Raw genomic sequence first — 57,671 nt, forward strand, 5'->3', positions numbered from 1 at the left:
GTAGTTTCCGTGGGAGCGAATTCATTCGCGAAAGCGGTATTCCAGACACTGAATCAGTGCCAGACGCACCGGCCTCTTCGCGAATGAATTCGCTCCCACAGGTGCCTCGTCCCAATCGCAGGATTTGTACTGGTACTTTATTGGAAACTGCCTGTAAACCCGGAAGCTTCGGATTCACAGTAGTTTCCGTGGGAGCGAATTCATTCGCGAAAGCGGTATTCCAGACACTGAATCAGTGCCAGACGCACCGGCCTCTTCGCGAATGAATTCGCTCTCAAAGGTGCCCTGAATCCATTCGTAGAGTCCGCAGTCTAATTCCTCAAACCGGATGTTTCGGATCCACGGTAATCGGTGCCGACGGCTGATGCTGTTCCTTCAACAGGTCACGGATTTCACCCAGCAGCAGTTCCTGCTTGGTTGGAGTCGGCGGCAGGGTTGGCGCCTTGGCTTCTTCGCGCTTCAGGCGATTGATCGCTTTCACGCCCATGAAAATTGCGAAGGCGACAATGATGAAGTCGATAATCGTCTGGATGAATTTGCCGTAAGCCAGCACTACCGCAGGGGCCGCGCCTTCTGCAGGTCTGAGGATAACGGCGAGGTCACTGAAGTCCACACCGCCGATCAGCAGCCCGAGAGGCGGCATGATGACATCGCCGACGAACGACGAAACGATCTTGCCGAATGCCGCACCAATGATGATACCGACGGCCATATCGACCACGTTACCTTTGACGGCAAAGGCTTTGAACTCGCTTAGTACGCTCATGGGTCATTCCTTGTAACTGATGAGATTGTCCAGTGCAGTGTAAGTCAGCTGCACGGGTTGCGCTGGGCACCCTGCAATCGACCGGGCTTTTCTGACGAAGTTTTATGAAGTTTCTCAGAAAGGGAGTGCAGCAGGCTTACCGACGCCCTGGTGACAGCTGCGTTATGATTGCCAACTTTTACCGATGGGGTTGTCATGGCCAAGGCCAAACGCTTGTATGGCTGCACTGAGTGTGGCGCGACTTTTCCCAAGTGGGCCGGGCAGTGCAGCGAATGCGGCGCCTGGAACACACTGGTGGAAACCGTACTGGAAAGCGGCAGCGCTGCGCCTCCGAGCGGGCGTTCCGGCTGGACCGGTCAGCAGACCCAGATCCGTACGCTGGCCGAGGTCAGTGTCGAGGAGATCCCGAGGTTCTCCACCAATTCGGCCGAACTGGACCGGGTATTGGGTGGCGGTCTGGTCGATGGCTCCGTGGTGCTGATCGGCGGTGATCCCGGAATCGGCAAGTCCACGATCCTGCTGCAAACCCTGTGCAACATTGCCGAGCGTATGCCAGCGCTGTATGTGACGGGTGAGGAATCCCAGCAGCAGGTCGCGATGCGCGCCCGTCGACTCGGACTGCCGCAGGACAAGCTGCAGGTCATGACCGAAACCTGCATCGAAAACATCATTGCCACCGCCAAGGTCGAAAAGCCCAAGGTCATGGTGATCGACTCGATCCAGACGATTTTCACTGAGCAACTGCAGTCTGCTCCGGGCGGCGTCTCGCAAGTGCGTGAAAGTGCGGCCTTGTTGGTGCGTTATGCCAAACAGAGCGGCACGGCGATCTTCCTGGTAGGCCATGTCACCAAAGAGGGCGCATTGGCGGGCCCGCGAGTGCTTGAGCATATGGTGGACACGGTTCTGTATTTCGAAGGCGAATCCGATGGCCGTTTGCGCTTGCTGCGTGCGGTGAAGAACCGCTTCGGTGCGGTCAACGAGTTGGGCGTATTCGGTATGACGGACAAGGGGCTGAAAGAAGTCTCGAACCCGTCGGCGATTTTTCTGACCCGGGCTCAGGAAGAAGTGCCGGGCAGTGTGGTGATGGCGACCTGGGAAGGTACGCGTCCGATGCTGGTGGAGGTTCAAGCGCTGGTAGATGACAGCCATATGTCCAATCCCCGTCGCGTGACATTGGGCCTGGACCAGAATCGTCTGGCGATGCTACTGGCGGTCTTGCACCGGCATGGCGGCATTCCTACTCACGATCAGGATGTTTTCCTCAACGTAGTGGGCGGCGTCAAAGTTCTGGAAACGGCGTCTGATCTGGCGCTGATGGCGGCGGTCATGTCCAGTTTACGCAATCGTCCATTGCCTCATGATTTGCTGGTGTTCGGTGAAGTAGGGCTGTCCGGCGAGGTGCGTCCGGTGCCGAGTGGTCAGGAGCGTCTCAAGGAAGCCGCCAAGCACGGCTTCAAGCGGGCGATCGTACCGAAAGGCAACGCGCCAAAAGAAGCCCCGCCGGGATTACAGATCATTGCAGTGACACGTCTGGAACAGGCACTGGATGCGTTGTTTGAATAACGTTCGAGAGGCCGTGTAGGAGCGCGCTTGCCCGCGATGAGGCCAGTACATCCGATAAACAGCTGCGCCTGAAATACCGTAATCGCGGGCAAGCGCGCTCCTACAGTTAAAAACCATGCAGATCCTTAAACCTCAATCAGCGCCGCCAACTCACGCTCCAGCTCATCATGATCAGCCAGGTTCAGTTCGATCAGTCGTCGCAGGTGGCTAATTGAGTCGAGCGTAATGTGCTCACAGACGAACCCCAGCTGCCCGTTTTCATCGTGGGCCAGTCTCACGTCCATTTGCACATGCACTTCATTGCTCAATTTGATATCGGCGTTGAATGCCTGTTCGGTATCGGCGTGCCAGGGTTCGGGGCGCTCTATGAGCATGCCTTTGAGGGAGAGGTCTACGAGTTGAACCTGCCAGTTTCGGTCACCCTGGCTCAGTTGGGTTTTCGCATCGAAGGCGATGCGTTTAAAGCGTCGGCGGTCATCGTTGGAGTCGGTCATCGAATCACTTCTCTTGGAATCGTGTGACGTGCTGTCAGCGGTTAAACGCCTGTCGAGGCGTCGCCTGTAACGACGATAGTCCTGATCCTGCTTTCCCGATAGCTTTCATACCCGGATTTACACTTCGTCCGCCTTTCGAGCCGCGTCTTGTGATCAGGTTCAATGGCGTTTTTTAAGTGAATCGTTTCTTTTACGCTCTAGACCTTGGTTGGGGTGGCCTTTCGCGACGGCGCAGCTAAACTCGCGTAGCTGGTCTTTCAGTCATCTGCTGGAATATAAAAAATGAAAAATAATAATAGCCTCATGCGCCATGTGCCCTGGCTAATCGTTGCAATTATCGGAGCATGTGCTCTGGGGGTCGTGGCCTTGCGCCGCGGGGAAGCAATCAACGCCTTGTGGATCGTGGTCGCTGCGGTCGCCATCTACCTGGTTGCCTATCGTTATTACAGTCTGTTCATTGCCCGGCACGTCATGCAACTCGACCCGCTGCGGGCAACTCCAGCCGTGGTCAACAATGATGGTCTGGACTATGTGCCAACCAACAAACACATTCTTTTCGGTCACCACTTCGCTGCGATTGCTGGCGCCGGACCTCTGGTCGGGCCGGTGCTCGCCGCACAAATGGGCTACCTGCCCGGCACGCTCTGGCTGATCGCCGGTGTAGTGTTGGCCGGTGCGGTGCAGGATTTCATGATCCTGTTCCTGTCCACACGCCGTAACGGTCGCTCGCTGGGCGACATGGTGCGTGAAGAAATGGGCCGCATCCCCGGCACTATCGCGCTGTTCGGCTGCTTCCTGATCATGATCATCATCCTTGCGGTGCTGGCGCTCATTGTGGTCAAGGCCCTGGCTGAAAGCCCGTGGGGCATGTTCACCGTGCTGGCGACCATCCCGACGGCGATGTTCATGGGCATTTACATGCGCTACATCCGCCCGGGTCGCATCGGCGAAATCTCGGTGATCGGTGTGGTGCTGTTGCTGCTCTCGATCTGGGTCGGCGGCATGGTTGCTGCCAGTCCTGAATGGGCGCCGATGTTCACCTTCACCGGTGTGCAGATTACCTGGATGCTGGTGGGCTACGGTTTTGTCGCGGCCATGCTGCCGGTCTGGCTGCTGCTGGCACCGCGTGACTACCTGTCGACCTTCCTGAAAATCGGCACCATCGTTGCCTTGGCCATCGGCATTCTGATTCTCGCACCTGAGCTGAAAATGCCTGCGCTGACCCAGTTCACCGATGGTACTGGTCCAGTCTGGAAAGGGACGCTGTTCCCGTTCCTGTTCATCACCATTGCGTGCGGTGCGGTATCGGGCTTCCACGCGCTGATCTCTTCCGGCACTACGCCTAAGCTGCTGGATAACGAAACCAACGCCCGTTATATCGGCTACGGCGGCATGCTCATGGAGTCCTTCGTGGCGATCATGGCGATGGTTGCGGCTTCGGTCATCGAGCCTGGCATCTACTTTGCCATGAACAGCCCGGCGGCAATTGTGGGCGGTGATGTGGTGACTGTGGCCCAGACGGTCAGCAGTTGGGGCTTTGCGATTACGCCTGAGCAACTGACAGCAGTGGCGAAGGACATTGGCGAGAACACAGTCCTGGCCAGAGCCGGTGGTGCACCGACCCTCGCGGTGGGCATTGCGCAGATTCTGCACCAGGCCTTGCCAGGTGCCAGCACCATGGCGTTCTGGTACCACTTCGCAATTCTGTTCGAAGCCCTTTTCATTCTGACGGCGGTTGACGCTGGTACACGTGCCGGTCGCTTCATGCTGCAAGACCTGTTGGGCAGCTTCGTTCCTGCCCTGAAACGCACCGAGTCCTGGACGGCCAACGCCATCGGCACCGGTGGTTGCGTGGCGCTGTGGGGGTACTTGCTGTATCAGGGAGTTATCGATCCACTGGGCGGCATCAACACCTTGTGGCCTCTGTTCGGTATCTCTAACCAGATGCTGGCAGGTATCGCGCTGATGTTGGCAACCGTTGTCCTGATCAAAATGAAGCGCCAACGTTACATCTGGGTCACCATGCTGCCAGCGACCTGGCTGCTGATCTGCACCGTAACAGCTGGCTTCATCAAGCTGTTCGATAGCAACCCTGCAGTGGGTTTCCTGGCCTTGGCCAAGAAATACAGCACTGCGGCTGATGCGGGTCAGATTCTGGCTCCAGCCAAGACCATGGATCAGATGCAGCACGTGATCTTCAACGCTTACACCAACGCGACACTGACGATTCTGTTCCTGTTCGTGGTGTTCAGCATCCTGTTCTACGCGCTGAAAGTCGGCGTCGCGGCATGGGGCAACAAAGAGCGTACGGACAAGGAAGCGCCTTTCCAGGCGTTGACGACTCCGACCAACGTTTGAAAGACAAGAGGATCTGCCCATGTTCAACGACCTGAGTCGCCTCGGGAAATACCTCGGTCAGGCAGCGCGCCTGATGGTGGGCATGCCTGACTATGACAATTACGTCGCGCATATGCAGGTCAAACACCCTGATAAGCCGATGATGGACTACGAAACGTTCTTCCGGGAACGCCAGGAAGCCCGTTACGGCGGCAAGGGTGGGCCGAAGTGCTGTTGATCAGCAGGCGCGGTTAGTCATTTGTTGAATCCTGTGGGAGCGAGGCTTGTCCGCGATAAGGTTGAACGCGATCTAAAGTGAATCGCATCCAGCCTTATCGCGGGCAAGCACCGCTCCCACAGTTGTTTTGTGTTGTTTGGTAAATACAGGAGCACCCATGACCACCCTGCAACCTATTCCCGTCACTGTCCTCAGCGGCTTTCTCGGCGCGGGCAAGACGACGTTGCTGCGTCATTTGCTCAAGACCGAGCACGGCCTGAAGATCGCTGTGATCGAAAACGAATTCAGTGATGCCGGAATCGACACTCAGTTGCTGGGCGCCGAGCCCGTGCAAGTCATGACCCTGTCCAACGGCTGCGTCTGCTGCACCATCCACACCGACCTGACCAAGGCCTTGTTCTTGCTGCTGGAGCGTCTGGACAGCGGCGAAATCGCCTTCGACCGTCTGGTGATCGAATGCACCGGCCTGGCTGATCCTGCGCCTGTCGCACAGACCTTCTTCATCGACGAAGAGCTGCGCGAGCGCTACATCCTCGATGGCATTATCACGCTGGTGGACGCGGCCAACGCCGACACGCATCTGGCGCAGACCATCGCTCAGGCACAGATTGGTTTCGCCGACCGTCTGCTGGTGAGCAAACGTGATCTGGTCGACGACGCTGCTTTCGACGCCCTCAGCGATCGTTTAACCCGCATTAACCGCCGCGCACCGATCCGTGTCGTGGAGCACGGCCAGATTGATCTGGCAGAGTTGCTGGATGTCCGGGGGTTCAACCTCAATGCCGACCTGGGCGGTGGCATGAGCTTGCGGCCCGTTGCGCCTGCTGGCCATTCACTGGACCGGATCAGCAGCCTGGTGCTGCGCAGTGACGCGCCACTGGATATCGACAGGCTCAGCGAGTTCATGAACGAACTGCTCGAAGAGCACGGCTCGCAGTTGTTGCGCTACAAAGGCGTGCTGAACATAGCGGGCGAGCCCAGGCGTATGGTGTTTCAGGGCGTACTGAAGCTCTATGGCTTCGACTGGGATACCGAATGGGAGGAGGGCGAAAAGCGCGAAAGCGTGATCGTTTTTATCGCTGATGAACTGCCAGAAGAAAAGATCCGGGCGGGGTTTGCCAAGGTTTCCGAGTAGATATTTGTAGGAGATCGCCGTTTGTCCCTGACACCATGCTGTCGCCAGGCAAACTGTGACCTGTAGGAGCGCGCTTGCCCGCGATCGCGTCAGCACAGGCGATATATTCATCGAGTGACAGATCGAATCGCGGGCAAGCGCGCTCCTACAGGTTCTGCGTTTCAGATCATATACGGCGTCCACGAAAAAGCCCCGGCTCTCGCGAACCGGGGCTTTTTGTTACTGCTGCAAACGGGGCTGATTAAGCGCCGTATACCGGCAGTCTGGCGCAGATGGCTTTTACTTTTTCACGGACTGCGTCGATCACGGCTTCGTTGTTCAGGTCAGCCAGGATGTCGCAGATCCAGGTTGCCAGCTCTTTGCACTCTGCTTCCTTGAAGCCACGAGTGGTGACTGCCGGTGTGCCGAAGCGCAGGCCGGAAGTGACGAACGGGGAACGTGGGTCGTTAGGTACGGAGTTTTTGTTTACGGTGATGAACGCGCGGCCCAAAGCGGCGTCTGCGTCTTTACCGGAGATGTCCTGCTTGATCAGCGAGAGCAGGAACAGGTGGTTTTCAGTACCGCCGGAAACCACGTCGAAACCGCGCTCGATGAATACACCGGCCATGGCCTTGGCGTTTTTCACGACTTGTTGCTGATAAGCCTTGAACTCAGGCTGCAGCGCTTCCTTGAAGCATACGGCCTTGGCGGCAATCACGTGCTCCAGTGGGCCGCCTTGGGCACCTGGGAAAACTGCAGAGTTCAGCTTCTTCTCGATGTCGGCGTTGGCGCGAGCCAGGATCAGGCCGCCACGTGGACCGCGCAGGGTCTTGTGCGTGGTGGTGGTCACGACGTCAGCGAAAGGCACCGGGTTCGGGTAAACGCCAGCAGCAACCAGACCGGCTACGTGGGCCATGTCGACGAACAGGTAAGCGCCAACCTTGTCAGCGATTGCGCGGAAGCGCGGGAAGTCGAGAATCTGCGAGTAGGCAGAGAAACCGGCCACGATCATTTTTGGCTTGTGCTCAACAGCCAGGCGCTCGACTTCGTCGTAGTCGATCATGCCATTGGCGTCGATGCCGTACTGAACGGCGTTGTACAGCTTGCCCGACGAGCTGACGCTGGCGCCGTGGGTCAGGTGACCGCCGTGGGCCAGGCTCATGCCCAGAATGGTGTCGCCGCCTTGCAGCAGAGCCAGATAAACGGCGCTGTTGGCTTGCGAACCAGCGTGTGGCTGAACGTTGGCGTAATCGGCGCCGAACAGTTCTTTGGCGCGGTCGATGGCCAGTTGCTCAACCACGTCGACGTATTCGCAGCCGCCGTAGTAACGCTTGCCCGGGTAGCCTTCAGCGTATTTGTTGGTCAGGACCGAACCCTGAGCTTCCATCACCGCTGGGCTGGTGTAGTTTTCCGAAGCGATCAGCTCGATGTGCTCTTCCTGGCGCAGGGCTTCTTGCTCCATCGCGGCGAAGAGATCGGAGTCGTACTTGGCGAGAGTCAAATCACGGCTGAACATGGCGGTCCTCAGGGATCGGGGGCAGAAAAGGGGGGCATTCTAACCCAAGCGCTTTCTGGAGTGATATGAAACGCAGTCATGTTGTCTAGAAGCAGCTTCAAGTTACAAGTTGCAAGCTTCAAGCAAAAGCCGTTCTGCCCTTGCCCTTGCCCTTGCCCTTGCCCTTGCTTGTAGCTTGTAGCTTGTAGCTTGTAGCTTGTAGCTTGTAGCTGTCCCTCTCAATCAAACATGAACAGCGCATCATTGCTGTACTGCGCCTCGAACATGCTGGCTGGCATCGGGCGGCCGAAGAGGTAGCCTTGCACTTCATCACAACCGTGCTCGCGCAGAAACTCGAGCTGCTCGTGGGTTTCGACGCCCTCGGCGATGACCGCCAGGTTCAGACTGTGGGCCATGGCGATGATGGCGCGGGCGATCTGTGCGTCCTGCTCGCCCGAAGGCAGACCGTCGACGAAGGTCCGGTCGATCTTGAGGATGTCGATGGGGAACTGTTTGAGGTAGTTCAGCGACGAATAGCCGGTGCCGAAGTCATCTACCGCAATGCTCAGGCCCAGGCGCTTGAGGCCGTCGAGAATCTGCATCGCCACGCCGACTTCGCGCATCAGAATACTTTCGGTCAACTCCAGTTCAAGGCAGGCAGGGGACAGCCCGGTTTCCTGGAGAATATTGGCGATCCGGTTACCCAACTGGCCGTCAGCGAATTGCCGGGCGGAAATGTTGACCGAGACCTTGGGCACGCGCACCTTGGCCCGGTGCCAGGCTTTGAGCTGTTTGCAGGCCTCGGTGAGCACCCAGTCGCCCACTTCCACCACCAGCCCGAGCTCCTCCAGCACGGGAATGAACTCGTTTGGCGAGACCAGTCCGCGACGTGGATGACGCCAGCGCAACAAGGCTTCGGCACCCGTGAGGCGTTTGCCGTCGCCGCTGAACTGTGGCTGGTAAAACAGGGTGAATTCCTGCTGCTCCAGTGCATGGCGCAAGTCGCTTTCCAGCTCCAGGCGTTCCAGCGCCGAAGCGTTCATGTCGGCCTGATAGAACTGGAAGTTGTTTTTGCCGTTTTCCTTCGCGTGATACATCGCGGTGTCGGCGTTCTTCATCAACTGACTCAGTTCGTTACCGTCCTGAGGGCTTAGGGCGATGCCGATACTGGCGGTCACGAAGAACTCCCGCCCTTCAAGGACGAACGGTGTGACCAGGCTGGTCAGGATCTGCTCGGCAACGTGAATGGCGCGGTTCAGGGCGAGCTCCCGAGTCGGACTCGGTTGCAGCAGCAAGGTGAACTCGTCGCCGCCCATGCGGGCAACTGTGTCGTCATCGGCAACGCACGCCAGCAGGCGCGTGGCCATTTCCTTGAGCATGCGGTCACCGGCCGCGTGCCCCAGGGAGTCGTTGATCGGCTTGAAGCGGTCAAGGTCGAGGAACATCAACACGACCCAGGCGTTCTGCCGCTCGGCATGCTGCAGCGCTGAGTGCAGGCGATCCTGGAACAGCGAGCGGTTTGGCAAGTGGGTCAGGGCGTCGTAGTAAGCCAGGCGATGAATGCGTTGCTCGCTGGCCTTACGCTCACTGATATCGGTGAAGAAGCAAACGTAACTGGCCAGATCGCCTTCGTCATCCAGTACTGCCGTGATGCCGACCCATGCCGGGTAGTGTTCGTCGTTGCGACGTTTGAGCCACACTTCGCCTTCCCAACTGCTGTGCTGACTCAGCTGTTTGACGATGTAGCGCAAGTGCGCTTCCTGCTGGTTATCGACGGTCAGCAGAGTCGGTAGCTGGTCGAGCACCTGTGCTGCGGTGTAACCGCTGACCCGGCTGAACGCCTCGTTGGTTTGCACGATGTAGCCAGCCGGATCGGTAATCAGGATGGCTGAAGTCGAGTGTTCGAATACGGTAGCGGCCATGCGCAGGTCCTTTTCAGCCCGACGCTGCTGGCTGATATCACGTCCCACGCCAAGGATGCCTTCGAACGTACCCTGATCGTCCCAGACCAGTACCAGGCGCAGCTCGATAGGGATTTTCCGCCCATCGGCGCGCAGGCAGTCGAACAGGAATAACTGAGTCGGGATCTCTTGGCGCAAGGTCGCCAGTGCTTCCGGCTTTTTCAGTACTTTGCGGATGCGATCCATCAGCGCGTACACGCCTGTCAGTTGCTGCGGGTTGGCGACGGTAGATTTCCAGCCGTGCTTGAGAATCCATTCGGCACTGTAGCCGAGCACGCCCTGCACTGAAGGGCTGACGTAATTGGGCGTGAGTTTGCTGTTGGTGGAGAAAATCACGTCGCTGATGCTTTCGGCCAGCATGCGGTAGCGCTGTTCGCTGTCACGCAGGGACTCACTGGCTTCCAGCTGTTCGGTGATGTCCTTGGCGACGCCGATGATGCGCGTGACCTGATCATCGATATCCCGGGAAAGCGCCTGCTCGCGGATATCGAAACGCCGCCATTTGTTGTCACGGCCACGGAAGCGCAACTGGCATTGCAGAAGTTCGCTGTGACCGCGGTGACGCTGGCGCAGGCGCATGTCCTGATATCGCTCGGCGTCATCGGGGTGCAGCAGCATCTCCCAGAAAAACTCGCCCATGCGCAGCAGTTCCGTCCTGCTGTAACCGAGTGTCTGGCCAAGATTGTGGTTGCTGTAGATCATCCGCTGGCTGAGCACATCCTGCACATACAGATGGTCCGGTACGGTGCGCACCACATTCGACCAGAACCCTTCGCGCTCCTGCTGCGACAGCTCGACCCGCTTGCGGCTGGTGATGTCGCCAATACTCAGGATGACGGAATTAAAGTCCTCGCGGTCTTCAGGCAGGCGCACCACCAGCCACAGGTATTGATCTTCACCGCGATCCCGAGTCAGGCGGATTTCGATTTCCAGCTGGTTTTTTCGGGTCAGCACCGCGTGGATCAGTTGCTCGCCAATCCCTTGATGGCTTCGCTGCCCGCCTTCTATAACGTGCTGCCATGCCTGATCGTTGGATTTGACGTTGAGCAGGCTCAATGCGACCTGATTGACTTCGGTAATACGCAATTTGCGCAGCAGCGCCTTGAGTTGCCCGGGCTGGGCCTTGAGCAGTTCATTCAGTCCCTGGCTGTTATCGATTTGCAGTGTTTCGAGATAGCCGGGCAGGTCTGACATATCCAGCACGCAGATGGCGACGCCAGCACCTTCGAAAATATCCTGATAGCGGCGTCTGCTCTCATGGAGCTGACGTTGACGTCGACGCAGGCTCAACAGCGCGAATAACGGCAGGATTGAACAAAGCAGGCCAATCACGCATTTGCCGATCAACGGCCCGAGCAGTTGTTCACGCGCCTTGCTGACGTCGAACTGGCCGCGTAGCTGCCAATTACTATTGGTCAGAGGTTGAAGCAGCACGCTCTCGATCTCGCCAATGCTGCTCACCAGCGGTTCATGCTCGATGGTTTTGTCGCGAAATAACAGGCGATCAGTGGAGCGGTTCTCCAGGCGCCAGAGCGGCTGGAAACCCTGGCGCGTCTGACGCGTCAGGGACTTGAGGACGTCCGGGCTCAAACGCAGTGCCCAATAGCTTTGGTTGCTTTTACCGGGATGCTGGATCAGCAGGTAGATCTGCGAGCCGTCTTCACTGTTGTCGTAATAAAAAGGCCGGCCCATGGCTTGTTGGACCGTCTGCTTGAGAAACAAGGCGTCGGTGGAAGCATCCAGGCTGTCTGTTGTGACCTTGCCGCTCGCGTCCAGCCACGCAATGCTGCGCAAAGAGGGCAGCGAATGACGCAAGTCGTCCAACAGCTTTATTTTCTGCTCCGGGCTTTGAGGCTCCTGTGGGCTGCTGCGGCTCAGCAAATTGAGCGCCACTTGAGCACTCAGCTCCATGTTCAGGCTCAAGCGGTCCGCCAGCTGCACGCTGTAGTCGAGACTGCGATGGCGTTGGCGATCCTGGTTCTGTTGGTACTGATCAATCAACTGCCAAAGAATCAGTGCAAGCATCATCAACACCAGCGCTGCCAGCATGCCTTTCAATGACCCGCGCAAAGGCACCGCTGCTGCGCTCCTGGTGGCGCTCGATTGAGACGGGGGAGTTGATGTTGGCAACATTGATCCTGACTACTGAACTGAACAGGCTGTTTGAAAACGATAGCATCGGGCTGCGCTGCCGCGAATGCGGGCGAACTATATGCCGACGCCCAAAGGGCGGCTAGCATGCCTTGAGTTGTGGCTAAGTGCCAGCCCTGCTGGCTCAGATGGTTTGCCCTCAAGCCCGCATTCGGGTAGCTTTGCCCAACGCGCAGCCTCTGCCGACTTCTGCATGAGTGACTCCACTGCTTGCAAACTTTGATCTGGTTTCACGGCCCTCACATCCTGCGATGTAGATAATTCAAGGCGTGGAACCGTCCAACGGCAAGTGCCGTCGACAAATAAAACGTTTTTTTGCGTCGTAGCGCCAAGCTCGCGTCCCTATTCAACAGTCATAAACCCAGGTTTTCATCCCATGGCCCAATACGTCTTCACCATGCATCGGCTGAGCAAAGTTGTGCCGCCGAAGCGGGAAATTCTCAAAAATATATCCCTGTCGTTTTTCCCGGGCGCCAAGATCGGCGTGCTCGGTCTGAACGGTTCGGGTAAGTCCACTCTTCTGAAAATCATGGCGGGTGTCGACACCGAGTTCGACGGTGAAGCACGTCCGATGCCTGAACTGAACATCGGTTATCTGCCTCAAGAGCCGCAGCTTGATCCGACCAAGACTGTGCGTGAAGTGGTTGAGGAAGCGGTCAGTGTGATCAAGAACGCTCAGGCGCGTCTTGATGAAGTGTATGCAGAATATGCTGACCCTGATGCTGACTTCGACAAGCTGGCTGCCGAGCAGGCGAAGCTGGAAGCCATCCTCCAGGCCTCCGATGGCCACAATCTGGACCGCCAACTGGAAGTCGCCGCCGATGCGCTTCGTTTGCCAGCGTGGGATGCGAAGGTTGAAGTGCTTTCCGGTGGTGAAAAACGTCGTGTAGCCCTCTGCCGCCTGCTGCTGTCCGCGCCGGACATGCTGCTCCTCGACGAGCCGACCAACCACCTGGATGCCGATTCGGTAGCCTGGCTTGAACACTTCCTGCACGACTTCCCGGGCACCGTGGTTGCGATCACGCACGACCGTTACTTCCTGGATAACGTCGCGGGCTGGATCCTGGAACTCGACCGCGGCGCTGGCATTCCTTACGAGGGCAACTATTCGGGCTGGCTGGAAGCCAAATCCGATCGTCTTGCCCAGGAGTCCAAGCAGCAGTCGGCCCATGAAAAGGCTATGAAAGAAGAGCTGGAATGGGTTCGCAAAGGTGCCAAGGCACGTCAGTCCAAGTCCAAGGCTCGTCTGCAACGCTTTGAAGAAATGCAATCGCAGGAATTCCAGAAGCGCAGTGAAACCAACGAGATCTATATCCCGGCCGGTCCACGCCTGGGTGACAAGGTCATCGAATTCAAGAACGTCAGCAAGGGTTACGGCGATCGCGTGCTGATCGACAACCTGTCGTTTGCCATGCCTAAAGGCGCAATCGTGGGCGTCATCGGTGGTAACGGTGCCGGTAAATCGACCCTGTTCCGCATGTTGATGGGCAAGGAAACGCCGGACTCTGGCAGCATCGAGATCGGTGAAACCGTGCAACTGGCTTGCGTTGATCAGAGCCGTGACGACCTGGATGGCAGCAAGACTGTGTTCCAGCAGATCTCCGACGGTTCCGACCAGATCCGTATTGGCAACTACGAAATCCCGTCACGCACTTATGTCGGCCGCTTCAACTTCAAGGGCGGTGATCAGCAGAAGTTCGTCAAGGACCTCTCCGGTGGTGAGCGTGGTCGCTTGCACCTGGCGTTGACCTTGAAGGAAGGCGGCAACGTCTTGCTGCTCGACGAACCGTCCAACGACCTCGACGTGGAAACCCTGCGTTCGCTTGAAGAAGCACTGCTGGACTTCCCTGGCGCCGCCATTGTGATCTCTCACGATCGGTGGTTCCTGGACCGGGTTGCGACCCACATCCTGGCTTACGAAGATGATTCGCAAGCAGTGTTCTTCGAAGGCAACTACACCGAGTACGAAGCCGACCGCAAGAAGCGCCTGGGCGACGCTGCGGCCCAGCCGCATCGGGTACGCCACAAGAAACTGGCCTGATATTCAGGTGGTATCAAAAAACGGAGCCTACGGGCTCCGTTTTTTTTGGCAGCAATGTTCGCCTATCAAGATGTAGAGCGTCCGGTAGCGGCGAACTTGTTCGCGAGACAGACGACGGGGCGTGTCAGGTACATCGCCTCGCGAACAAGTTCGCTCCTGCCGGGCGGCGTACCTTATGCATCCGGTTCAATCAGAATAATCTCGATATCCTGATCTCCGGCGGGGCGCTTCCAGAGCACTTCATCACCCAGCTGCCCGCCAATCAAGGCACGGCCCAGCGGCGAGGCCCAGTTGATGAGTCCGGCTGTTGCATCAGCCTGATCCTCGCCCACCAGTTGCACGCGGTGTTCAGTGCCGTGCTCGTCCGCGTATGTCACCCAACTGCCGATTTGAACCTTCTCGGTCGAAATCGCGGGAGTCACTACTTGCGCACTTAGCAGGCGCTGATTGAAATAACGCAGGTCACGTTCGAGGTCAGCCAGATGCTGTTTGTCGTTGTCTTGATCCAGTGCCGCGATCTCGCTGTGATGGGCCTGGAGTTCGGCGACGCGGCGCTGCAAATGCTCCAGACCGCTCGCGGTGACGTAATTGGGTTGCTCGCTGATCAGGCGCTCGACCGGCTGGTCGGCATCCGCAGCGGCGTTGTCTTCGTTGACGAAGGCGCGGCTCATGGTTTTTCTCCTCTAATGGAAGTTGGGCCATGGCAGGGTGAGTTTAGTTTCGTCGAATTAGCTGTATGTCCACCAGCGTTGTGCCCTGTTCAGGACCTGTTCAGACTGTGTGAAAACTACTGCAGGCTGGGCACCTTCGGTGTTGCGCGCACAATACCGCGTTAAAAACAGCCGAAAAATGCTCATTTAGACACTAGAGTCGGACGCGACCCCGGCCGTTTTTCGGCTGTTTTGATTCGCTTTGCTCACCCTCGGGGCCAGCCTGCGGCTGTTACTCGCTCCGCTCGTTGCGCCTTGTCTTGCCGTCGCTCGCTACGTTCTCACACAGTCTGTGTGGGAGCGAATTCATTCGCGAAGGCGGTGGGGCGGGTTCGGTGTCAATTCAGGTATTGATACGGTGCCGCATCCGCCATATTCGCGAATGAATTCGCTCCCACAATGATCGGTGTTCAGCTGTTCCAGCGTGGATATCCCAGTACCCGTTAATAGTGATACCACTTCACCTCAAGCATCACTTCGTTCTGCGGTGAGCTCAGTTGGCTGAACTCGCGCTGTGCGCTCAGGCGCAGGCCTATATTGCGTGACAGCTCCCACTGCTGGTTGAGGCTGATGCTGCGGCGGACTTCGCCGTTGGTGAAATAGTCGCCCTTGGTTTCAAGGCTCAGGTTACCCAACGGATTACGCCACAACACGCCGGTGTTGAAGCCTGCAGCGGGTGAGATGAACTCGGCGAAATCGTTGTTGTGCTCGACACGAACGGTGCCCAGCGCGAAACCCAGCACGTCTTCGCCCAACTGCCATGTCCCGCCTGCGCCGCCGTTCACATGGGAAACCAGCGTTTCATCGCCGTGTTTACCGAGTACTCGCTCCAGACCGCCAGTCACTTGCCACGACCAGGGTTGCAGCAGCGCATTGCGCGGCGTCAGCGAACGAATCGTCGCCAGATCCAGTTGCTGCAGTTGCCAGTGATTGCCTTCGTACTGACGCAGCTTGAGTTGCAGGATTTCGATCTGCGCCCCCAGCGGGAAACCGTAGGCGTTATCGTTGAGATCGTGATAGGCCATGCGCAAGCCGTACTCTGCAAAGGCCTTGTCATCACGGGTACCGACGCCGGCTTGCCAGGTACGGGACTCGTGACCGTCTTCGGGTAAACCGGGACGCTTGATGTCCAGCGCGGGCGGCGGGTTCTGATTGATTGCCCGCAGTAGCTCGAAGCTGCGCTGAGCGCGCCCGGCATCACGTTCCTGACCGTTGGCGCGGTAGCGTTCCAGGCGATACGCGGCATCCTGAATCAAAGCGCGACGCTCTTTGGGTTGAGCGAGGTATTCTGGATTTTGCAGTTGCTTCTGATCGGCACTGACGTCCAGTACCCATTGCTGCTCGGAGCTGTTCAGCGGTTTTGCACGCTCCAGCAGTTCGCGTTCCCGGGAAGGACGGTAGTCGATCTTGTCCACAAGGCCAGCGGCTTTGACGGCCTTGACGGTATCGGTCGGGATAGCGGTCAGCGGGAATTGCTCGGTGAGCTTCAAGCCGGGGCGAGCAACCTGCAGCAGTTCCAGTAGGCGATAAGAGCAGTTTTCATCGAAGAAGTAGTAACCGAAGCGGATCTGCTTGAGCTCCCACACGTGTTCAACCATGCGCCCGGTTTCTTCCGGGGTCAGGTTGAGGTGGTATTCCCACAAGTCGCGGTTTTCCAGGCTGCGATATTCCGACAGTTTTTCCTGGTATGGCACCAGCGCGAACAGGCCGGGGTAGCCGCCAGCCAAGCCCTTCCAGGCGTACAGGATGCTGTTGTCCATGCCTTCGATGTAAGCACCGAAGTTGATTGCATAGCTGAGCAGCGCGGTGTTGTTGGTTTTGACATCAGCCTGATCGATGCGCAGCAGCGTGTGGCCGAACATGGATGACGGGCTGTTCAGGTAGGCAGCGGGGAAGATCATTACTGCGCTGTCGGGTGCAACGTCCTTGAACCATTGAGTGAACTCTTTGCACTCTACGGTTGGCAGGTCTTTTAGCTGTAACTGATCTTTCAGCCAGCGAGTACGTGCCGGATAAACACACTGTGCATGCTTCTCGCCAGCGCTTGCCGGGGCGTAGAGGGCATCAACGGTAGCGCTCAGCTCCGCCTTCGGGTCGTGTTCACCGTTGGCCGAGAGAAAGAATTTTGGGTCGTCAACATAGCTGCGCCAGCCACCCAGCTTGGCGGTCTCGTAATGCCCTAATGAAATCCAGAATGGCTCATTGGCCAGTTGCTGCAAACGTTCATCGCTCGCGTGTTGCGCGGCGGACAGCGGGGTGCAGACGCAGAGCGCCAGATACACAAGGCGTTTGAGCATGGAAAGCAACTATTCAAGAGATCGTCGGGAGATCGGGAAGTCAGCAGTCTAGCGCGTGAACGCAACAAAAAGCCCGCCCTCCGAGTGGGAGGGCGGGCGCAACGAGCTTATGCCTGGGTAGCGTACTTGGCCAGGGTCGGATCGTTTTTCAGTACGTCGATGGTGTTGGTGTGAACGTCTTCAGCGGTGGCGTCTGCCTTGCTGAAAATCTGGTTGAAGTGCTCGTGGGTGACAGCGGCGAAATGCGCACGGTCTTCCGGTGCAACGCCCAGCACTACCGCGTAAGTAGTCAGTGCTTCGCCTTGACCCATGGCCATGTCCTTGGAGAGCTCGTCCATCATGCCGTTCATGGCAATCCAGGATTTACCGCCGTAGGTCAGTGCGCTGTTGGTGGAGCAGCCGTTGGTGCCCGAGGTCATGCCGAAAGTGGCGTTGCCCGAAGTACCGTTAGTGGTTGATGCGAGGAAATGAGCGGGAGTACCGCGTTGACCTTCGAACAACATGTTGCCCCAGCCGCAGTCCGGGCCACCAGGAGCCTGGGCCATAGCGTTGATGGAAACAGCTGCGAAGAGACTACCAAGAAGAATCCGTTTCATAGCTTTATTCTCTTTATATTCAACCAAGGGTCAGGGTTCATGGCTTAAGTTGCGCCAAGGCGGCCAGCGTTAAATGTCTGGTGCGCCAAAGTTGGAGCTTAGGCGCTATCCAAGGGTTCCGCCTTTTATTACAAAATGTTCATCAAAAAAAGCTCATTGATATAACGCTCTGGCCAGCGTACCGCAGGGTTTGTGACGACTTGAGTTTTTTACTGTCTTGCAAGTCGAGTCCAGCGAGCGCCAGAATGCCGCCATCTGCCCCGCCTGATGTAAGGATGCCCGATGCCCGATACTGTTGCTGCCAGCCTGCGTCTTGCGCCTGAAGCGCTGACGCGTCCTTTTTCCGCTGAACAGTTCAGCTTTTCGACGACCAATGATCTGGAGCCTTTTCGCGGTGTGCTCGGCCAGGAACGAGCAGTAGAAGCCCTGCAATTCGGTGTGGCCATGCCGCGCCCCGGTTACAACGTGTTTGTCATGGGCGAGCCCGGCACCGGCCGCTTCTCGTTCGTGAAGCGTTACCTCAAGGCCGAAGGCAAGCGTCTTCAAACCCCCAGCGACTGGGTTTACGTCAACCACTTCGACGAACCCCGCGAGCCCCGTGCACTGGAGTTGCCACCGGGCAGCGCGCATCAGTTCATCACTGATATCGGTGGTTTGATCGATAACTTGCTGTCGACCTTTCCGGCTGTCTTCGAGCATCCGTCGTATCAGCAAAAGAAAAGTGCCATCGACCGCGCTTTCAACCAGCGGTATGACAAGGCACTGGACGTCATCGAGCGTCTGGCGCTGGAAAAAGACATCGCTCTGTACCGCGACAGCACCAATATCGCCTTTACCCCGATGCTGGACGGCAAGGCGCTGGATGAAGCCGAGTTTTCGCAACTGCCTGAAGCTGATCGCGAGCGCTTCCACGAAGACATCTCGGCACTTGAAGAGCGGTTGAACGAAGAGCTCGCCAGCTTGCCGCAGTGGAAGCGCGAGTCCAGTAATCAACTGCGTCAGTTGAACGAAGAGACCATCACCCTGGCGCTTCAGCCACTGTTGGCACCATTGTCCGAGCAGTACGCGGAGAACGCGGCGGTCTGTGCGTATTTGCAGGCGATGCAGGTTTACCTGTTGAAGACCGTGGTCGAGCAACTGGTCGACGACAGCAAGACCGATGCTCAGGCGCGCAAGCTGCTTGAAGAGCAATACAGCCCGAGTCTGGTGGTGGGTCACGCAGCCAGCGGCGGCGCTCCGGTGGTGTTCGAGCCGCATCCGACTTACGACAACCTGTTTGGCCGTATCGAATACAGCACCGATCAGGGCGCGCTTTACACCACCTACCGCCAGTTGCGGCCAGGTGCATTGCATCGCGCCAACGGTGGGTTCCTGATTCTCGAAGCGGAGAAAATGCTCAGCGAGCCTTTTGTCTGGGACGCCCTCAAGCGCGCCCTGCAATCGCGCAAACTGAAAATGGAATCCCCGCTGGGTGAGATGGGGCGTCTGGCTACGGTCAGCCTCACGCCGCAAGTGATCCCGTTGCAGGTCAAAGTGATCATTATCGGTGCGCGGTCGCTGTATTACACGCTGCAGGACCTGGATCCGGACTTCCAGGAGATGTTCCGGGTACTGGTGGATTTCGATGAAGACATCCCGATGTACGACGAAACCCTTGAGCAGTTCGCCCAGTTGCTGAAGACCCGTACTTCGGAAGAAGGCATGGCGCCATTGACGGCGGACGCGGTGGCGCGTCTTGCGACCTACAGCGCTCGCCTCGCCGAGCATCAGGGGCGTCTCTCGGCGCGAATCGGTGATTTGTTCCAGTTGGTCAGCGAGGCGGATTTCATTCGCCAGTTGGCTAACGATGAGCAGACCGACGCGGGCCATATCGAACGAGCACTCAAGGCCAAGGCCACGCGGACCGGTCGTGTGTCTGCGCGGATTCTCGACGACATGATGGCTGGCATCATCCTCATCGACACTGACGGTGCGGCGGTCGGCAAGTGCAACGGGCTGACGGTGCTGGAAGTGGGTGATTCGGCCTTCGGGGTGCCAGCGCGGATTTCCGCCACGGTCTATCCGGGCGGCAGCGGCATCGTCGATATCGAGCGTGAGGTTAACCTCGGCCAGCCGATTCACTCCAAAGGCGTGATGATCCTGACTGGCTATCTGGGTAGCCGGTATGCGCAGGAATTTCCGTTGGCGATTTCGGCGAGTATCGCGCTGGAGCAGTCTTACGGTTACGTGGATGGCGACAGTGCGTCGTTGGGCGAGGCGTGCACGCTGATTTCGGCTTTGTCGAAAACCCCGCTCAAGCAGTGCTTTGCAATCACCGGCTCGATCAACCAGTTCGGTGAAGTGCAGGCGGTGGGCGGGGTCAACGAGAAAATCGAAGGATTCTTCCGTCTCTGCGAGGCGCGCGGTCTGACGGGCGAGCAGGGCGCAATCATCCCGCAGGCCAACGTGGCGACACTGATGCTTGATGAGCGTGTGCTGCAAGCGGTGCGCGCCGGGCAATTCCACGTTTATGCCGTGCGTCAGGCGGATGAAGCCTTGAGCCTGTTGGTGGGCGAGCCTGCCGGTGAGCCGGACGAGAATGGCGAGTTCCCGGAAGGCAGCATCAACGCCCGGGTCGTCGAGCGTCTGCGCGATATTGCCGAGATGCTCAGCGATGATGATCTCAGAGAGGAGCTGGAGAAGGAGCCTGCGCAACTGGCACCGGAACTCAAGGCTTAACCACGGAAGTGGCAACGCCTTCTGTGGGAGCGAATTCATTCGCGAATACGGTATGTCAGCCGACGATGATGTTGACCGTGCAGACCCCTTCGCGAATGAATTCGCTCCCACCGGTCCTCAATTCAGCACGATTCCTGTAGGAGCTGCCGAGGGCTGCGAACGACGGAGTGTCAGGAGCATCGCTTCGCAGCCTTCGGCAGCTCCTATAGACTTCGATGGCTACCGATGCGCCGTTCATCCCCCTCAACTTTCCCAATTCATCTTTTCCTCTATTCTGTTTCCGTACCACGGTTGTCAAAGGGACTGACGCGCCTTAAAGCATTTTTCAATGCGGCGAACACCGTAGCCAACGAGGAGCTCGCCATGTCGCGTAGCCTCTGCCTTACCCGCCAATGCCTGGGTCTGATGACCCGGATCGAATGTGTGATACGCCCCCTTTCTGGTGACAATGGCATGTGGACGTTGCTATTTGCTGCTGGCATGACTGGGGAACAACCCTCTGCGATCAAGACTCAAGGGCCTTTTCCCGGGGCTCCGGCTGCCGAGTCAGTGATGTTGGCGATTGCCGAGAGTCTGACTTCCAGCGGTTACGAAGAAACAGACGATATGCCTATCTGGAGCCTGCACCTGCAGGGCGAGTTACGCCGGATCAATAGCGATTCATCCGGGGCCCAGCGTTCTTCCCCTTTCTAGGCTCATTCAACCTGCGCTACGACGTTACCTTGCGATTCATATGATCCATATGGAAGGCTGCAGTAGTAACGTCGGATCTTCACTTTCAATCCGTCATGCGTGGCTTTAGGTCACATTCTGCGAATCGTCGGGTGGCTGGTATACTCGCCGCCATCTCCACGCATCTGTGAGTTCAAATGGAACGTTTTGTCGAAAATGCCATGTACGCCTCCCGCTGGCTGCTGGCCCCTCTGTATTTCGGTCTGTCCCTGGGTTTGCTGGCACTGGTACTGAAGTTCTTTCAGGAGATCTTTCACGTCCTGCCCAACGTGTTTGCGTTGGCCGAGGCTGACCTGATTCTGGTCTTGTTGTCCCTTATCGACATGGCGCTGGTGGGTGGCCTGTTGGTGATGGTGATGATCTCCGGCTACGAAAACTTCGTGTCGCAACTGGACATCGACGAGGGCAAAGAGAAGCTCAACTGGCTGGGCACCATGGACTCTTCGTCGCTGAAGATGAAAGTTGCCGCCTCCATTGTTGCGATTTCCTCCATTCACCTGTTGCGGGTGTTCATGGACGCCAAGAACATCGAGCCGCAGTACCTGATGTGGTACGTAATCATCCACATGACGTTCGTGGTATCGGCATTTGCCATGGGTTACCTCGATAAGGTCACCAAGCACTGACATCGCTGCTCTCATTGCTTCACATCGCCGCCCGCCCATTGAAAAATGGACGGGCGGCGTCGTTTCAGGGTGTCGAAATCCGTTACCTTGTTTAGCGATCGTGTTCTTGAGCGAGGAGTTAAAAGTGACTGAAGATGAATTGGCAGTACATCTCAATGCCGGCAGCATCGACGAGCTGAACCTGATTTCCATCGAGGGCGGGATTTATCTGCTGGAGGCGCGCATGCAGGGCATCGTAGAGCTTCTCAGGGGCGAGCGAGGCGAGACGGTCCGGTTACGTTCGGTCGAGCATGCTCGCGAGCTACTCAAAGACTTCACTCCTGTGCCGTTTCATCTGGTTCACGCGGTGGTCCACGACGAAATGTGCGGCATGCCGGTGGATAAGCGCGAAGCGCTACGAGTGCCGATCAGCTTTCATTCGAAGTGGTAGTTTTTGTTTTTTGTAGGAGCTGCCGAAGGCTGCGAACAGTAGTGTGCCAGGAATATCGCTTTCGCAGCCTTCGGCAGCTCCTACAGTGGCGTATGCAGGTACTTCATGTGCTAGGCTGCTCGGCCTTTTGATACGGAGTGCCTGGTTCAGGCATTCCTTTAGCGGAGCAGTGATATGTCCGAAGTCAACTTGTCCACCGACGAAACTCGCGTCAGCTACGGCATTGGCCGTCAGTTGGGCGGCCAACTGCGCGACAACCCTCCGCCGGGCGTTAACCTGGATGCGATCCTGGCTGGCCTGACCGATGCGTTCGGTGGCAAGCCAAGCCGTGTTGGCGAAGAAGAAATGTCCGCCAGCTTCAAGGTGATCCGCGAAATCATGCAGGCTGAAGCCGCTGTCAAGGCTGAGCAGGCTGCTGGTGCTGGTCTGGCTTACCTGGCTGAAAACGGTAAGCGCGAAGGCGTTACCACTCTGCCATCCGGCCTGCAGTTTGAAGTGCTGACCACCGGTACTGGCGCCAAGCCAACCCGTGAAGATCAGGTTCGCACTCACTACCACGGCATGCTGACTGACGGCACCGTGTTCGACAGCTCCTACGAGCGTGGCGAACCAGCTGAATTCCCGGTAGGTGGCGTTATTGCTGGCTGGACTGAAGCGCTGCAACTGATGAACGCTGGCAGCAAATGGCGTCTGCACGTACCGAGCGAGCTGGCTTACGGCGCTCAGGGCGTTGGCAGCATCCCGCCGCACAGCGTGCTGGTATTCGACGTTGAGCTGCTCGACGTTCTCTGATCGATTTCATATCGGTTCAGTAACGGGCAGGGCGAGTCTTGCAGGCTCGCTCTGCTCTTGTTTCAGCGGCTGGCGTCATGTCAGTGCAATTCCGCGATCGGGCGCAACGCTCGGGCATAGCAGAACAGAAATAGATTGCGCACCAACTCTTTCAGCACGATCGGCTCGCTTGAACTCAACTCGTTGACGTCCAGATCCCCTTGATCGCGCAGTTCATCCAGCGCTTCCTTCTCCAGCACGGCACACACTTCCCCGGTTTCGCGATGCAGAATTCGCAGGTAAGGGTGAGGGCGGTCCAGCCATGCATCGATCAAATACGTCATGTTGCTTCTCCTTGAAAGGTTTCAATGAGAATAATTCTTATTGGCAGAATAGCAAGTCTCTATTGAGAATAATTCGCATTTTAGTGCCGGGTGGTTGATTTGGGTCAGATTGGGACATTGAATTTTGGTTCTGTGGGAGCTGGGCTTGCCCGCGATAAGGCTGAATACGGTTCACCTTTAGATCGCGTGCAGCCTTATCGCGGGCAAGCCCAGCTCCCACAGGATCGCGATATTCAGCACGTTTTCATTTGCCAACAAAAAGCCCGTCACAGGGACGGGCTTTTTTAACAGCTCATGGCGATCAGTGGGTACGGGCCACCGCAAACTCGCTCAGTTCAACCAGTGCGTCGCGGTATTCACTCGGCGGCAGGGCATCCAGGCATTTGATGGCGCGAGCGACGTAATCGCGGGCCAGCTGCGCGGTGTAGTCCAGCGCACCAGCGCTTTCTACGGCGCTGCGAATGCTTTCCAGATCTTCCAGGCCACCTTTCTGGATGGCCTGACGTACCAGGGCAGCCTGTTCGGCAGTACCTTCGCGCATGGTGTAGATCAACGGCAGGGTCGGCTTGCCTTCGGCCAGATCGTCACCGACGTTCTTGCCCAGGGTTTCAGCGTCGCCACGGTAATCGAGAAGGTCGTCTACCAGTTGGAAAGCGACGCCCAGGTGGTCACCAAAGGTGCGCAGCGCTTCACTTTGCTCTTCGGTGGCGTTGCACAGGGCTGCGGCGCTATGAGTCGAGGCCTCGAACAGCATGGCTGTCTTGCCGCGAATCACCTCCATATAGATCTCTTCGGTGGTGCTTGCGTCGCGCACTTTAGACAGCTGCAGCACTTCGCCTTCGGCAATGACCCGGGTCGCTTTCGAAAGGATCTTCATGACGGGCATCGAGCCCAGTTCGACCATCATTTCGAAAGAGCGGGAATAAAGGAAGTCACCGACCAGCACGCTTGGCGCATTTCCCCACAGCGCGTTGGCGGTGGAGCGGCCGCGGCGCATGCCCGACATGTCGACCACATCGTCATGGAGCAGTGTCGCGGTGTGCAGGAACTCGATGGTAGCAGCCAGCAGACGGACGTCGTCGCCCTCGCGGCCAAGCGCTTTGCCACAGAGAAGAACCAGCAGCGGACGCAGGCGTTTGCCTCCAGCCGAGGTAATGTAGTCGCCGATTTTCGAGACCAACGGTACCCGCGACGTCAGCTGCTTCTTGATAATGACGTCGACGGCACTAAAATCGTCCGCCACAGCGCGGTAGAAGGCTTGAGGTTGCATCAGCGAGGGGTGCTCCAGAAGGGTTGCGCCGCATGCTAGGTTGCGGGTCAGAGCGTGTCAAGGTATGACATCCCGCCTCTTGCAACCGTTTGATGCCTTGCGTACAATCGCGCACCCTAACTTTCCTGGGCAGCACCTGCCTTACGCAATTGCCAACGGGCCTTTCCAGCCCCAGGCAGCCATGCCAGCCGATACTCTACTTATAAAGAGCTGGGTGAGCAGGATTTTCGGAGAAATACCATGTCTTATGCAGTAATCGTTACCGGTGGCAAGCAGTACAAAGTTGCCCCAGGTGAATACCTGAAGATCGAAAAACTGGAAATCGCTACTGGCGAATCCGTTACCTTCGATCGCGTTCTGTTGGTTGCCAACGGCGACGACGTTAACATCGGTGCACCTGTTGTTGCCGGCGCTACCGTTGTAGCTGAAGTGATCTCGCAAGGTCGTCACGACAAGATCCGCATCATCAAGTTCCGTCGTCGTAAGCACCACATGAAGCGTATGGGCCACCGCCAGTGGTACACCGAGATCAAAATCACCGGTATTCAGGCTTAATTTCAGCCTAATCCCTCACTAGGAGAATTGACTCATGGCACACAAAAAAGCTGGTGGTAGTACCCGTAACGGTCGCGATTCAGAAGCCAAACGCCTTGGCGTGAAGATGTATGGCGGCCAGGCTATTATCCCGGGCAACATCATCGTGCGTCAGCGCGGTACCCAATTCCACGCTGGCTACGGCGTTGGTATGGGTAAAGATCACACCCTGTTCGCGAAAGTGGAAGGCGTGATCAAGTTCCAGGTTAAAGGCGCCTTCGGTCGTCGCTACGTGAGCATCGTTCCGAAGACTGAAGTCTCCGCAGCGTAATCATGCAGCAGCTGGAAAAGCCCTGTCTCGCGACGGGGCTTTTTCGTTTTTGAAGGTTGTTGGCTACAGGCTTTAAAAGGCTTTGGTGAGTCTCTTGCAAAACTGTTTGTGCGGGCTGTTGTGATGTTGACCTGTGAGGTCACTGGTTTTTGATCGGTATCGCAACGCTCATTTTTGCAAGAGTCTTATGTATTTATGTTGTTCTGCTCGTCCCTGTGGCGGGAGGCGTGCGTTATGAAATTTGTAGATGAAGTATCCATTCGAGTAAAGGCCGGTGACGGTGGCAACGGTTGCATGAGCTTCCGTCGCGAAAAATTCATCGAAAACGGCGGTCCTAACGGCGGTGATGGTGGTGATGGCGGCTCGATCTTCATGGTCGCCGACGAAAACCTCAATACCCTGGTTGACTACCGTTACACCCGTCACTTTGATGCTGAGCGCGGTTCCAACGGCGGCAGCGCTGACTGCACCGGCAAGAAGGGTGAAGAGTTGGTGTTGCGTGTGCCGGTAGGTACTACGGTCATCGACGCCAGTACCCAGGAGATCATCGGCGACCTGACTAAAGCTGGTCAGCGTTTGCTGGTGGCAATGGGTGGGTGGCACGGTCTGGGTAACACCCGATTCAAGTCCAGTACCAACCGTGCGCCACGTCAGACTACGCCGGGCAAGCCGGGCGACCAGCGTGACCTCAAGCTTGAGTTGAAAGTATTGGCTGATGTGGGTCTGTTGGGTTTGCCGAACGCTGGCAAAAGTACCTTCATTCGCTCTGTGTCTGCTGCCAAGCCGAAAGTCGCTGACTATCCGTTCACTACCCTGGTGCCAAACCTGGGTGTGGTCAGCGTCGATCGCTGGAAGAGCTTTGTGGTTGCGGACATTCCAGGTCTGATCGAGGGCGCTTCCGGTGGTGCAGGCCTCGGCATTCGCTTCCTCAAGCACCTGGCGCGTACTCGCTTGTTGCTGCACCTCGTTGATATGGCCCCGCTGGATGAGAGCAGCGCTCCGGATGCTGCGGAAGTCATCGTTAACGAGCTGGTCAAGTTCAGTCCTTCTCTGGCTGAGCGTGATCGCTGGCTGGTGCTGAACAAATGCGACCAGATTCTCGAAGAGGAGCATGAAGCTCGCGTCAAGGAGATCGTTGATCGTCTTGAGTGGACAGGTCCTGTCTACGTGATCTCGGCCATTGCCAAAGAAGGCACCGAGCAGCTTAGCCGCGACATCATGCGTTATCTCGAAGAGCGTGCTCAGCGCATTTCTGAAGAGCCCGGCTATGCTGAAGAGCTGGCGGAGCTGGATCAGCGCATCGAAGATGAGGCGCGTGCTCAGTTGCAGGCACTGGATGACAAGCGTGCATTGCGTCGTAGCGGCGTGAAGAGCGTGCATGACATCGGTGAAGATGATTGGGACGAAGAAGATGAGGATGATGAAGACGGTCCGGAAATCATTTACGTCCGTGACTGATCCTCTGCAGTAAACTAGACGCCGCTTAGAGATAAGCGGCGTTTTTGTATCTGATATCTTGAATTTGTATCTACCAAAATTCTCTGGCTAAGGTTGGAAGATGATGCGCAGCAAAGTGACAGGTGCCCGACGCTGGGTCGTAAAGATTGGCAGTGCCTTGCTGACTGCGGATGGCAAGGGGCTGGATCGTGCGGCGATGGGTGTTTGGGTCGAGCAGATGGTGGCGCTGCATGAGGCGGGCGTTGAGTTGGTCCTGGTTTCCTCCGGGGCTGTGGCTGCCGGTATGAGCCGTTTGGGCTGGACGTCGCGACCCAGTGCCATGCATGAGCTGCAAGCTGCCGCTGCAATTGGTCAGATGGGGCTGGTTCAAGCGTGGGAGTCCAGCTTTGCCGAGCATGGCCGCCATACGGCGCAGATTCTGCTGACTCATGACGACCTGTCCGATCGCAAGCGCTACCTGAATGCTCGCAGTACGCTGCGTACTCTGGTTGATCTGGGTGTCGTTCCAGTCATCAATGAAAACGACACTGTCGTGACCGACGAAATTCGCTTTGGCGACAACGATACCCTGGCGGCGTTGGTGGCGAACCTGGTTGAGGCCGACTTGCTGGTGATCCTCACGGATCGCGACGGCATGTTCGATGCCGATCCGCGTAACAATCCTGAAGCGCAGTTGATCTACGAAGCGCGTGCTGATGATCCGGCCCTTGATGCTGTTGCGGGCGGTACGGGTGGTGCGCTGGGTCGTGGTGGCATGCAGACCAAATTGCGTGCTGCACGATTGGCGGCTCGTTCGGGGGCTCACACGGTGATTGTCGGTGGGCGCATTGAGCGCGTGCTTGCGCGCCTTAAAGGCGGTGAGCGTCTGGGGACGCTGCTGTCTCCTGAGCGTGAAATGCTCGCAGCTCGCAAGCAGTGGCTGGCGGGGCACTTGCAGACTCGCGGCACTCTGGTTCTGGATGAGGGTGCCGTGGCTGCGCTGAGCAAGGATCACAAAAGTCTGCTGCCTGTTGGGGTCAAGCTGGTCCAGGGCAGCTTCCGTCGTGGCGAAATGGTTGTGTGCGTTGCGCCTGACGGTCGCGAAGTTGCGCGTGGGCTGAGTAACTACAGCGCTCTTGAGGCGCAGAAAATTATTGGTCAGTCGTCGGAAGCGATCGTGCGTGTGCTGGGCTATATGGCTGAGCCTGAGCTGGTGCATCGGGATAATCTGATTCTGGTTTGAAATCAGCTGATACATCGTCGTTCTGGCGAAACGGGATTCCGGTAGGAGCGAACTTGTTCGCGAGCAGTTGTATGTGTTGTGGCGAAAGCCGTCTCGCGAACAAGTTCGCTCCTACCAAGTGTGAATTGGCCGGATATCTCAAGATAAGGAACACGTAATGCGCGTAACGAAGGGACTGCTCGGGGCTTTGCTGGTGTTGCCGATGCTGGCTTCTGCGGAAGAGATTGGTCAGGTGTCGACGGTGTTCAAACTCGTTGGCCCGAATGATCGAATTGTGGTCGAGGCTTTTGATGATCCCAAGGTCGATGGCGTGACTTGCTATCTTTCGCGCGCCAAGACGGGTGGGGTGAAGGGTGGTCTGGGTCTGGCCGAAGATCGCGCCGAGGCATCCATCGCTTGTCGTCAGGTCGGCCCCATTCATTTCAAGGGTGAGTTGAAGGACGGCGACGAGGTCTTCAAAGAGCGCACTTCCCTGGTGTTCAAAACCATGCAGGTTGTGCGCTTCTTCGATAAAAAGCGTAATGCGCTGGTTTATCTGGTGTACAGCGACCGGATCATCGAAGGAAGTCCGCAGAATGCGGTGACTGCGATTCCGATTCTGCCGTGGTCTCCTGCTCCCGCGCCGTGATGCTGTTCCTGGCACCGCGCTGTCCTTGGTCGGCATGCGGCTTGTAGGAGCGCGCTTGCCCGCGATTGCGTCAGAGCGGCCCATGCATTCATTGGTTGATAGAATCTAGCCGCGGGCAAGCGCGCTCCTACAGGTCCTGTGTCTACCTCGTGACGGTGTGGTGTTAGGAGTAACTGCGATTATTCAACAAATTGCAGGCAACAAAAAACCGACCCTTGGGTCGGTTTTTTTACGGCTTAAGCTTATCGCTTAGGCTGCAGCAGCAACGCTCAGGTCTTTGATGTGACCGTTCAGGCGGCTTTTATGACGAGCAGCTTTGTTCTTGTGGATGATGCCTTTATCGGCCATACGGTCGATAACTGGCACGGCCAGAACATAAGCAGCTTGTGCTTTTTCAGCGTCTTTTGCGTCGATGGCTTTAACTACATTCTTGATGTAGGTACGAACCATGGAACGCAGGCTGGCGTTGTGGCTGCGACGCTTCTCAGCCTGTTTTGCACGTTTTTTGGCGGAAGGTGTGTTGGCCACCGTCGAGCTCCTCGAAAGACTTTTTAGGGAATAGCTTACAAAATAGGCCGCGAATCATGCCGATGACTGGATTGATTGTCAAGGGGTGGTGATCGGTTCCGCCGAGTGGTCGCTATGTTCGACCGGGATATTTATTTCCGGTGCGCGACCTGTAAACTCGCCGGCTTTGCCTCTGTGCTTTTGCGGCGCGGAGTATCGCATAAATGGACAGGTTTATCGCCCTGTCCTTTAGCCAAGGCGCTAAATTCTTCAATGAACCTACTCAAATCGTTGGCTGCCGTCAGCTCTATCACCATGCTTTCCCGGGTGTTGGGCTTCGTTCGAGACACTATTATTGCGCGCACATTTGGCGCGGGAATGGCGACGGATGCCTTCTTTATTGCTTTCAAATTGCCGAATCTGCTGCGCCGGATTTTCGCTGAAGGTGCGTTCTCTCAGGCCTTCGTGCCGATTCTGGCGGAATATAAAAGCCAGCAAGGCGAGGAGGCGACGCGCACGTTTGTCGCGTATGTCACCGGGCTCCTGACGCTGGTCCTGGCGTTGGTCACGCTGCTGGGGATTATCGCTGCGCCTTGGGTGATTTGGGCCACTGCGCCGGGTTTTGTCGATACGCCGGAAAAATTCGCGCTGACCACTGACCTGTTGCGCGTGACCTTTCCTTATATATTGCTGATTTCCCTGTCGTCGCTGGCGGGCGCGATTCTCAATACCTGGAACCGCTTTTCGGTCCCGGCCTTCGTGCCAACGCTGCTGAACGTCAGCATGATTTTTTTCGCCCTGTTCCTCACGCCTTATTTTGACCCGCCGGTAATGGCGCTGGGCTGGGCGGTTCTGGTCGGGGGGCTTTTGCAACTGCTCTATCAACTGCCGCACCTGAAAAAGATCGGCATGCTGGTACTGCCGCGTCTGAATCTGCATGACACTGGCGTGTGGCGGGTAATGAAGCAGATGCTGCCTGCCATCCTTGGCGTCTCGGTCAGTCAGATTTCTCTGATTATCAATACGATATTTGCCTCGTTCCTTGTCGCCGGTTCAGTCTCCTGGATGTACTACGCCGACCGTTTGATGGAGTTGCCGTCCGGTGTGCTGGGTGTGGCGCTGGGTACTATTCTTCTGCCGATCCTGTCGAAAACCTATGCCAGCAAGGACCGTCAGGAATATTCGCGGATTCTCGACTGGGGTCTGCGCCTGTGTTTTGTGCTGGTCCTGCCGTGCACGCTGGCGCTTGGGATTCTGGCTGAACCGTTGACCGTTTCCCTGTTTCAATACGGTAAATTCGACGCCGTCGATGCGGCCATGACCCAGCATGCGCTGATCGCTTACTCGGTGGGGTTGCTGGGCATCATTGTGATTAAAGTGCTCGCACCGGGGTTTTACGCCCAACAAAATATTCGCACCCCGGTGAAAATCGCGATTTTCACCCTTATTGTCACTCAACTGCTTAACCTGGTCTTTATCGTACCGCTGCAGCATGCCGGTCTGGCCTTGGCGATCAGCGTTGGCGCCTGCATTAATGCGATGCTTTTGTTCTGGCAGTTGCGCAAGCAGGATCTGTTTCAGCCGCAGCCAGGATGGACGAAGTTTCTCTTTAAGCTGTGTCTGGCGGTCGGGGTGATGTCTGGCGTGCTGCTTGGTCTGATGCATGTGATGCCGGCCTGGAGCGACGGGCAGATGCTTGAGCGCTTCATTCGTCTCGGCGGGCTGGTGGCGGCTGGGGTTGTGGCCTATTTCGTGACCCTGTTGTTGTTGGGTTTTCGCCTCAAGGATTTCGCCCGCAGCGCAGTACTGTAAGCAATAGTTGTAACGGGTAGTCGTCGGTTTTTCCCGTCGTGGAGCGATGACTATTGTTTTGCCTTGGCGTGTTCCTGTCGTCCGGGGCTGTGTGTGGTTATAATCGGCCACTTTATGAGCAAGAAGTGCGTTATGCAGCTGGTTCGAGGCCTCCATAATCTTCGCCCCCAGCATCGGGGCTGCGTCGCCACCATTGGCAACTTTGACGGTGTTCACCGGGGCCACCAGGCTATCCTGGCTCGCTTGCGTGAACGTGCGGTCGAGTTGGGAGTGCCCAGCTGTGTGGTGATTTTCGAGCCGCAGCCGCGTGAGTTCTTTGCTCCGGCCACTGCTCCGGCCCGTCTCGCACGCTTGCGTGACAAGCTGGAGCTGCTGGAGGCCGAGGGCGTTGATCGGGTGTTGTGTCTGGCGTTCAATCAGCGCTTTAGTAAGCTCAGCGCGGCAGAATTTGTCGATACGATATTGATCGACGGGCTCGGCATCCAACATCTTGAGGTAGGCGATGATTTCCGGTTCGGTTGCGACCGAATGGGAGACTTCGACTTCCTGCAACAAGCGGGCGATGCCCGTGGTTTTACGGTTGAGGCGGCGCAGACCGTCGAAATCGATGGCGTTCGCGTCAGCAGTACCAAGGTGCGTAATGCCCTGGCCGTGGCGGATTTCGCTTTGGCCGAGCGCATGCTCGGGCGACCGTTCCGGATTACCGGACGTATCCTGCACGGCCAGAAGCTGGCTCGGCAGTTGGGCACTCCCACCGCCAACGTGCAGCTCAAACGGCGTCGTGTGCCGCTGACCGGGGTTTATCTGGTCAGTGCAAGCATTGATGGCAAGACCTGGCCGGGCGTCGCCAATATTGGCGTGCGTCCGACCGTGGCAGGTGATGGCAGTGCCCACCTTGAAGTACATCTTCTGGACTTTGCCGGTGATCTTTACGACCGGCGTTTGACGGTGGCTTTCCACCATAAGCTGCGTGATGAGCAGCGTTTCGCCTCCCTGGAGGCGCTCAAGACGGCAATCAATGCGGACGTCGCCGCCGCCCGTGCCCATTGGCATGGCTAACCGCTAATCAAGAGCCTGAAATGACCGACTACAAAGCCACGCTAAACCTTCCGGACACCGCCTTCCCAATGAAGGCCGGCCTGCCCCAGCGCGAGCCGCAAACTCTGCAGCGCTGGGACAGCATTGGCCTGTACCAGAAGCTGCGCGAAATTGGCAAGGATCGTCCGAAGTTCGTTCTGCACGACGGTCCTCCTTACGCCAACGGCTCTATTCATATCGGTCACGCCGTTAACAAGATTCTCAAGGACATGATCCTGCGCTCGAAAACGCTTTCGGGTTTCGACGCGCCTTATGTTCCGGGTTGGGACTGCCACGGTCTGCCGATCGAGCACAAGGTTGAAGTGACTCACGGCAAGAATCTGTCTGCGGACAAGACTCGCGAGCTGTGCCGCGCTTATGCTTCCGAGCAGATTGAGGGGCAAAAATCCGAATTTATCCGTCTGGGTGTTCTGGGCGACTGGAGCAATCCTTACCTGACCATGAACTTCACCAACGAAGCCGGCGAAATCCGGGCGCTGGCGGAAATGGTCAAAGGTGGCTTCGTGTTCAAGGGCCTCAAGCCCGTGAACTGGTGCTTCGACTGCGGTTCGGCTCTGGCTGAAGCAGAAGTCGAATATCAGGACAAAAAATCCTCGACCATCGACGTGGCGTTCCCGATCGCTGACGAAGAGAAGCTGGCCAAGGCATTCGGTCTGGATGCATTGAGCAAACCTGCGGCCATCGTGATCTGGACCACCACCCCGTGGACCATCCCGGCCAACCAGGCGCTGAACGTTCATCCCGAGTTCGAATACGCGCTGGTTGATGTTGGCGACAGGCTGCTGGTGCTGGCCGCAGAGCTGGTTGAAAGCTGCCTGACCCGTTACAAGCTAGAAGGCTCGGTGATCGCCACTGCGAGCGGTGCTGCGCTGGAGTTGATCAATTTCCGTCACCCATTCTACGACCGCCTTTCGCCAGTCTACCTGGCTGATTACGTCGAGCTGGGCGCTGGTACTGGCGTCGTTCACTGCTCGCCTGCTTATGGCGTCGACGACTTCGTGATCAGCAAAAGTTATGGTTTGACCAACGATGACATCATCAGCCCGGTGCAAAGCAACGGTGTTTATGTTGAGTCGCTGGAGTTCTTCGGTGGCCAGTTCATCTTCAAGGCGAACCAGGCGATCATCGACAAGCTGGCCGAAGTCGGCAGCCTGATGGACACCGAAACCATCACCCACAGCTACATGCACTGCTGGCGTCACAAGTCGCCGCTGATCTATCGCGCTACCGCGCAGTGGTTCGTGGGTATGGACAAACAGCCTGAGTCCGGTGACACCCTGCGTGAGCGCGCGGTAAAGGCTATCGAAGACACTCAGTTCGTTCCGGCATGGGGTCAGGCGCGCCTGCACTCAATGATCGCCAACCGTCCTGACTGGTGCATTTCGCGTCAGCGTAACTGGGGCGTGCCGATCCCGTTCTTCCTGCACAAGGAAAGCGGTGATCTTCACCCGCGTACCGTTGAGTTGATGGAAGAAGTCGCCCAACGCGTCGAGAAAGAAGGGATCGAAGCCTGGTTCAAGCTGGACGCCGCCGAGCTGCTGGGTGACGAAGCGTCGAAGTACGACAAGATTTCCGACACGCTGGACGTCTGGTTCGACTCCGGTACTACGCATTGGCACGTGCTGCGCGGTTCACACCCGATGGGTCATGAGACCGGTCCACGCGCCGACCTGTACCTTGAAGGTTCCGACCAACACCGTGGCTGGTTCCATTCGTCGTTGTTGACCGGCTGCATGCTGGACGACCACGCGCCGTACCGCGAGTTGCTGACCCACGGCTTCGTCGTCGACGAAAACGGTCGCAAGATGTCAAAGTCGCTGAACAACGTAGTGGCACCGCAGAAGGTCAACGATTCGCTGGGCGCAGACATCATGCGTCTGTGGGTGTCGGCGACCGACTACTCTGGCGAAATGGCTGTTTCCGATCAGATCCTGCAACGCAGCGCTGATGCCTACCGCCGTATCCGCAACACTGCCCGCTTCCTGCTCTCTAACCTGAGCGGTTTCAATCCGGCGACCGATATCCTGCCGCCGGAAGAAATGCTGGCGCTGGATCGCTGGGCGGTAGACCGGGCCTTGCTGCTGCAACGCGAGCTGGAAGAGCATTACGGCGAATACCGTTTCTGGAACGTGTATTCCAAGATCCACAACTTCTGCGTGCAGGAGTTGGGTGGTTTCTATCTGGACATCATCAAGGACCGCCAATACACCACGGCCGCTGACAGCACTGCACGTCGTTCCTGCCAGACCGCGCTGTTCCATATCTCCGAAGCGCTGGTGCGCTGGATCGCGCCGATCCTGGCATTCACTGCCGACGAGCTGTGGCAGTTCCTGCCGGGCGAGCGTAACGAATCGGTCATGCTCAACACCTGGTACCAGGGGCTGAGTGAAATGCCGGCTGACTTCGAGCTGGACCGCGCCTATTGGGAGCGGATCATGGCAGTGAAGGTCGCGGTCAACAAGGAAATGGAAAACCTGCGTGCAGCCAAGGCGATTGGCGGCAACCTGCAGGCCGAAGTGACTCTGTATGCTGAAGACGCACTGGTCGCGGACCTGTCGAAACTGAGCAACGAACTGCGCTTTGTGCTGATCACCTCCACGGCCAGCGTCGCGCCATTGCTCGATGCTCCAGCCGATGCGGTAGTGACCGAAGTGGCGGGTCTGAAGCTCAAGGTGGTCAAGTCCGGTCATGCCAAGTGCGCCCGTTGCTGGCATCACCGTGCTGACGTGGGTGTGAACCCTGAGCACCCGGAAATCTGCGGCCGTTGCGTAGACAATATCAGCGGTGCAGGCGAGGTTCGTCACTATGCCTAATACAGGTTATGGACGTTTGGCCTGGCTCTGGTTGAGCCTGTTGGTCCTGGTCGTTGACCAGGCCACCAAGTACTACTTCGAGCACCGCCTGGAGTTGTACGAGCAAATCGTGATCATCCCTGACTACTTCAGCTGGATGCTTGCTTACAACACTGGCGCGGCGTTCAGCTTCCTGGCCGACAGCTCGGGCTGGCAACGCTGGCTGTTCGCCCTGATCGCTGTCGTGGTCAGTGTGGTGCTGGTGGTCTGGCTCAAGCGTTTAGGGCGTGATGACACCTGGCTGGCCATTGCTCTGGCATTGATACTGGGCGGCGCGCTCGGCAACTTGTACGACCGTGTCGCTATCGGTCACGTCATCGATTTCATTTTTGTTCATTGGAAAGAGCACGGCTTCCCGGCATTCAATATCGCTGACAGCGCAATTACTGTTGGTGCGATCATGCTGGCGCTGGACATGTTCAAGAGCAAAAAAACCGGAGAAACCGTTAATGACTGAACAGTTATTGACCGAGCAACGCATCGGTCAGAACACGGAAGTCACTCTGCATTTTGCTTTGCGCCTGGAGAACGGCGAGACAGTCGACAGCACCTTTGACAAGGCTCCGGCCACGTTCAAGGTGGGTGACGGCAACCTGCTGCCTGGTTTTGAAGCGGCGCTGTTCGGTTTCAAGGCTGGAGACAAGCGCACTGTGCAGGTTCTGCCGGAAAATGCCTTTGGTCAGCCGAACCCGCAAAACGTACAGATCATCCCGCGTTCGCAGTTCCAGGACATGGAGCTGTCGGAAGGCTTGCTGGTGATCTTCAATGATGCGGCCAATACTGAGCTGCCGGGTGTGGTGAAAGCTTTCGATGACGCGCAAGTGACCATCGACTTCAATCACCCGCTGGCGGGCAAGACCCTGAGCTTCGAAGTGGAAATCTTCGAGGTCAAGGCGCTTTAAGCACGCTTGAACCTGAGCCCGGCCTGCTACGGCCGGGCTGTTTCGCACGTAGACACGAGGCCCCCCATGCAAATCAAACTCGCCAACCCCCGCGGCTTCTGCGCTGGAGTGGATCGTGCGATCGAAATCGTCAATCGCGCCCTGGAAGTGTTTGGCCCGCCGATCTATGTGCGCCATGAAGTGGTTCATAACAAATTCGTTGTCGAAGACCTGCGCGCTCGTGGCGCGATCTTCGTCGAAGAGCTGGATCAAGTACCTGACGACGTGATCGTGATCTTCAGTGCCCATGGCGTTTCGCAAGCCGTACGTACTGAAGCGTCGGGTCGTGGCCTGAAAGTGTTCGATGCGACCTGTCCGCTGGTGACCAAGGTTCACATCGAAGTCGCACGTTATAGCCGCGACGGTCGCGAATGCATTCTGATCGGCCACCAGGGGCATCCGGAAGTTGAAGGCACCATGGGGCAGTACGATGCAAGCAACGGTGGTGCGATCTATCTGGTCGAGGATGAAGAGGACGTCGCCAACCTGCAGGTGCGTAATCCTGAAGCGTTGGCGTTCGTGACCCAGACTACGTTGTCCATGGACGACACCAGCCGCGTTATTGATGCTCTGCGCACGCGATTCCCGGCGATTGGTGGGCCGCGCAAGGATGACATCTGCTACGCCACGCAAAACCGGCAGGATGCGGTCAAGCAGTTGGCCGACGAGTGCGACGTGGTATTGGTGGTTGGCAGTCCGAACAGCTCGAACTCGAACCGGCTGCGTGAGCTGGCCGAGCGCATGGCAACCCCGGCCTATCTGATCGATGGCGCTGAAGACATGCAACGCGCGTGGTTCGATGGCGTCGGGCGCATCGGCATCACCGCAGGTGCCTCCGCGCCGGAAGTGCTGGTGCGTGGCGTGATTCAACAACTGCACGCCTGGGGCGCGACCGGTGCTGACGAGCTGGCTGGCCGCGAAGAGAACGTGACCTTCTCGATGCCCAAGGAACTGCGGGTCAAGTCGTTGTTGTAATCTGGCAAACACACTCTGTAGGAGCTGCCGAAGGCTGCGATCGCTGTATGTCAGGTTAAATGCCTCGCAGCCTTCGGCAGCTCCTACGGAAAATGCGTTTGCAGGTGGAAGTCTGTAGGACCCGATTCAGATGACTTAACCGCAAAGCTCTTCCGGCTTCGTTCCACTCTCAATTTGGACCCTGCCGGTTTTGGCCATCACCACCGCGTGGTGGCTGACCGCTTCTTTCGCGTCGCAAATGAACAACTTTCCTGCAACAAAGCCATTACCTGCTGGAACACCCAGCGCGTTAAAGCGAATTTGCCTGACGAAATGAAAATTTCCAAAAATCGGCACTTTCCCGCTTCGAGTGCGCTCCGTCAGCACCAGATCATCTTCACTGCCTTTCGGGTCCGCTACGATCTGCCAGCCCTTGCTCCAATCCTCATCAATCGCCCGGATCACCACGGACTGACTTCGTAAAATCGCTTCCGTGCGTGCTGTGCGTATCCCGCTGGCCAGTTGTTGCGCGGCATCAATGCGGCGCTGGCTCATCAGGAATTCGCTGAAAGCCGGAGCGGTGAGGGTGACAACTATTCCGATGAGCAGCATCGTCACTGCCAGCTCAATGATCGTGAAACCTGCGTGTTTCATACATTTCCCTCCCTGGAAATTCTCATTTGAATGCCATGCGGGCATTCGTCCCTGTCAAACTACCGTACATCCTTGTTTACAGTTTCGGGCGGGGATGCTGTCCTATAGTCGTAACGTCTAGGAGACACTCAATGACCCAGCGATCCAAGGGGTTCACCCTCGTCGAATTGTTAATCACTGTGTCGTTGGTTGGGATACTCGCGGTTATCGCCATTCCCAGTTTCAATAGCTCGATACAGAACTCAAAAGCCGATACCGAAATCAGTGATCTTCAGCGCGCCCTCAACTTTGCGCGGCTTGAGGCGATAAACCGTGGAGTGAATGTTCAGGTGCGGCCCAGCGTCGACGGTGCAGGCTGGAATACTGCGCTCAAGGTGGTTCCGTCTTCCAATGTAACCGGTGCCGCTTTGCGTGTGACTGCGCCGATGAGCAGTGGCGCCGGGCTCGCGGTCCCCAATGTCAACCTGATCGAGTTCAATAACCTCGGCGGCCTTTCGGCTCCGGCCACGGCGGTTGCAATGACTTACACACTAGGCACGACTATCACCAAGACTGTGTATGTATGCTTGAACGGCCGAATTGTTTCGAGTGGGAATTGCGATGGGTAAGGGACGAAAGAGCCGTCAGGTTGGCATGACGCTGATCGAGGTGTTGGTGTCGGTGTTGATATTGGGCATTGGCCTCTTGGGGGCTGCGGCCATTCAATTGAACGCCCTTAGGTACACCGACAGCTCGGCCATGACCAGTCAGGCGAGCTTCATTGCCTATGACATGATGGATCGTATTCGGGCGAACATGGATGGCAATGCGACTAACAGTGGCTCCACTGTTTTGGCCAGCTACGGCCTGGCATCGCTGGCCGGTGCGCCCTCTGCGGCTAACCCTAATGATGCAGTTGCTCAAGACAAGTTTGACTTCAGTAGCAATATCACAGCATTTGCGGGCGCGGCGGGCGCGGCCAGCAGTGTCGTGATCGACAAGCGGGTTGTGACTATTACCATCACTTGGGATGACACCCGGGCAGCGGCCGCGAGCGATACCGGTTTGGGTAAAACCGCTAGCGCGACCAATGCGCGACAGTTTGTTCTGACCTCGCGTATTGGTGTCGATGATGTGGTGGCCCAATGAAGAACATAGCCCGGGGTTTTGGCCTGGTCGAGATCATGGTCGCGCTGGTGCTTGGTTTGATTGTCAGTATGGGGATCGTGCAGATTTTCATCGCTTCCAAAGGTACGTATCAGTCTCAGAACGCTGCTGCACGGATGCAGGAAGATGCGCGCTTTGCTCTCAGCAAAATGATGCAGGAAATCCGTATGACCGGAATGTACGGCTGTCTGAGGTTTGATACGCCTGTCATCGCCCCTGCAATCGCAAAGCCTGACGAACTTAATAATCCGATTCTTTGGGATAACGCCACCAACACGCTGACGCTGATCACCGCTGACGTTGGTACATCGGGTGGCGCGCCTACCTGGACTGTTCTCTCGAATTGCAAGACAACCTCCCGGCTCTATAACGGGGTACGGGCAGCAAACGCTGGCGAAACCAGTTTCCCCATCCGCAAGATCACTTACATCCTGAGTGGAAGTGATCTTAAGGTGAAAGTCGGCAATGGTAACGATGCAGCACAACCATTGATAAGTAACGTCAGTAGATTCACCGTCGACTTTGGTATAGCCGGGTCGCCGATGTCCTATACCGGTGTTATTAACAGTACCGCCTTGGCATCCAATATTCGCAGTGTGCGTTTGAGCCTGACGTTATCTGATCCGACAGGCAAAGTGCGCAACCAAACCTACAACGTCGTTGCCGCTTTGCGTAACCGGTTCTGATGAGGATTGCCATGAAAAGAAGATTACTTGTTGCCCCATCAGCATTTCCCCGGCAACAGAAAGGCATGGTGCTGTTACTCAGCCTGGTCTTTTTACTGCTATTGACGCTGGTCGGTGTTTCGTCAATGCAGAACGCGACGTTGCAGGAAAAAATGGCGGGCAGCGTGAGCTTGCGCAATCTGTCTTTTCAGGCCGCAGAAGCGATATTGAGACGTGGCGAGTCGAGAATTCAGCAGGCCGGGTATACCTTGGCTCCTTGCACCGATGACATCAGTTGCGCCCCGCCAAATGATTCGACAACTGTGATCCGGGCAGGCAACAGTTCTGCCGGGGTCCCGTGGATTGCGGAAGGAGACGGCTTTTATTTGATACAGAACCTTGGCACTACAGCCACTCCAATGAATACGCCTCCTAGCTGTTCGGCCAGTAGCTCCTTCACGCTTTATCGCGTGACAGCAAGCATCTTTTATCAAGGGGCGTCGAGAACGGTATTGGAGAGCATTTATGCCTTTTGTTAAGTCGTCGGGCCGTTTACTGAAGTACCTCTACGGTGCATTACTGGCGTTGTACCTGACAGCCCCCGCTTATGCATTTACTCCCGCGCAAGTGCCGTTGCTCAGCTCTCCGGCTGTGCCGCCGAACCTGATGTTGTTGGTGGATAACTCGGGGAGTATGTACAACATTATTTGGTCGTCGTCCTTTGATTCCCGGGTAAAACGTACAGACGTCAGCTATTTTTCAACTCAATGCGTGGATATCACTGGGGCCATCGTCATATGTCCCTTCGAGACCACGATTTCGGGAGATGAGACATTAACTCTGGGAGATATCAACAGTAGCGGCGTTCTCTTGGGGATTTCACTGAATTGCCTGCTTGGCGGTGTGCCTGTTCGCCGCACTGGCACCACTTATTGCCTGGATTTGCCGGACCCAGCGGGTAACGGCCGCACTCGTTACACCGCAAACTATTTGTCGTGGTTAATTGATTCCGTTCGGCCTGTCAGAGTGTCTCTTATTGGTATCGGGCTCGTGACGATTTATTACAAAGACTATACCGATGGCAGCATTCCCAATGACTATCGGATGAATGTTGCCAGATCCGTCGCAACCAATCTAGTAACCAACAATACTTCGCTGCGTATCGGCCTCGCACAGTTCAATGAACCCATCGACGGCGGCGACCGAGGCCCTGGCGGTCGCATTTCGAGGGTGATCAATGACCTTTCACCGGTGACAGCAACGACTTATCAGCCGAATGGTGTCAATCAGGCACAAGCCAATATAAATATCACTAATTTGAAGAATGCTATTACAGCGCTGGTGCCTACAGCCAATACGCCACTGGCTGAAACCTACTATGAGATAACCCGCTATTTTCGCGGGATGACGTCCTATTCCCCGCGCCAGCAGACAACTTACACCAGCCCGATTCAATACCGGTGTCAAAAGAACTACGGGGTCGTCATCACCGATGGTTTACCCACGTATGACAGAACTTTTCCCAGTAATGATCCGGATGACGTTGCTGATACCTCCCGCTCTCTACCTAACTGGGACAACGTCGCCAACGATGGCACCAACCCGATCACCAGCAACAGTGCAGGCGGCGATGATGAGGGCGACACGCTTTATCTGGATGATCTGGCCCGGTTTGCTTACGACATTGATATGCGCAAAGCTGGAAACGATCTGACGGGCAAAAGCTGGGACACCACAGGTTTCAACGTACAAAACATGAGTACTTACACCATTGGCTTCACGACGTCATCGGATCAGATGCTGATTGATGCCGCAGATGACAGCCATGGTCGCGGCAAGTATTACCAGACCGGTGACAGTGCCGGACTAACCGCTGCATTGAATCTGGCATTGGGTGATATTTATGCCAAGGCCGGATCGGGTGGCGGCGGGGCGACCAACTCGGCCACTTTGAGCAGCGGTACGCGCTTCTACCAGACGATGTACGACCCCAAGGACTGGCACGGCACGCTCAAAGCATTCAATCTCAATGCCACAACCGGCGCGTTGAGCACTGCTTTATGGAATACAGACAGCCTGATTACCAGCTCGTCTCCCGGCCCGCTTTTCGAATCCTGGAATACCGTGTCAGGCGCCAAGATGGTTCTCGATTACAACAACCTGACCGGCGCCCAGAAAACTGCGTTCGACGCCACGTTGACCAACTTGCCTAGCGGAGTTACCGGCGCGCAAGTCGTGAACTGGAGCAAAGGCACCGCCAATGCAAGGCTGCGTGCCCGCACGATTCTGCTGGGCGATATTATCAACTCGCCTTTGATCCCGGCGCTGCCAACCGACAAGACTTCTGCTGATATGGCGGGCAACACGACGTATTCGACTTATTTGACGAGAAAAGCGTCGAATATGAATTACAACCTGCTGGTTAACGCCAACGACGGGTTCTTCAACGTCATCAACCCCGATAACGGGGCGCGACGCTATGCGTACATGCCTTCTACTTCGTTGGCTTCGCTGGCGACCATTGCCTCAACAACCTATGGCTCCGGCACTCATAAATTTACGGTCGACGGCCAGATTGCGGTTTTTGACACTCAGGCAGGAACATCCTGGCGCACTATTGCGTTTGGCGGCACAGGCGCGGGAGGCAAAGCTTTTTTTGCGATCAAACTCTTCGAGAGCGATAACTCGATCCAGGCACTCTGGGAGGTGAAGGCTCCGGATACTTCGACGCCTGCCAATCTCTTCAACAATCTGGGTTACGCCTACTCCAAACCTGACGTTGCACGGATGGCCGATGGTACGAGCATCGTAGTGATGGGCAATGGTTATGGCAGTTTTACCGGCGACGCGTCGTTGTTCGTGCTCAATGCCAATACCGGTGCGCTGATCAGGGAGATCCCTATTCCAGCGTCAGCAAAGCTGGCGGACAACGGGCTGTCTTCCGTCAAACTGCGAGTCAATGCGCAAAACGTCGTGCAGGCGGCTTATGCGGGGGATTTGAAAGGACGCTTGTGGAAATTCGACATGAGCAGTTCCTCCGCAGCCAACTGGAGCGTGGCCTTCAGCGGCAAGCCACTGTTTACGGCCACTGCACCGGATAACACCCCGCAACCTATTACCGCTCAGCCGTTGCTGCTGGATCATCCTCTCAACGGCAAGATGGTTTATTTCGGCACTGGCAAGTTCAGCGAAATCACTGACAAGACGACTAACAGCCAGCAAGCGTTTTACGCAATATGGGATGGGGATGCGGCTACTGGCGGGTACGTCCAGAACAATCTGCAACCGCAAAACATTACCGGCACAATCACGGGGAATGGTGCGACTTACTTCACGACGTCCAATAACGATGTGGACTGGACCCTTAGAAAAGGCTGGTACATGACCTTGTCCACCACGGATCCCTACGTGGGTGAGCGTATCATCTACCCGGCGCAAACCAGCCGTGGCCGGATAATATTCACAACGGCGGCGGTGAACTCCAGCGACCCTTGTGAAAGTACCGGCATCGGGCGTCTGTTCGAGCTGGATGCAGCCAAGGGGGGCATGCTCAATTATCAGGTCCTGGATACCAACGGCGATGGCAGGATCGACTCCGCCGATACAATAGTTGCCGGTATTGGCATTGGTACGGGCATCCCGAACCTGGCTGCAATTGTTTCGGGCACTTCCGGCCGCGATGACACCAAGTACCTGATCGATTCGAGTGGCGGCCAAGCTACCTCGTTGCAGGAAAAAGGCGGCCCTGCCAACATTTATCAGCGCATCATGTGGCGGCAAATACAGTAAGGAATACGGTGTATGCGAAGCAGATCAACAGGCTTTACCTTGATCGAACTCATGATTGTCGTAGCGATTGTGGGTATTCTGGCGGCCATCGCGTATCCCAGCTATACGGAATACGTCAGGCGTACCCACAGGGCGGAAATTGCCAGCTTGTTGAATGAGCAGGTTCAGGCGCTGGAGCGTTTCTATTCCCGCAATGGCCAGTACTCCAACGTAGCGGCGGCGGGAGGGAATGCGGCCGTGAACCTGGTGCTTTCGCAGGGTAACGCTTATTACACAATTGATCCGAAGCGGGATCCGCAGGCTTTTACCCTGACCGCGACCCCAATCGCCGGCTCGATGATGAACGGTGACAAATGCGGTAATTTCATCATTACCAATACCGGTGCTATCAGTAACTCAACGGGTCTTGCGAGCAAGGATTGCTGGGGCCGCTGATCCCCCAATTCTTTTTAACGAGAACAAGATGTCCAGGCAGCAGGTTGTGATTGTTGGCGGTGGTGTGATCGGTTTGTTGACCGCTTTCAACCTCGCATCCGAAGTTGATCAGGTCATTCTTGTGGACCGTTCCGGTGTCGGGCAAGAAGCGTCGTGGGCGGGCGGTGGCATTGTTTCCCCGCTCTACCCGTGGCGCTATAGCCCCGCAGTCACAGCATTGGCGCACTGGTCGCAGGATTTCTATCCACAACTGGCGGAGCGTCTGTTTGCACAGACCGGGGTCGATCCCGAAGTGCATACCACCGGTTTGTATTGGCTGGATCTGGATGACGAACAGCAAGCTCTGGAGTGGGCAGCCCGAGAGGCGCGACCGCTCAGCGCTGTGGATATCTCGGCGGTTCACGACGCTGTGCCTGTGTTAGGCGAGGGCTACAAGCGTGCTGTTTACATGGCCAACGTCGCCAACGTGCGCAATCCGCGATTGGTCAAATCCCTGAAAGCGGCGTTACTGGCGCTGCCTAATGTCACTGTCCATGAGCAATGTGCAGTCACTGGCTTTGTCCGTGCAGGTGATCGGGTGTTGGGCGTGAGCACTTCATCCGGGGATATTCTGGGCGATCAGGTGGTTCTTGCAGCAGGTGCCTGGAGCGGAGAGTTGCTCAAGACACTTGGCCTTGAATTGCCGGTAGAGCCGGTCAAAGGCCAGATGATTTTGTATAAGTGCGCTTCGGATTTTCTACCGAGTATGGTGCTGGCCAAAGGGCGATATGCGATCCCTCGGCGTGACGGGCATATTCTCGTGGGGAGTACCCTAGAGCACGAGGGCTTCGACAAAACCCCTACCGATGTAGCGCTTGAAAGCCTCAAGGCTTCTGCGGTGGAGCTGCTTCCCGCGTTGGCTGACGCTCAGGTGGTCGGTCACTGGGCTGGCCTGCGTCCGGGCTCGCCTGAGGGCATTCCCTATATTGGTCCCGTGCAGGGTTTTGAAGGTCTGTGGCTCAACTGTGGCCATTACCGTAACGGCCTGGTGTTGGCGCCCGCGTCCTGCCAGTTGCTGGCGGATCTGCTGGTTGGGCGTAAGCCGGTGATTGATGCGGCACCCTATGCGCCTGGCGGTCGGGTGGCCGGGCTGCTGTAGGAGTGAACGTGTTCGCGAAGCAGTGTGTCAGGCAAAAGGCCTCGTGAACACGATCACTCCTTCAGAACCGACGCAGCTCAGCGATCGCGAGTCGCCGGCCCTTCCAGGCGATGTGCCTCGCTGCAATACCATTGCTGGCCCTGATTGATGGCGCGGTCCTGAGGCAAATGCACACCGCATTGAGCGCAACGCACCATGGGTGCTGCCACACCTTCAGGGGGCGGAGCTTTGCGACGTGGGGCAGGCGGGTTGAGCAGACGCTTGACGAACCACACAACCGCCGCGATCAGCGCGACCCACATAATTAAGCGAATCATGATTTCCAGCTTAGTGATTGGAGATTTGGCAGTGTAGCGAAGCAGAGGCTATTGGAATAGCTTCAGCCCGCAGGACTGGCTTTAGCCGGGAAGTCGTCTCTCCTGCAAGTTGGTCATTCTCCATCAGACTGTAATCCTTCAATGGGAATGCATTTTCTGTAGGAGCTGCCGAAGGCTGCGAAGCGTTTCTCCGGACACACCGCCATCGCAGCCTTCGGCAGCTCCAGGTCACATGTTTGCTGCGCGACAGCGTAGTGTTAGGGACACCGGGGTGAACTCCTACAGAACACTCAACATCGGGGCGCAAAAAAAGAGGCCCGCAGGCCTCTTTCTTGTTAACGCTGGTATCAGTCAAACATACCAAACGTCATGTAGCTGAACCACGAGCGGTCTTTTTCGCCTTTCGCTTCGCGTTCCTGCTCGTCGAGCTCTTCCTGATTTTCCGGCAGCAGCTCACGCGGGATGGCTTGCTTGGCGTCTTCGTACTGCTTGATCACGTCCTGGTTGGCGCGGGTTTCACCCGGCGGCAGCGGCGGATTGCTTTCGATCAGGCCCAAGGTCGCCTTGGACAGCCACGAGCGGTTGTCCGCTTCGGCTTCGCGCGGTACGAACTGACCGTCAACCAGTTGTGGATGGTTCGGGTAGTTGGCCTTGAGCACTTCCAGGCTGGTGGCCGCCAGATCGTCCAGATGCAGACGCTGATAGGACTCGACCATCACGGCCAGGCCGTCACCCACGGATGGGGTTTCCTGGAAGTTTTCGATCACGTAACGGCCACGGTTGGCGGCAGCGACATAGGCCTGACGAGTCAGGTAATAGTCGGCAACGTGAATTTCGTAGGAGGCCAGCAGGTTGCGCAGATAAATCATGCGCTGCTTGGCATCCGGCGAATAGCGGCTGTTCGGGTAGCGACTGGTCAGTTGCGCGAACTCGTTGAATGAGTCACGAGCGGCACCCGGGTCACGTTTGGTCTGGTCCAGCGGCAGGAAGCGCGCCAGCAGGCCAACGTCCTGGTCGAACGAAGTCAGGCCTTTCATGTAATAGGCGTAGTCGACGTTAGGGTGCTGCGGGTGCAGGCGGATGAAGCGTTCAGCAGCGGATTTCGCGGCTTCCGGCTCACCGTTCTTGTAGTTCGCGTAAATCAGTTCGAGCTGTGCCTGATCAGCATAGCGACCGAATGGATAACGCGACTCCAGCGCCTTGAGCTTTTCTGTGGCAGTCGAATAGCTGTTGTTACCCAGGTCGGCCTGCGCCTGCTGGTACAGCTCGACTTCGCTCAGGTTTTCGTCAATCACTTCCTTCGACGAGCAGGCAGCGGTGAGTGCGAGGATGGCTATCAGCAGCAGGTGTTTCACTTGCATGGCGGCTTGCGTCCCTATAACGGTCGCTGTCTTGGGCGTGACCGTCCTGTTATGATGAGCACCCCGCGGAACCCCCGGGGCAAAAGACGCCGTATTTAACCACAAGCGCGCTGCCGAAACCAAAGGCTAGCCGCCACCTAGTCTGGCCATGTCCGAAAATATAGAACTTCGCGCAGAGGTGCCGTCCGAATTGGGCGGTCAACGCCTCGATCAAGTCGCTGCACAATTATTCGCTGAGCACTCTCGCTCGCGCCTTTCTGCCTGGATCAAGGACGGCCGTCTGACGGTTGACGGAGGCGTACTGCGCCCCCGTGACATCGTACACGGTGGTGCTGTCCTGCAATTGATTGCAGAGCAGGAGGCCCAGGGAGAATGGCTCGCTCAGGACATCGAACTCGATATCGTCTATGAAGACGATCAGATCCTGGTCATCAACAAGCCTGCCGGTCTGGTGGTGCATCCCGCTGCCGGTCACGCCGACGGCACGCTGCTCAATGCCTTGCTGCACCACGTGCCGGACATTATCAATGTGCCGCGCGCCGGTATCGTGCACCGTCTCGACAAGGACACCACCGGTCTGATGGTGGTCGCCAAGACGATTCAGGCACAGACCCAGCTCGTTACCCAACTGCAAAGCCGTACCGTGAGCCGCATTTACGAGTGCATCGTGATCGGTGTTGTCACGGCCGGTGGCAAGATCGACGCGCCGATTGGCCGTCACGGTCAGCAACGTCAGCGCATGGCGGTCATGGAAGGCGGCAAGCAGGCGGTGAGTCACTACCGCGTGCTTGAGCGTTTCCGCTCCCACACCCATGTGCGGGTCAAGCTGGAAACCGGTCGTACCCACCAGATTCGTGTGCACATGGCCCATATCAACTACCCGTTGGTGGGTGATCAGGCTTACGGCGGTCGTTTCCGCATTCCGCCAGCCGCCAGTGTGACCATGGTCGACTCGCTGAAAACCTTCCCGCGTCAGGCGCTTCATGCGCGTTTCCTGGAGTTGGATCATCCGACCACCGGTAAACGCATGAGCTGGGAATCGCCGCTGCCTGACGATTTCGTCTGGTTGCTGTCGCTGCTCAAGCAGGATCGCGAGGCGTTCATCGGGTGAGTGACTGGCTGATTCCCGACTGGCCCGCGCCTGCGGGAATCAAGTCCTGCATCACAACCCGTAACGGCGGCGTCAGTCTGGCGCCGTTCGACAGTTTCAATCTGGGCGATCATGTTGATGATGATCCGCAAGCCGTCGCTGCCAATCGCCTGCGTCTGACCTCGGAGCTAAAGATTCAGGCTGCCTGGCTCAAGCAAGTGCATGGCGTGGTGGTTGCTGAGGCTGACCCGACCCAAGTGGTCGAGGCTGACGCCAGCTGGACTGCAACGCCGGGCATTGCCTGTACCATTATGACCGCCGATTGCCTGCCTGCTCTTTTCTGTGACCGGGCCGGTACGCGTGTCGCGGCTGCTCACGCCGGTTGGCGTGGTCTGGCCGCCGGTGTGCTGGAGGCGGCTGCCGACAGTCTGCAAGTGGCCCCTGAGGACATCATGGTCTGGCTTGGCCCTGCTATCGGCCAACCGTCCTTCGAAGTGGGTGGGGAAGTTCGTGATGCTTTTATCAGCACGCATCCACAAACTGACGCCGCTTTTATACCCAGCAAAAATCCTGGCCGTTTCATGGCCGACATCTATGCCCTGGCTCGCTTGCGACTGGCGGCCCACGGAATCACTGCTGTTTATGGCGGTGGCTTCGATACCTTCACTGATCCTCGTTTCTATTCCTACCGCCAGAGCGCCCGCAACGGCCGGTTTGCCTCGCTGATCTGGATAGATCCAGTCAGGTAGGAGCGAACTTGTTCGCGAAAAAGGGTGCAGCCGATAGATAAACGTCGCCTGCCGCCCAATCTCGCGAACAAGTTCGCTCCTACCGGCACGGTCCCCGTGCGGGAAATCATTCGTGGGGCTATCGTTCAGACGTCCCACTGCATTGCTGATCTGCGTCAATCAATTTCAGCTTGAATCTCACGCAATTGCCCGCATGTAGTGGGCATCCAGCAGGTTTTTTTCATAGGTGTGTTTATTTGCTCCGGCCTGCTTATATAGGAAGGTGACTAATGCGTATCGATAGATTGACCAGCAAATTACAGTTAGCGTTATCCGATTCCCAATCCCTGGCGGTAGGTCTTGACCATCCGGCCATTGAGTCTGCGCACTTGATGCAGGCGTTGCTTGATCAACAGGGCGGCACCATCAAGCCGTTGCTGCTGCAAGTGGGCTTCGACATCAACAGTCTGCGCAAAGAATTGAGCAAAGAGCTCGACCAACTGCCGAAAATCCAGAATCCAACGGGCGACGTGAACATGTCCCAGGATCTGGCGCGTTTGCTTAATCAGGCAGATCGTCTGGCGCAGCAGAAGGGCGACCAGTTCATCTCCAGCGAGCTGGTCTTGCTGGCGGCCATGGACGAAAACAGCAAGCTGGGCAAGTTGCTGCTTGGCCAGGGTGTCAGCAAGAAAGCGCTGGAAAATGCCATCAGCAACCTGCGCGGCGGCTCGGCAGTCAACGACCCCAATGTCGAAGAGTCGCGCCAGGCTCTGGATAAATACACCGTCGACCTCACCAAGCGCGCCGAAGAAGGCAAGCTCGATCCAGTGATCGGCCGTGACGACGAAATCCGTCGGACGATCCAAGTGCTGCAACGCCGCACCAAGAACAACCCGGTGCTGATCGGCGAACCTGGCGTGGGTAAAACTGCCATCGCTGAAGGTCTTGCTCAGCGCATCATTAATGGTGAAGTGCCGGATGGCCTCAAAGGCAAGCGCTTGCTGTCTCTGGACATGGGTGCTCTGATCGCCGGTGCCAAGTTCCGGGGTGAGTTCGAGGAGCGCCTGAAATCGCTGCTCAATGAGCTGTCCAAACAGGACGGCCAGATCATCCTGTTCATCGACGAACTGCACACCATGGTCGGCGCCGGTAAAGGCGAAGGCTCCATGGATGCGGGCAACATGCTCAAGCCTGCGTTGGCGCGTGGCGAGTTGCATTGTGTCGGTGCGACCACGCTTAACGAGTACCGCCAATATATAGAGAAGGACGCGGCCCTTGAGCGGCGCTTCCAGAAAGTGCTGGTGGATGAGCCGAGTGAAGAAGACACCATCGCGATCCTGCGTGGCTTGAAGGAACGCTACGAGGTTCACCACAAAGTGGCGATCACTGACGGCGCGATCATTGCGGCCGCCAAGCTGAGCCACCGTTACATCACCGATCGGCAGTTGCCGGACAAGGCCATTGACCTGATCGACGAAGCGGCCAGCCGTATTCGTATGGAAATCGACTCCAAGCCGGAAGTGCTCGACCGTCTTGAACGCCGTCTGATCCAGCTGAAGGTTGAATCCCAGGCATTAAAGAAAGAAGACGACGAAGCTGCGATCAAACGTCTGGAAAAACTTCAGGAAGAAATCGTCCGCCTGGATCGTGAATACGCTGATCTGGAAGAAATCTGGACCTCGGAAAAAGCCGAGGTCACCGGCTCTGCGCAGATTCAGCAGAAGATCGAACAATCGCGTCAGGAGCTGGAAGCAGCTCGTCGGCGTGGCGACCTGAATCGCATGGCTGAATTGCAGTACGGGATCATTCCCGACCTGGAGCGCAGCCTGCAAATGGTCGACCAGCATGGCAAGCCTGAGAATCAGTTGCTGCGCAGTAAAGTGACTGAAGAGGAGATCGCCGAAGTCGTCTCCAAGTGGACCGGGATCCCTGTGTCGAAGATGCTCGAAGGTGAGCGCGACAAGCTTCTGCGTATGGAGAGCTTGCTGCACCAGCGCGTGATTGGTCAGAACGAAGCGGTGGTTGCTGTTTCCAACGCGGTACGTCGCTCTCGTGCCGGGTTGTCTGATCCGAATCGCCCAAGTGGTTCGTTCATGTTCCTCGGCCCAACCGGTGTCGGTAAGACCGAGTTGTGCAAGGCGCTGGCGGAGTTCCTGTTCGACACTGAAGAAGCGATGGTACGTATCGATATGTCCGAGTTCATGGAGAAACATTCCGTGGCTCGACTGATCGGTGCACCACCAGGCTATGTAGGTTATGAAGAAGGCGGTTATCTCACCGAGGCGGTGCGTCGCAAGCCTTACTCCGTGATCTTGCTGGACGAAGTGGAGAAGGCGCATCCGGATGTGTTCAACATCTTGCTGCAGGTGCTGGAAGACGGTCGCCTGACTGACAGCCATGGTCGTACAGTGGATTTCCGCAATACCGTGATCGTCATGACCTCCAACCTGGGCTCGGCGCAGATCATCGAGCTTTCCGGGGATCGCGACGCACAGCGCGCGGCGGTGATGGATGCGGTAAGCAATCACTTCCGGCCGGAGTTCCTGAACCGTATCGACGAAGTGGTGATCTTCGAACCTCTGGCCCGCGACCAGATTGCCGGCATTACGGATATTCAGCTGGCTCGCCTGCGCAGCCGTCTGACCGAACGCGAACTGAAACTGGAGCTGAGCCCCGAGGCGATGGATAAACTCATCGCGGTGGGTTACGACCCGGTTTACGGCGCTCGTCCGCTCAAGCGTGCTATCCAGCGCTGGATCGAGAACCCACTGGCGCAGTTGATTCTGTCGGGTGGTTTCATGCCCGGCTCCAGCGTCACCGGCACAGTGGTCGACGACGAAATCGTCTTCAACTGATGGGGTTTGCAGTTCAGGCTCGCCAGCGATGGGTTATTGCAGGTGAGCCTTGCGCTGCTGATTGATGAATTTGCGAGGGCCGAAAGGCCATCTGAAAAAAAATCGCAAATCATTGTCTTAAAAGCAATTTAAGGGGTTGACACCTCTTTTTAAAATTGTAGAATAGCGCGCCTCAGAGACGTGAACGCAGCGATGCAAACACATCGAAGAGGCTGAATTAACAAGTTAACAGCGCGTTAGTTCAGAGCAGTAAGTTGTAAAAGTTGCATCTGAAATCGATACGTTCCGCGATAGCTCAGTTGGTAGAGCAAGTGACTGTTAATCACTGGGTCCCTGGTTCGAGTCCAGGTCGTGGAGCCAGATTTCAATATGTAGCTGTATCGGGGTATAGCGCAGTCCGGTAGCGCGCCTGCTTTGGGAGCAGGATGTCAGGAGTTCGAATCCCCTTACCCCGACCATTTTTGGGTCGTTAGCTCAGTTGGTAGAGCAGTTGGCTTTTAACCAATTGGTCGTAGGTTCGAATCCCACACGACCCACCATTTTTGGTTTCAAGGTTCACCTTGAGACCGAATCTTAAAGATCTGATGCCACTTGTATCAGGTCGCAGGCAGCTAGTTGAGGTGCCTTGATTTACCGGGGTATAGCGCAGTCCGGTAGCGCGCCTGCTTTGGGAGCAGGATGTCAGGAGTTCGAATCCCCTTACCCCGACCAAACACTGTTGTGGCTGTATCTTTAGGACCTTGATGGGTGTTCATGTCTCAGTTGAGGCAGGCTTTACCGTATGAGGGGTCTTATACCCAAACAAGCAGCCGTCTGTCGCGAAACATAGCGCCAGCAAGCTGTGATGTCAAATTGGAGCGCCCCGTACCGAGCGAATGCTTGTGTATGGGGCGTTTTTTTTGGCAAAAATGCTGTGCTGCGCGTGTATCGGCCCATCTGGAGCAGTCATTAGGCCTGACAACTAGATAATCGGCAGCACGATGCATCTGCTGATAATGGCAGATTGCCTATTTTTACAAATCTCAAACTCAGATGATCAGCCTGACCTGCCGATCCATCCGGCTAGTTCCAGCATTTCTGGACGTAGATGCCGAGCATCTTGGCTTGGGACAGGTCTGTCTTGGATAACTGGTTCAGCACCAGTTCCTGCGCCCGCAATGTTGTTCTGTACCCATCTGGTGAGTTCCCCCAAACTTCTCAGCAGATCTTCCGGACTGGAGCAGCCTAACGGTAACTGGCTGACTGCGGTGTCGCGGTCACTAACGGGCGGGGGCGTCTCGTCGTGGTTGACTGTCCTAGGATCTGGTGCAGTTGATGGGCTCATGGTCGAGACTTTTGCAACCAGTGTGCGGGGCTTGGCTAAGGCTCGGCCAGCTATGCTATCGGCTTCTGTAGTGGTTTCGCGAGTCGTAGTTGACGGAGTCAAGTCCTTGACTGGAGCAGATATTGGTCGGTGTCTATCAGCACGCAGCGTCGCATCCGGTTTAGCCATGTAGCTGATCTTGGCTGGCCGCTTTCCTCGCTCATTCATCACCTCCCGCATCATGTCGTAATCGGGTTCGATGTAATCCATCGTGGTAGCTATATTCGAGTGGTTCAGCAACTTCTTGGTCAGATAGATGTTGCGTTCCGGGAGCGTCATAAGCTCACTGGCAATCGTGTGCCGGAAACGGTGAGGCGTCATTCGTATCCCGGTCATAGCAGTGAGTTTTTTGTACATCGCCTCGACTTGATTGGAATCCATCTCATGGCGGCGGTAATGGCCTGAAAATCTGTTCACGTTGAACAGCTGGTCGCCAGGCTGGAATCTCAAGGCCTTCGCTGCGTGCATGAGCGTTTCCAGCTGAGCCATCAGGCCGTCCGGGATCGGAATCAGGAACTCACGATGAGTCTTCTCTGTTTCGCCTCTAACTCTGATCAGCCGATCGCGCAGGTTCACATCCGCATATCTCAGGCATAGCAGCGCGTTGAGCCTGATCCCCGTGTAGTAGAACGTTTCGAATACGCTCAGCCAAAACCAGGCAGGTGTAATTTCTGTCCGCTTTGCGGTGGCACGCTCCTCTGCGGCCAACATCATTAGCCAGTTACGAGCGCGGACGCTCGCGTCGTTCGCAACTGTCTTTTTTGGGCGCTTGGGCGGGATCACTCGCGTGTTTTTAAGTGGGTTAGCAACCAGATCCAGCAAGCCGTGCTCGATTGCATAGCCGTAGATGGTGCGCAAATGGCTGGAGTAAGTGTTCCAGCTGCGCTTGGATATCCGCTCGAGCTCAGACCTGCGCCAGTCAAGCATGTCGCGGTGGGTGGTCTCACAGGCAAGGCAGTCGCCGAAGAATCTGACGTAGGATTTTGTGGCAGCCCAATAGATCTTGACGGTGTCGGGCCTCAGGTCATGAGTGAGAATGTATTCCTGGGTCAGTTCCTTAAGAGTCATCGGTTTCATTCAGATGTATCCTTATCTACCAATTCTGCCAAGCTGATGACTGGGTTGTCATAGGGCACCTCGCTGAAGACGTCGGTAGGCTCTATGAGCAGATAGCCCCGCAGTTGCTTGCTTTTTCGTGGCCCTTTGACCAGGCATGTCCAAATATTCAAGCCTGCGGCAGTCTTACGATGTTTTTTCAGCTTCTCAAAAGATCGCTGAACGAGCTGCCAGGCTTCAAGATCACGTTCTCTCGCCTCTCGCTCTATATCTGGATGCTCAAGTGCATAACGTTTGAATATGTCCGGGCTCACCAGGAACGCTGTGCTATCTACGGTATGCACTCGTGCCTTGGCGTCGTTGATGATGATCCTGTGAGAGATCACGCCTCCCTTCAACCATGTGAGAAAGTTCACACCGTGATTTGAGCTACCTTCAAGCGAAATTTTTGCTGGCTCTTCGACTGGGGCGGTGTCTTTCATTGTTTTTTCACCCCCAAACTGACGAGGTTGGCTAAGACGGGGAGGTGCCGGAGGAGGGGGCAAGAAGGGAATCTGATCACCATCGTCAATCGACTCAGGCATCGGTTGAGTCGGTGCTGTCGCTACCGGATCGGGGAACAGGTCGAGCAGCTCGTCCAGCGCATCAAAATCTTTTACTGCAGCAGCTGCCTGCTTAGGTGCATGAGGGGGCGGGGCTGTAGGTGTTTTTGTGTTTCTCGCGGATTCAGATTCGTCTCCTCCAGCAGGCAGGGCCTCGTTGTCATCCGTAACCGCTGCAGATTCCAAGGTCAGCGTTCCGCTATACGCATCTGGCCTATCAGTTGTGTTCGGCCAGATCAGTGCCGGCGCTATTTTCAGTACCGTGAACGTGTTCTTCCAGCCGCGACCATTGTCGATGCTGGCCTTCCAAATGGCTTTCCCGTCTCCGTTCGGCTGAATGATCGCTTGATCCTGGAGCAGGTTAAACATTGGGGCGTTGGAGGTGGGAATATGTTCGATACCTTGGGAGAGCAGATGAGCTCTGAGCTGATCTACGGCTGGCTTGCTTACAAGCCACAAGCCGTCCTGAGTCAGCCATCCGTCCGAGGGACCATCGGGCTGGTTCAACTTGAACTTCTCGGAGACTAGCATTCTCAAGCCTTCAGCCAGCTGTCGCTGAATGGATTGTTTGGGCGCCGACATAGCCCTACCAGGATTGCCTCCGAGTTCCTGTGCCACGGAAGCCTGGTCAGCTTGGGAGACAATTTCACCAAGGATATCCGCATGCTCATACTGGCCAGCGAACGCGAACACGAGTTGAGACCAGAGCTCGGGAAACCCGCTGAGCCAGTCCAGTGCCTTCGCCGGAATCACGTTGGAGTAGATCAGCGACGAAGCGGCTCCATGTAACCGATAGTCTCGACCTTTCACATACTTGAATCGGTATGGCTGATCCAGAGGCCCGTGCCATGGATGCCAGGTAGTGCCATCTGCGAGTTCAATCTTGACGTCTACCGCAATTTTGCCCAGGTCGTGGACAAGCGCACCGTAGGCCGATGCTGCAGACCATGCTTCTGACTGAGCAGCCTGTGATTCGGGCGGCGCTCCAATCGGGAGCAGATACATTTGTCGGATTTTCAGTGCGTAGGCGACGATTTCGAGACCGTGATCCAGCATGCCACCGTGATATGCATGGTGATGATTCTCAGAGGCAGGGAGATGCTGCACCAAGGCTGCGTAGCTCTTGAATGCTTGCATGTAAAGCGTATCAAACTGCTCTCGGGGCAGAGAGGTCCTCTGCCAGATGTTCTCAATCAACTGACGCCGACGGGAAGTAGAAAGCAGCGCGTCGGGCGACTCAGGTTTGATAAAGCCTGCAGCGGCATTGGACGAGATCGGAGAAGCTTTTCTTCGCTTGAAGAAACTGAGCATTTAGGCACCCATGATGAAGTCATTGGTGGGCCTTTTGCTCTATATGGCGGAGCGTGACAAGTCGAAACCTATATCCGTCTTGGAAAGGTTATCTGCGTAAGCTGCCATCTGAGTGTGGGATCCAAACAGCGTCAGCGACGGGATGTTCCCATGCCTGCCGAGAAAAATTTAGTCTCCAAGTTGAGTAAGAACCTATGTAACTCACGTTTTATGGAGGCCCGCCTTTCGAACCCTTTCGGCGTCCTTTTCCGGCGGACTCGCCGGCCTTTTCGGGTAAGGCACTTACCCTTATTCCCCATTCCATTCAAACCCTTCGCCTTGCCATTTGCTTCAGCCCATTTCGCCCCTTTTGATGCGGACGACCTGTGGCAGACGACAACGGACCGCCGATGTTCAAATCGAAGTCAAGGGCGTGGGGCAGTCAAGGGTTAACTGGCTGGATTAGCTCCGGTCCTTGATTCCGCACGTTCCCGACTGCGCGATCCACCGGGAACCATTCAAAATCGTCAACAATCCTGCAGTGCTCTTTTGCCAACGCTTCGGCTTTCTGCGGTGTAGTTTCGAAATCAAGCCATGCCCGCGCATCTTCTGCCGTCAGTACCACCGGCCGACGATCATGAATGTCCACCATTCCGGAATCGCTCGCCGCCGTAATGATGACGAACCCGTCAGCATCATGCGGCTCAAGCCCCCTGTGCACCTGGGCCAGCGCCGCGAAGAACATGGGCTTTTTACTCTTAAGGCGGATGAAGTAGGGCTGCTTCTTCTTGGGGTCATCTGCGTCCTTCACCCATTCAAACCAGCCGTTCGCTGGTACAACTGCCCGTCCGTTAGGCCATAGCTCCTTGAAGAACTTCCCCGTCATCACGGTTTCGACTCGCGCGTTGATTGGTGCTGGTCGTTTGCCCCTTGCCCAGAAAGGCTCCCACCCCCACCGAACCTTGTCGACACTCAGGCCCTCCTCCGTGGGGCGGATGATCTCAACCCGAGTGCTAGGAGCTACGTTGTAACGCTCGATGGGCCGGAGGTCGTACCCATTGATCACGAGCTGCTCTGGGGCAAGTTCCTTGAGGTAGTGGTCCATGGATTCGTAGATCGAGTAGCGTCCGCAGATGATGTCACCCCTAATGTCACTCGTCGAAAATGCCTTTCAGTACGATTGACCGCGCGCAGGCCAAAGAGTTAACTGTATATCTATACAGCTAATTTTATCGAAAGGTCTTTCTCATGAGCGTAGTCATCATTGGTCCGTTGTCTGAAGGGGGTATCAAGCTACCGCTGTACTCATTTCAGGTGCCAGCTGGGTTTGCTTCTCCCGCTGTCGATTACATCGAGAAGCACGTGTCTCTGGACGAAATGGCCGAGGTACGAGCACCGCATGTGTACCTGGCGAAAATTCTCGGAGACAGCATGATTGGGGCAGGTATTTTTGATAAGGATCTGATCGTCGTCGACCGCAGTCGCACTGCCGAGCATGGTGAGATCGTCGTAGCAGCGCTCAATAATTCGGAACCGATTTGCAAGCGGCTTTTCATGATGGATGGGGTTGTCAAACTTCAATCCGAAAATAGTGCCTACCCGTCCAAGCACATCCTTGAGGGTGACAACCTCGTCATCTGGGGCGTAGTGAACTACAGCATGCGCCGTCATGGAAAAGCATGAGCCGGTCTTCGCGCTTATCGATTGCAACTGCTTCTATGCCAGCTGCGAGCGTGTTTTTCGTCCAGATCTGGAGAAAACGCCCATCGTGGTACTCAGCAATAATGACGGTTGCGTCATCGCCCGTAGCTACGACGCCAAGCCATTTGTGAAAATGGGGGCTCCGTATTTTCAGATCAAAGAGGTGCTGCGTCGCAACGGAATTAAGGTGTTCAGCAGCAACTACGCGCTTTATGGCGATATGAGCGAGCGTGTCATGTCGATCATCGAATCGATGGTGCCAGCCTCCGAGGTCTACAGCATCGATGAGGCGTTTGCTGATCTCACCGGTATTCCTGGAGATCTCACAGCGTTCGGTCGACGTACCCGGGCGACCATTCTCAAATGCACTGGCATTCCTGTAGGTGTTGGCATCGGTCCTACGAAAACGCTCGCCAAGCTGGCCAACCATACTGCAAAGCGACTGTTATCCCATACAGGCGGTGTTGTAGACATTTGCGACGTGCATAAC

General features: G+C 56.6%; 49 protein-coding genes and 4 tRNA genes (1 of these 53 cut by a window edge). 37 read left to right on the forward strand and 16 right to left on the reverse strand.

The annotated features are described in order from the left end of the window. Nucleotides 1-319 precede the first annotated feature (319 nt). Nucleotides 320-766 (reverse strand): large-conductance mechanosensitive channel protein MscL, encoded by a 447-nt coding sequence (mscL, locus tag K3169_RS04385; RefSeq protein ID WP_027902285.1) that lies wholly within the window; start codon nt 764-766, stop codon nt 320-322. Between the two features lie 195 nt (nt 767-961). Here mscL and radA point away from each other — a divergent pair, with 195 nt between their 5' ends. Continuing rightward, the gene (radA, locus tag K3169_RS04390; protein ID WP_087272641.1) at nt 962-2,329 is read left to right on the forward strand and encodes a DNA repair protein RadA; all 1,368 of its coding nucleotides are present in this window, start codon (nt 962-964) and stop codon (nt 2,327-2,329) included. Between the two features lie 125 nt (nt 2,330-2,454). On the opposite strand, the gene K3169_RS04395 is transcribed toward radA, so the two are convergent. Further along, nucleotides 2,455-2,823, reverse strand: coding sequence for a PilZ domain-containing protein (locus K3169_RS04395; RefSeq protein WP_027902283.1), 369 nt, complete (start codon nt 2,821-2,823; stop codon nt 2,455-2,457). A 282-nt stretch (nt 2,824-3,105) separates the two neighbouring features. Here K3169_RS04395 and K3169_RS04400 point away from each other — a divergent pair, with 282 nt between their 5' ends. From K3169_RS04400 to yjiA, 3 genes are all read left to right on the forward strand, one after another. Then, the gene (locus K3169_RS04400; protein WP_027902282.1) at nt 3,106-5,181 is read left to right on the forward strand and encodes a carbon starvation CstA family protein; all 2,076 of its coding nucleotides are present in this window, start codon (nt 3,106-3,108) and stop codon (nt 5,179-5,181) included. Between the two features lie 19 nt (nt 5,182-5,200). Then, the gene (locus tag K3169_RS04405; RefSeq protein ID WP_027902281.1) at nt 5,201-5,398 is read left to right on the forward strand and encodes a YbdD/YjiX family protein; all 198 of its coding nucleotides are present in this window, start codon (nt 5,201-5,203) and stop codon (nt 5,396-5,398) included. A gap of 157 nt (nt 5,399-5,555) precedes the next feature. After that, a complete protein-coding gene (yjiA, locus tag K3169_RS04410) occupies nt 5,556-6,533 on the forward strand; it encodes a GTPase (protein ID WP_263270170.1) in 978 nt (325 codons plus the stop codon). Nucleotides 6,534-6,774: 241 nt separating this feature from the next. Here yjiA and glyA read toward each other — a convergent pair whose 3' ends face one another. Further along, a complete protein-coding gene (gene glyA, locus K3169_RS04415; protein WP_099271024.1) occupies nt 6,775-8,028 on the reverse strand; it encodes a serine hydroxymethyltransferase in 1,254 nt (417 codons plus the stop codon). 218 nt (nt 8,029-8,246) lie between these two features. Continuing rightward, entirely contained in the window at nt 8,247-12,098 is a 3,852-nt protein-coding gene (locus K3169_RS04420; RefSeq protein WP_263270173.1) for an EAL domain-containing protein, read from the reverse strand. Nucleotides 12,099-12,495: 397 nt separating this feature from the next. Here K3169_RS04420 and ettA point away from each other — a divergent pair, with 397 nt between their 5' ends. After that, complete coding sequence (ettA, locus tag K3169_RS04425; protein ID WP_027901840.1) at nt 12,496-14,160, forward strand: energy-dependent translational throttle protein EttA; 1,665 nt, start codon at nt 12,496-12,498, stop codon at nt 14,158-14,160. Nucleotides 14,161-14,333: 173 nt separating this feature from the next. Here ettA and K3169_RS04430 read toward each other — a convergent pair whose 3' ends face one another. The 3 genes from K3169_RS04430 to K3169_RS04440 form a co-directional block, all read right to left on the reverse strand. Next, nucleotides 14,334-14,831, reverse strand: a complete 498-nt coding sequence (locus K3169_RS04430) for a GreA/GreB family elongation factor (RefSeq protein WP_027901841.1) — start codon at nt 14,829-14,831, stop codon at nt 14,334-14,336. Between the two features lie 482 nt (nt 14,832-15,313). Then, complete coding sequence (locus tag K3169_RS04435; protein WP_263270178.1) at nt 15,314-17,167, reverse strand: DUF4105 domain-containing protein; 1,854 nt, start codon at nt 17,165-17,167, stop codon at nt 15,314-15,316. A gap of 107 nt (nt 17,168-17,274) precedes the next feature. Beyond that, nucleotides 17,275-17,763: a DUF3015 domain-containing protein gene (locus K3169_RS04440; protein WP_099271021.1), complete on the reverse strand. Its 489-nt coding sequence runs from the start codon at nt 17,761-17,763 to the stop codon at nt 17,275-17,277. A gap of 282 nt (nt 17,764-18,045) precedes the next feature. Here K3169_RS04440 and K3169_RS04445 point away from each other — a divergent pair, with 282 nt between their 5' ends. The 5 genes from K3169_RS04445 to K3169_RS04465 all read left to right on the forward strand — a co-directional run bounded on the left by K3169_RS04445 (nt 18,046) and on the right by K3169_RS04465 (nt 23,061). Beyond that, nucleotides 18,046-20,481, forward strand: a complete 2,436-nt coding sequence (locus K3169_RS04445; RefSeq protein WP_027901844.1) for a Lon protease family protein — start codon at nt 18,046-18,048, stop codon at nt 20,479-20,481. Between the two features lie 363 nt (nt 20,482-20,844). Beyond that, nucleotides 20,845-21,174, forward strand: coding sequence for a hypothetical protein (locus tag K3169_RS04450; RefSeq protein ID WP_027901845.1), 330 nt, complete (start codon nt 20,845-20,847; stop codon nt 21,172-21,174). Nucleotides 21,175-21,350: 176 nt separating this feature from the next. Next, entirely contained in the window at nt 21,351-21,839 is a 489-nt protein-coding gene (locus tag K3169_RS04455) for a TIGR00645 family protein (RefSeq protein WP_027901846.1), read from the forward strand. 124 nt (nt 21,840-21,963) lie between these two features. Then, on the forward strand, nt 21,964-22,269 hold the full coding sequence (locus K3169_RS04460) for a DUF6482 family protein (RefSeq protein WP_263270183.1): 306 nt from the start codon (nt 21,964-21,966) through the stop codon (nt 22,267-22,269). A 174-nt stretch (nt 22,270-22,443) separates the two neighbouring features. Further along, a complete protein-coding gene (locus K3169_RS04465; RefSeq protein WP_099271019.1) occupies nt 22,444-23,061 on the forward strand; it encodes an FKBP-type peptidyl-prolyl cis-trans isomerase in 618 nt (205 codons plus the stop codon). Between the two features lie 80 nt (nt 23,062-23,141). On the opposite strand, the gene K3169_RS04470 is transcribed toward K3169_RS04465, so the two are convergent. Beyond that, nucleotides 23,142-23,384: a hypothetical protein gene (locus tag K3169_RS04470; RefSeq protein ID WP_099271018.1), complete on the reverse strand. Its 243-nt coding sequence runs from the start codon at nt 23,382-23,384 to the stop codon at nt 23,142-23,144. Nucleotides 23,385-23,685: 301 nt separating this feature from the next. Continuing rightward, nucleotides 23,686-24,654 carry a polyprenyl synthetase family protein gene (locus K3169_RS04475; RefSeq protein ID WP_027899707.1) on the reverse strand — a complete coding sequence of 323 codons (969 nt, stop codon included), beginning with the start codon at nt 24,652-24,654 and terminating at the stop codon, nt 23,686-23,688. Between the two features lie 240 nt (nt 24,655-24,894). Here K3169_RS04475 and rplU point away from each other — a divergent pair, with 240 nt between their 5' ends. The 5 genes from rplU (at nt 24,895) to K3169_RS04500 (ending at nt 28,827) form a co-directional block, all read left to right on the forward strand. Next, entirely contained in the window at nt 24,895-25,209 is a 315-nt protein-coding gene (rplU, locus tag K3169_RS04480; protein WP_003230856.1) for a 50S ribosomal protein L21, read from the forward strand. Between the two features lie 34 nt (nt 25,210-25,243). Then, nucleotides 25,244-25,519: a 50S ribosomal protein L27 gene (rpmA, locus tag K3169_RS04485; protein WP_002551972.1), complete on the forward strand. Its 276-nt coding sequence runs from the start codon at nt 25,244-25,246 to the stop codon at nt 25,517-25,519. Nucleotides 25,520-25,753: 234 nt separating this feature from the next. Next, a complete protein-coding gene (gene cgtA / locus K3169_RS04490) occupies nt 25,754-26,977 on the forward strand; it encodes an Obg family GTPase CgtA (protein ID WP_263270258.1) in 1,224 nt (407 codons plus the stop codon). A 103-nt stretch (nt 26,978-27,080) separates the two neighbouring features. Then, on the forward strand, nt 27,081-28,199 hold the full coding sequence (gene proB / locus K3169_RS04495) for a glutamate 5-kinase (protein ID WP_231677354.1): 1,119 nt from the start codon (nt 27,081-27,083) through the stop codon (nt 28,197-28,199). 157 nt (nt 28,200-28,356) lie between these two features. After that, on the forward strand, nt 28,357-28,827 hold the full coding sequence (locus K3169_RS04500) for a CreA family protein (RefSeq protein ID WP_231677342.1): 471 nt from the start codon (nt 28,357-28,359) through the stop codon (nt 28,825-28,827). 249 nt (nt 28,828-29,076) lie between these two features. Here the strand turns inward: K3169_RS04500 and rpsT are convergent, their stop codons facing one another. Beyond that, nucleotides 29,077-29,355, reverse strand: coding sequence for a 30S ribosomal protein S20 (gene rpsT / locus K3169_RS04505; protein ID WP_027899711.1), 279 nt, complete (start codon nt 29,353-29,355; stop codon nt 29,077-29,079). 252 nt (nt 29,356-29,607) lie between these two features. Here rpsT and murJ point away from each other — a divergent pair, with 252 nt between their 5' ends. The 6 genes from murJ to ispH all read left to right on the forward strand — a co-directional run bounded on the left by murJ (nt 29,608) and on the right by ispH (nt 37,012). Continuing rightward, the gene (gene murJ / locus K3169_RS04510) at nt 29,608-31,146 is read left to right on the forward strand and encodes a murein biosynthesis integral membrane protein MurJ (protein ID WP_263270261.1); all 1,539 of its coding nucleotides are present in this window, start codon (nt 29,608-29,610) and stop codon (nt 31,144-31,146) included. A 132-nt stretch (nt 31,147-31,278) separates the two neighbouring features. Then, nucleotides 31,279-32,205: a bifunctional riboflavin kinase/FAD synthetase gene (gene ribF, locus K3169_RS04515; protein ID WP_027899713.1), complete on the forward strand. Its 927-nt coding sequence runs from the start codon at nt 31,279-31,281 to the stop codon at nt 32,203-32,205. Between the two features lie 20 nt (nt 32,206-32,225). Beyond that, entirely contained in the window at nt 32,226-35,057 is a 2,832-nt protein-coding gene (gene ileS / locus K3169_RS04520) for an isoleucine--tRNA ligase (protein WP_263270264.1), read from the forward strand. Beyond that, nucleotides 35,050-35,553, forward strand: a complete 504-nt coding sequence (lspA, locus tag K3169_RS04525; RefSeq protein WP_027899715.1) for a signal peptidase II — start codon at nt 35,050-35,052, stop codon at nt 35,551-35,553. The genes ileS and lspA overlap by 8 nt, the downstream gene beginning before the upstream one ends. After that, nucleotides 35,546-35,998 (forward strand): peptidylprolyl isomerase, encoded by a 453-nt coding sequence (locus tag K3169_RS04530; RefSeq protein ID WP_027899716.1) that lies wholly within the window; start codon nt 35,546-35,548, stop codon nt 35,996-35,998. Before lspA ends, K3169_RS04530 begins: the two co-directional genes overlap by 8 nt. 66 nt (nt 35,999-36,064) lie before the next feature. Then, complete coding sequence (gene ispH / locus K3169_RS04535; protein ID WP_027899717.1) at nt 36,065-37,012, forward strand: 4-hydroxy-3-methylbut-2-enyl diphosphate reductase; 948 nt, start codon at nt 36,065-36,067, stop codon at nt 37,010-37,012. 135 nt (nt 37,013-37,147) lie between these two features. Here ispH and K3169_RS04540 read toward each other — a convergent pair whose 3' ends face one another. After that, the gene (locus K3169_RS04540) at nt 37,148-37,645 is read right to left on the reverse strand and encodes a GspH/FimT family protein (protein ID WP_263270267.1); all 498 of its coding nucleotides are present in this window, start codon (nt 37,643-37,645) and stop codon (nt 37,148-37,150) included. Nucleotides 37,646-37,776: 131 nt separating this feature from the next. On the opposite strand from K3169_RS04540, the gene K3169_RS04545 reads away from it, so the two are divergent. Genes K3169_RS04545 through thiO form a run of 7 tightly spaced genes read left to right on the forward strand, consistent with a single transcriptional unit; the run spans nt 37,777 to nt 44,818 of the window. Continuing rightward, complete coding sequence (locus K3169_RS04545) at nt 37,777-38,253, forward strand: GspH/FimT family pseudopilin (protein ID WP_263270269.1); 477 nt, start codon at nt 37,777-37,779, stop codon at nt 38,251-38,253. Beyond that, complete coding sequence (pilV, locus tag K3169_RS04550; protein ID WP_231677345.1) at nt 38,246-38,773, forward strand: type IV pilus modification protein PilV; 528 nt, start codon at nt 38,246-38,248, stop codon at nt 38,771-38,773. The genes K3169_RS04545 and pilV overlap by 8 nt, the downstream gene beginning before the upstream one ends. Then, nucleotides 38,770-39,477 carry a PilW family protein gene (locus K3169_RS04555; RefSeq protein WP_263270271.1) on the forward strand — a complete coding sequence of 236 codons (708 nt, stop codon included), beginning with the start codon at nt 38,770-38,772 and terminating at the stop codon, nt 39,475-39,477. Before pilV ends, K3169_RS04555 begins: the two co-directional genes overlap by 4 nt. Nucleotides 39,478-39,488: 11 nt before the next feature. Then, nucleotides 39,489-39,995: a PilX N-terminal domain-containing pilus assembly protein gene (locus tag K3169_RS04560; RefSeq protein WP_241151312.1), complete on the forward strand. Its 507-nt coding sequence runs from the start codon at nt 39,489-39,491 to the stop codon at nt 39,993-39,995. Further along, nucleotides 39,982-43,245: a pilus assembly protein gene (locus tag K3169_RS04565; RefSeq protein ID WP_263270273.1), complete on the forward strand. Its 3,264-nt coding sequence runs from the start codon at nt 39,982-39,984 to the stop codon at nt 43,243-43,245. The genes K3169_RS04560 and K3169_RS04565 overlap by 14 nt, the downstream gene beginning before the upstream one ends. A gap of 12 nt (nt 43,246-43,257) precedes the next feature. Then, nucleotides 43,258-43,680, forward strand: a complete 423-nt coding sequence (locus K3169_RS04570) for a type IV pilin protein (protein ID WP_122807588.1) — start codon at nt 43,258-43,260, stop codon at nt 43,678-43,680. Between the two features lie 28 nt (nt 43,681-43,708). Next, on the forward strand, nt 43,709-44,818 hold the full coding sequence (gene thiO, locus K3169_RS04575; protein ID WP_263270274.1) for a glycine oxidase ThiO: 1,110 nt from the start codon (nt 43,709-43,711) through the stop codon (nt 44,816-44,818). A 77-nt stretch (nt 44,819-44,895) separates the two neighbouring features. Here thiO and K3169_RS04580 read toward each other — a convergent pair whose 3' ends face one another. Together K3169_RS04580 and K3169_RS04585 are read right to left on the reverse strand one after the other, a co-directional pair. Next, a complete protein-coding gene (locus K3169_RS04580) occupies nt 44,896-45,135 on the reverse strand; it encodes a PP0621 family protein (protein WP_263270275.1) in 240 nt (79 codons plus the stop codon). 347 nt (nt 45,136-45,482) lie between these two features. After that, on the reverse strand, nt 45,483-46,496 hold the full coding sequence (locus K3169_RS04585) for an outer membrane protein assembly factor BamD (protein WP_027899727.1): 1,014 nt from the start codon (nt 46,494-46,496) through the stop codon (nt 45,483-45,485). A gap of 148 nt (nt 46,497-46,644) precedes the next feature. Here K3169_RS04585 and rluD point away from each other — a divergent pair, with 148 nt between their 5' ends. From rluD to K3169_RS04620, 7 genes are all read left to right on the forward strand, one after another. Continuing rightward, nucleotides 46,645-47,607 (forward strand): 23S rRNA pseudouridine(1911/1915/1917) synthase RluD, encoded by a 963-nt coding sequence (gene rluD, locus K3169_RS04590; RefSeq protein WP_087272735.1) that lies wholly within the window; start codon nt 46,645-46,647, stop codon nt 47,605-47,607. Beyond that, nucleotides 47,604-48,335, forward strand: coding sequence for a peptidoglycan editing factor PgeF (gene pgeF / locus K3169_RS04595; protein ID WP_263270277.1), 732 nt, complete (start codon nt 47,604-47,606; stop codon nt 48,333-48,335). The genes rluD and pgeF overlap by 4 nt, the downstream gene beginning before the upstream one ends. 269 nt (nt 48,336-48,604) lie before the next feature. Beyond that, nucleotides 48,605-51,169 carry an ATP-dependent chaperone ClpB gene (clpB, locus tag K3169_RS04600; protein WP_263270278.1) on the forward strand — a complete coding sequence of 855 codons (2,565 nt, stop codon included), beginning with the start codon at nt 48,605-48,607 and terminating at the stop codon, nt 51,167-51,169. Nucleotides 51,170-51,453: 284 nt separating this feature from the next. Then, nucleotides 51,454-51,529, forward strand: a tRNA-Asn gene (locus K3169_RS04605). A gap of 21 nt (nt 51,530-51,550) precedes the next feature. Beyond that, nucleotides 51,551-51,627, forward strand: a tRNA-Pro gene (locus K3169_RS04610). Nucleotides 51,628-51,632: 5 nt separating this feature from the next. Next, nucleotides 51,633-51,708: transfer RNA gene (locus K3169_RS04615), tRNA-Lys, on the forward strand. Nucleotides 51,709-51,803: 95 nt separating this feature from the next. Further along, nucleotides 51,804-51,880, forward strand: a tRNA-Pro gene (locus K3169_RS04620). A gap of 325 nt (nt 51,881-52,205) precedes the next feature. On the opposite strand, the gene xerC is transcribed toward K3169_RS04620, so the two are convergent. The 3 genes from xerC to K3169_RS04635 form a co-directional block, all read right to left on the reverse strand. Then, nucleotides 52,206-53,609 (reverse strand): tyrosine recombinase XerC, encoded by a 1,404-nt coding sequence (gene xerC, locus K3169_RS04625; RefSeq protein ID WP_263270279.1) that lies wholly within the window; start codon nt 53,607-53,609, stop codon nt 52,206-52,208. Further along, on the reverse strand, nt 53,606-55,501 hold the full coding sequence (mobH, locus tag K3169_RS04630; RefSeq protein ID WP_263270281.1) for a MobH family relaxase: 1,896 nt from the start codon (nt 55,499-55,501) through the stop codon (nt 53,606-53,608). The genes xerC and mobH overlap by 4 nt, the downstream gene beginning before the upstream one ends. Nucleotides 55,502-55,922: 421 nt before the next feature. Beyond that, nucleotides 55,923-56,615, reverse strand: coding sequence for an SOS response-associated peptidase family protein (locus K3169_RS04635; RefSeq protein WP_263272216.1), 693 nt, complete (start codon nt 56,613-56,615; stop codon nt 55,923-55,925). Nucleotides 56,616-56,728: 113 nt separating this feature from the next. Here K3169_RS04635 and K3169_RS04640 point away from each other — a divergent pair, with 113 nt between their 5' ends. Together K3169_RS04640 and umuC are read left to right on the forward strand one after the other, a co-directional pair. Then, nucleotides 56,729-57,163 carry a LexA family protein gene (locus K3169_RS04640; protein WP_231672285.1) on the forward strand — a complete coding sequence of 145 codons (435 nt, stop codon included), beginning with the start codon at nt 56,729-56,731 and terminating at the stop codon, nt 57,161-57,163. Next, nucleotides 57,150-57,671 carry the beginning of a translesion error-prone DNA polymerase V subunit UmuC gene (gene umuC, locus K3169_RS04645; RefSeq protein ID WP_263270284.1) on the forward strand. The gene runs 759 nt beyond the window's last position, so only the first 522 of its 1,281 coding nucleotides appear in the window; it begins with the start codon at nt 57,150-57,152; the stop codon falls past the right edge of the window. Before K3169_RS04640 ends, umuC begins: the two co-directional genes overlap by 14 nt.

Origin of the sequence: Pseudomonas phytophila, assembly GCF_025643095.1 — a bacterium.
GTDB lineage: Bacteria > Pseudomonadota > Gammaproteobacteria > Pseudomonadales > Pseudomonadaceae > Aquipseudomonas > Aquipseudomonas quasicaspiana.

Bases quoted from the DNA above. Each gene is read 5' to 3' on its own strand.
- rplU (WP_003230856.1), top strand. From the start codon at position 24,895: ATGTCTTATGCAGTAATCGTTACCGGTGGCAAGCAGTACAAAGTTGCC.
- ettA (WP_027901840.1), top strand. From the start codon at position 12,496: ATGGCCCAATACGTCTTCACCATGCATCGGCTGAGCAAAGTTGTGCCG.
- K3169_RS04580 (WP_263270275.1), bottom strand. From the start codon at position 45,135: ATGATTCGCTTAATTATGTGGGTCGCGCTGATCGCGGCGGTTGTGTGG.
- mobH (WP_263270281.1), bottom strand. From the start codon at position 55,501: ATGCTCAGTTTCTTCAAGCGAAGAAAAGCTTCTCCGATCTCGTCCAAT.
- rluD (WP_087272735.1), top strand. From the start codon at position 46,645: ATGTCCGAAAATATAGAACTTCGCGCAGAGGTGCCGTCCGAATTGGGC.
- K3169_RS04585 (WP_027899727.1), bottom strand. From the start codon at position 46,496: ATGCAAGTGAAACACCTGCTGCTGATAGCCATCCTCGCACTCACCGCT.
- radA (WP_087272641.1), top strand. From the start codon at position 962: ATGGCCAAGGCCAAACGCTTGTATGGCTGCACTGAGTGTGGCGCGACT.
- thiO (WP_263270274.1), top strand. From the start codon at position 43,709: ATGTCCAGGCAGCAGGTTGTGATTGTTGGCGGTGGTGTGATCGGTTTG.
- murJ (WP_263270261.1), top strand. From the start codon at position 29,608: ATGAACCTACTCAAATCGTTGGCTGCCGTCAGCTCTATCACCATGCTT.
- K3169_RS04445 (WP_027901844.1), top strand. From the start codon at position 18,046: ATGCCCGATACTGTTGCTGCCAGCCTGCGTCTTGCGCCTGAAGCGCTG.
- K3169_RS04440 (WP_099271021.1), bottom strand. From the start codon at position 17,763: ATGAAACGGATTCTTCTTGGTAGTCTCTTCGCAGCTGTTTCCATCAAC.
- K3169_RS04470 (WP_099271018.1), bottom strand. From the start codon at position 23,384: ATGACGTATTTGATCGATGCATGGCTGGACCGCCCTCACCCTTACCTG.
- K3169_RS04555 (WP_263270271.1), top strand. From the start codon at position 38,770: ATGAAGAACATAGCCCGGGGTTTTGGCCTGGTCGAGATCATGGTCGCG.
- xerC (WP_263270279.1), bottom strand. From the start codon at position 53,609: ATGAAACCGATGACTCTTAAGGAACTGACCCAGGAATACATTCTCACT.
- K3169_RS04545 (WP_263270269.1), top strand. From the start codon at position 37,777: ATGACCCAGCGATCCAAGGGGTTCACCCTCGTCGAATTGTTAATCACT.
- K3169_RS04500 (WP_231677342.1), top strand. From the start codon at position 28,357: ATGCGCGTAACGAAGGGACTGCTCGGGGCTTTGCTGGTGTTGCCGATG.
- glyA (WP_099271024.1), bottom strand. From the start codon at position 8,028: ATGTTCAGCCGTGATTTGACTCTCGCCAAGTACGACTCCGATCTCTTC.
- mscL (WP_027902285.1), bottom strand. From the start codon at position 766: ATGAGCGTACTAAGCGAGTTCAAAGCCTTTGCCGTCAAAGGTAACGTG.
- K3169_RS04430 (WP_027901841.1), bottom strand. From the start codon at position 14,831: ATGAGCCGCGCCTTCGTCAACGAAGACAACGCCGCTGCGGATGCCGAC.
- lspA (WP_027899715.1), top strand. From the start codon at position 35,050: ATGCCTAATACAGGTTATGGACGTTTGGCCTGGCTCTGGTTGAGCCTG.
- clpB (WP_263270278.1), top strand. From the start codon at position 48,605: ATGCGTATCGATAGATTGACCAGCAAATTACAGTTAGCGTTATCCGAT.
- yjiA (WP_263270170.1), top strand. From the start codon at position 5,556: ATGACCACCCTGCAACCTATTCCCGTCACTGTCCTCAGCGGCTTTCTC.
- K3169_RS04640 (WP_231672285.1), top strand. From the start codon at position 56,729: ATGAGCGTAGTCATCATTGGTCCGTTGTCTGAAGGGGGTATCAAGCTA.
- K3169_RS04475 (WP_027899707.1), bottom strand. From the start codon at position 24,654: ATGCAACCTCAAGCCTTCTACCGCGCTGTGGCGGACGATTTTAGTGCC.
- K3169_RS04400 (WP_027902282.1), top strand. From the start codon at position 3,106: ATGAAAAATAATAATAGCCTCATGCGCCATGTGCCCTGGCTAATCGTT.
- K3169_RS04395 (WP_027902283.1), bottom strand. From the start codon at position 2,823: ATGACCGACTCCAACGATGACCGCCGACGCTTTAAACGCATCGCCTTC.
- ileS (WP_263270264.1), top strand. From the start codon at position 32,226: ATGACCGACTACAAAGCCACGCTAAACCTTCCGGACACCGCCTTCCCA.
- proB (WP_231677354.1), top strand. From the start codon at position 27,081: ATGCGCAGCAAAGTGACAGGTGCCCGACGCTGGGTCGTAAAGATTGGC.
- rpmA (WP_002551972.1), top strand. From the start codon at position 25,244: ATGGCACACAAAAAAGCTGGTGGTAGTACCCGTAACGGTCGCGATTCA.
- pilV (WP_231677345.1), top strand. From the start codon at position 38,246: ATGGGTAAGGGACGAAAGAGCCGTCAGGTTGGCATGACGCTGATCGAG.
- ribF (WP_027899713.1), top strand. From the start codon at position 31,279: ATGCAGCTGGTTCGAGGCCTCCATAATCTTCGCCCCCAGCATCGGGGC.
- K3169_RS04530 (WP_027899716.1), top strand. From the start codon at position 35,546: ATGACTGAACAGTTATTGACCGAGCAACGCATCGGTCAGAACACGGAA.
- ispH (WP_027899717.1), top strand. From the start codon at position 36,065: ATGCAAATCAAACTCGCCAACCCCCGCGGCTTCTGCGCTGGAGTGGAT.
- K3169_RS04560 (WP_241151312.1), top strand. From the start codon at position 39,489: ATGAAAAGAAGATTACTTGTTGCCCCATCAGCATTTCCCCGGCAACAG.
- cgtA (WP_263270258.1), top strand. From the start codon at position 25,754: ATGAAATTTGTAGATGAAGTATCCATTCGAGTAAAGGCCGGTGACGGT.
- K3169_RS04570 (WP_122807588.1), top strand. From the start codon at position 43,258: ATGCGAAGCAGATCAACAGGCTTTACCTTGATCGAACTCATGATTGTC.
- K3169_RS04450 (WP_027901845.1), top strand. From the start codon at position 20,845: ATGTCGCGTAGCCTCTGCCTTACCCGCCAATGCCTGGGTCTGATGACC.
- K3169_RS04465 (WP_099271019.1), top strand. From the start codon at position 22,444: ATGTCCGAAGTCAACTTGTCCACCGACGAAACTCGCGTCAGCTACGGC.
- K3169_RS04435 (WP_263270178.1), bottom strand. From the start codon at position 17,167: ATGCTCAAACGCCTTGTGTATCTGGCGCTCTGCGTCTGCACCCCGCTG.
- K3169_RS04405 (WP_027902281.1), top strand. From the start codon at position 5,201: ATGTTCAACGACCTGAGTCGCCTCGGGAAATACCTCGGTCAGGCAGCG.
- K3169_RS04540 (WP_263270267.1), bottom strand. From the start codon at position 37,645: ATGAAACACGCAGGTTTCACGATCATTGAGCTGGCAGTGACGATGCTG.
- K3169_RS04565 (WP_263270273.1), top strand. From the start codon at position 39,982: ATGCCTTTTGTTAAGTCGTCGGGCCGTTTACTGAAGTACCTCTACGGT.
- K3169_RS04455 (WP_027901846.1), top strand. From the start codon at position 21,351: ATGGAACGTTTTGTCGAAAATGCCATGTACGCCTCCCGCTGGCTGCTG.